Raw genomic sequence first — 40696 nt, 5'->3', positions numbered from 1 at the left:
CCTTTTGTTTTTTTTTTGGTTTGGGGGGTTTGCGCCGGTGGCGCCCCCCCCCCCCGCCCCCGCCCCCGCCCGGCCGCCGGGCCCCCCCCCGGCGCCGGCCCCCCCCCCCCCCCCCGATACCCGGAATTCACGGACCGGACTAGTGCCCGGCTTCGTACCAGCTGGAGCCAACGCCGATCTGGACATCGAGCGGGACTGACAGCTCGGCTGCTGAACCCATCTGTTCGATGACAAGCTTCTGCACGGCTTCGCGCTCTCCTGGAGCAACTTCCAGGACCAGTTCGTCGTGGACCTGCAGCAACATCCGCGACTTCAGGCCCTGGCTGGCGAGCTCGGCGGACACACCCAGCATGGCTCGCTTGATGAGGTCTGCAGCAGAGCCTTGGATGGGCGAGTTCAAGGCGATGCGTTCTGCTGCCTCGCGCGCCTGGCGGTTGGTGCTCGTCAGGTCAGGGAGATAACGGCGGCGGCCTTCGATGGTGGCCGTGTAGCCGTCCGTCCTGGCTTGGTCGACGACACCACGAAGGTAGTCGCGTACGCCGCCAAAGCGGTCGAAGTAGTCCTTCATGAGCGTCCGGGCCTCGTCCACTGAGATCTCCAACTGCTTGGAGAGGCCGAAGGACGTGAGTCCGTACGCGAGGCCGTAGGACATCGCCTTCACTTTGGACCGCATGGCGCTGGTGACTTCGGCCGGCTCCACGTTGAAGATCCGGGAACCCACGAAGCGGTGAAGGTCTTCTCCGTCGCGGTACGCCTGGATCAGGGCTTCGTCGCCGGAAAGGTGCGCCATGATGCGCATTTCGATCTGCGAGTAGTCCGCTGACAACAGGCACTCGTAGCCTTCGCTGACCACGAAAATTCCACGAACCCGCCGGCCTTCTTCGCTGCGCACCGGGATGTTCTGCAGGTTGGGGTTGTTGGACGAAATACGGCCCGTGGCGGCGATGTTCTGCGCGTAAGTGGTGTGGATGCGGCCGTCATCGGCCACGGACTTCTTGAGCGTCTCCACCATTTGGGCCAGCTTTGAGGACTCACGGTGCGCCATGAGCTGGACCAGGAATTCGTGTCCGGTCTTCTCAAGCAAGCCCTTCAAGGAAGCGGCATCGGTGGTGTAGCCAGACTTGATCTTCTTGGTCTTGGGCAGTCCCAATTCCTCGAAGAGGACTGTCTGCAGTTGCTTGGGCGAGCCGAGGTTTACCTCGTGCCCGATCGCAGCAAAAGCCTGTTCCTGGGCGTTCTCGATCACCTTGGTAAGGTCAGCGAGCTGCTCGTCCATGCGGTCCGTGGACACAAAGATGCCGGTCAGTTCCATCTGCGCCAGCACACGTGCCACCGGAAGTTCGAGCGTCGTCAACAGGGCATCGGCCTTGATATCGGCAAGTTCAGTTTCGAAGTGCTTGCTGAGCGCATGCACGACGGCGGCATGCTGGACGAGCGCTGCTGCGGCAGCTTGGTCTGTTTCACCCGAGAGGTCGAGCTCCAGCTGCCCGGACTGGGCGGCGGCCGTGGCAAGTGAGATCTTCAAGTGCACTTGGGCCAGTTCGGCGAGATCGTAGCTGCGGCGGTCCGGCTGGATCAGGTAGCCGGAGATGGAGGTGTCATCCACCACGCCTTCCAGGCCGAGGCCACGGTTGTGAAGGGCCTTCAGGGCCGACTTGAACTCGTGCAGCACCTTCGCTTCCTCGGGATCCCTGAGCCACCGGGCCAAGACCGACTCAGCTGCAGCGTCCAGACTCGTCAGGTCGATGTAGGCCGCCCCGTTGCTCCTGACAACAGCCAGGGCACTCGCGTCATCCCCGATGCGTCCGGGGACGAGCTGCACTGCCAGCGCCGAGCGCACACCGGAGCCGGCTGCGAAGAAGGACTCAAGTTCCGCGGCATCCGTGAGGGCGGAGTATTCCGGGGCATCGATGGTGTCCGGGGCCTCCCCGGCGGTGTCGTCACCGTAGAGATCGAACAGCCGCGTGCGGAGCGTCCGGAATTCGAGTTCCTCGAAAAGATCCTCGATCGCCTGGCGGTCCGGACGGGGCTCGTGCAGGTCTGCCAACGTCAGGGGCAGCTCGAGGTCCGTCAGCAGGCGATTGAGCCTGCGGTTGCGCTTGACGTTCTCAAGGTTCTCCTTGAGGGCTCCGCCCACCTTGCCACCGATGGAATCAAGGTTTTCGAGGATGCCTTCAAGGCCACCGTAGAGGTTGATCCATTTGGCGGCCGTCTTGGGGCCTACGCCCGGAACGCCGGGGAGGTTGTCCGCTGTTTCGCCGACGAGCGCGGCGAGGTCCGAGTACAGGCCGGGCTTGACGAAGTACTTCTCCTCGATGGCTGCAGCGTCCATCCTGGGAATATTGCTCACGCCCTGCTTGGGGTAGAGCACAAAGACGTTGTCGTTGATCAGCTGGAACGCGTCCCTGTCGCCGGACACCAGCAGGACCTCGAAGCCCGCGGCGTCGCCTTGTGATGCGAGTGTGGCCAGGACGTCATCGGCTTCGTAACCGGGCATGGCGATGGTCCTGATGCCCCATGCTTCCATGACCTTGGCGATGAGGCCGATCTGCCCGGCGAACTCCGCAGGCGTGGCATTGCGCCCGCCTTTGTATTCGCTGTATTCGGCTTTGCGGAAAGTGGTGTCGTCGGAAACGTCGAATGCCACGGCTACGTGGGTTGGCTTCTGGTCCTTGATCAGGTTGATCAGCATGGACGTGAACCCGTGTACGGCGTTGGTGTACTGCCCCCTGGCCGTGGAGAAGTTTTCAGCCGGCAGGGCGTAGAAAGCCCGGAACGCCATGGAGTGGCCGTCCAGGACCAGCAACCTGGGCCGGCCCTCCCCCACGGTGCTGGCGGATGCTGTGGCAGAAGGGGTGGGTGCTGTCGCGATGGCAGCAGCTTGGGCCGTTGGAACCTGGTCCGGTTTGGTTGTTTCACTCACAGGTGCCAGCCTAGTTGGCATGATGGACAATTTCACGCCGAACCCGTTTGCCGATGAGCTCAACGAGGCAGGTGTACCCGAAGCGTTCCACGATTGGCTCTCGGCTCATGGTGTTGGTGCCCTGGTGGTGAAACTGGGTATCCGGTTCACGGAAATGAGCGCGGAGCGCATGGTGGCCACCATGCCCGTGGAAGGAAACACCCAAGTTGCGGGCATCCTCCATGGCGGAGCCCACGTAGTCCTCGCCGAGACGTTGGGATCGTTCGCCGCGTCGCTTCACGCCGGCAGGGGCCGGCACGCAGTGGGCATCGAGGTGGGGGCAACCCATCACCGTTCCGTGGCCAGCGGGCTGGTGACAGGTACCTGCACGGCTATCCATCTCGGCGGCACCTTGGCCACGCACGAAATCGTCATCACCGATGAGAAGGGCCGCCGGCTCTCCACTGCCCGGATCACCAACATGATCCGGGACAACCGCCACTGAACCCCGGGACTGTTGAAAGCGGGGCGCCTAAACCGGGCGCTGCGGCAACCGGTAGTGCAACTCGGCCGCGGCCCCGCCAAGGATCTTGTGCGAGATCAACTCAAGGGGCGCCGTCGGGCCCTCAAGCGGCAAGAGACGCTTTCCTGCGCCCAACACCACGGGGATGATGGTGACAATCATCTCCTGGAGCAAGCCGGCATTGGCGAATTGCGCCACGAGGTCGCCTCCGCCCACCAGCCACACATTCTTCCCACCCGCGTCCTTGAGCAGGTCCGGCGCGAACTCGCGCACGTCACCGCGGACGAAAGCAATATCCGAGCCCGCCGGAGCCGAGTACTCATGGTGGGTGAAGACCCAGCAGGGCGTGTCCGGGTAAGGCCACTTGCCCGGTTCATGCTCCATGAGCCAGCGGTAGGTGTCTCCACCCATGGCGATGCAACCGACGCCCGCCATGAAGGACTCGATGCTTTCGTTCACGCCCTCAACCCGGTCGAACTGCAGGAGCCACCCTAGGTCGTCCTCCGGGGAGGCTATGAAGCCGTCGATGGTGGATGCTACGTAGTACTGGAAGGTCGACATGTGGCCAGACTAGTCAGTCCGCGGCCGGGTTCCCATACTCCACGCGGACACTGCCGTCGTCCGGCAGGACTACAACGCGGCCCCGCGCCAGGGACCACCCGTCGTTCAGGAGGAAAATCCGTCCCCCGCTGACCACCAGCAGCCGCAACCCCGTATACCGGTACAGCGGTGCCGCCTCCGATCCGGCCGACTCCTCCTGGACGTTGGGTGCCGTAACCGCAAGCCGCTCCTTGCTGTAGACGACGGCGGTGGGCAGCAGGCTGGACCGCTCCTGGTAATCGAGGGCTGCGCCCCGCCCCAAGGCCTGGGCGTAATCGGAGGTGCCCCAGAAGAGCAGCAATGTGACGAGTACGAACACCAGGGACCTCTCAAGGGCCCTGGGCGTGATGCGCAGGGCGCGCCCTGAGGGTTCTACGGCCCGGCGGCGCACACTGAGTCCCCACGCCCCGACGACGAGGCCTCCAGCGATCAGGAACGGGGCGTAAAGCACGATTTGCCCGGGACGCGCCGAGATCGCCAACCACATCGCTGCCGCATAGGCAAAGCCGAGAAACATCACGATGGTGGCGGTCAGGCGGACAGGCTTCCTGTGCCGGCCCGCCTCAAGGAGACGGGACACCGCCCGGTCCAGCATGAGCCAGAGCAAACCAATGACCACCAGCCAGGCCAACGGCTGGAACAGCGATTGGATGCTCCTGAGGATAAAGTCCTGGACCGTGTAGCCGAACAGGCTGACATCGAGGCCCATTGCTTTGGCCTGCGCATCCGTACGTGCCCAACCGAAGTAGACCAGCAAAGCCGTGGCAACCGTCAACGGCGGACCAATGACGGAGAGGACTTCAAGGGTCCTCTGCCAACGGGTGTTGATGATGCTTCGCTCTTCGGGCTCCTGCACCGTGCTCACGGGGCGGCCGTCGGGGTTGCTTCGCCGGACGTCGATGTGGGCGGGGCCGTACCGCTGGGCGCCCCCGTGGCCGGTGCGGTGCCAGCCGTTTCGGACGGAGCGGGGCTGCCGGAAGGCGTGGAATCGTCATAGTAGAAGGTCACGGTTCCAGCGACGTCCACGGTGTCCGTGATGGAAATACGAACGGAGTCCCGTCCATTTGCCGGTGGCATCCGCAGCTGGATGGTGCCGTAGTCATTCCTGTCGCCGACAAACTCAACATCGGCAGGAACGCCGTCGAACAGGACGTCGCCCACCCGTACGTAGTAGCCGTCCAAACGCACAATGGTGCCGCCCGAACGAGGGCCGGAGGCACGTGCCGTTCCTGGAACCGGCCTGAGTTCGTCGTCTACCACGGTCAAACCAACCAGCTGCCGCGGGCATGCTTCGCCCTGGCCCGGTTCCACCTTGAAGGTTGCGCCCGGATTGCTTCGGTGCTGGGCGAGCAGTGCGGCGGACGTGGCAGCCACCCTGAATTCGAGGCATTGGGTTTGTGGAATCCTCGGCGTGGCGGCGACCGCGATGGACGCCCGTTGCCAGTCCTGCTGGCTGCCACTTTGCAAGGCGCGGCACACGGCAGCGCCTGCCAACCAGACGGCCGCGTCATCGGCGCCTTCCACGCTCTGGGTCAAGGCGTCGCATTGGAATTGCTGGAGGAGGAGGTATCGCTGGCCTGACGTCGGGTCATTGGGTCCGACCGGTCCGATGGGGACCCACCGGACGACGGGCGCTTCAGCCTGGGGTGCGCCAGGACCCGCCGGACCAACGGGTTGACTGGCCGTAGGAACGACGACGGACGGCAGGGTTTGCGCCGACGTACCGTCCGAGGAGGACGCTGATCCAGGACCTGGCGGGACGCCATCAGAGGAGGGTGGAAGGCAGGCAGACAGACTCAGCATCAAGACCGGAACCAGCGCCAGTCCGATGATGTGGCTTCGGGATTGGCACTTCATGACAGCCCCACATCTGCCGGATCACAACCACGTAGTCATGTGTATGACCACACTGCTGATTATTCTCCCGAATGGACGTGACTGCCAGAGAGCCGGCTATTTTCCGAAGTACGGAACAATGAGGTAAATGCCGAACAGCACAGCCGCGCCACAGACAGCGAAGCACGCGTAGGCAAGGGAACGCATGAGCCCTGGCGACTTCTGCTGTGCGTCACCGGCGATGGCCGTGAGGCGGACCCCCAGTGAATAAAGGACCACCAGTGTCACCGCGGAGAAGAGGGTGACTCCAGCTACCTGCAGCAATTCCAACCATTTCATCGCTGCGCATCCTTACTCGGCGTGGTCTTTCGTGACTTCTTTTTCTTCCGGAAACGGACAGCGTGCCCGGCTTCTTCGACCTCAACTGCGTTGTGGTGGCCAACATGGGACCTCCGCGAGACAACGAACATGAACAAGACCGCCGCCGTGCCAGCGACGGCGGCAATGATGACGCCCACCACTCCGGTGCCGACCAGCAGGGCTGTCAACGCACCAACAATGGCCGAGGCCGGGAGTGTGAAGAGCCAGCCAAGGGCGATCTTGCCGGCAGTGCCCCATCGGACCGACGTGCCCTTGCGGCCAAGGCCCGAGCCGATGACGGAACCTGATGCGACCTGGGTTGTGGAGAGGGCGAAGCCCAGGTGCGAAGAAGCCAAAATAGCTGACGCGGTGCTGGTTTCTGCGGAGAATCCCTGGGCCGGCTTCACTTCGGTCAGGCCCGATCCCATAGTCCGGATGATGCGCCAGCCGCCTGCATAGGTACCGATGGCGATGGCAAAAGCGCAGGCTGCGATAACCCAGAACTGGGGTCCGCTGCCCGGAGTCTGGGTGCCGGCGGCGATAAGGACAAGGGTGATGATGCCCATGGTCTTCTGGGCATCATTGGTGCCGTGCGCGAGGGCCACCAAACTCGACGTGAAAATTTGTCCTGTACGGAATCCGCCGCGCTTCTGGGTGAGCTTGTCGCCGGTTTCCGGATCATGCCGCGAGGTCAGCGCATAGGCGAGCCGGGTGCAGATGTATGCCACCAGACCGGCAATGAGGGGCGCGAAAATGGCTGGCAGGATCACTTTCTGCAGCACGGTTTCAAAATTGATGGAGTGGAATCCGATGCCCACCACCGCTGCGCCGATCAGGCCGCCGAACAATGCGTGCGAGGAACTTGATGGCAGGCCCTTGAGCCAAGTAACCATGTTCCAGAGCACTGCCCCCATGAGTCCGGCAAAGATGATGTCGGGAGTGATGTGAATGCCGTCAGAGCCTTCCCGGATCAGTCCGCCGGAGATGGTCTTGGCCACTTCCGTGGAAAGGAAGGCGCCGACGAGGTTGAGCACGGCGGCCAGGGCGACAGCCGTCTTGGGCTTGATCGCCCCCGTAGCGATGGGCGTAGCCATCGCATTGGCAGTGTCGTGAAAACCGTTGGTGAAGTCAAAGAATAGGGCCAACGCTATTACCAGCGCGACCATGAAGGTGATATCCACCTGTTGCCCAATCTGCAGAGTCGTCGACGTTCAGCAGTTTCACTTCCCCATACCTGCCATCCACAGCATAGTTCAGCAATTGTTCAACTGACTCGGCTTGCGGGATTCACTCTGGCGGGCTTGAAACCTTAAGAATCCTACGTGCCTTACCGTGAGTGGACAAACGTACCGGAGCTGCGATTCACCCCAGGTAGGCCCGCACGGCCGCAAGGTCGCGACGGGACAGTCCCTTGCGGGGATCAGGTGAGATGCAAAGCACACGGTCCTGCTGGTATTCAGCCCAGGACAGGGCATCGGATTCCTGGCTGAGCTGGTCGTCCAGCCAAATAATCCGCTCGCTGCCGGTGGCAGCAAGATCCTTTTGGAGGGCTACGAGCTTCCACCATTCCGAGCCCTGGTCCCAGCCTTGGCTGGAAAGGACCGGCCAGTCCTGTCCTTTAAGCCCGATGGCGGGGCAGAGGAACTCCGGAGCAAGGCGCTCCCATGTGGTCAGCCAGACAAAACGCGCGGCAGGATACTTGGCAAGGTCATTGAGTTCGGCTACCAGTTCCGGCGCGAAGGCGACATCAAGGATGCCGGCGTCGGCAAAGGTCCATTCGTTACCCCAATCAGTGGTGCCCATAGGGCTGAACGGGTTCACGACGCCGTCGACGTCCAAATAGATTGACACTGGCACAACGGCGTTTTCCTCGGTACCCATGTCCACTCCCCCTCCCAGCGGTTGAAGTTCAGCCTACGGGACCCGAGCAGCCCAGCCAGTTGAAATCAATCTCTTGACGTTCGTCATGTAAGTGATAATCTCAAGGCATGGAAAAGCCCACAGTCCATTCCGCCCAGAGCGTCCGCGATATCGAGGACACCGTCCGAACTGATTTCCGGCACGCTATGTCCTATGGCGGGTACCTGGACCTTGACCGCCTGCTCAGCTCCCAGCACCCCCTCAGCGAGCCTGAACACCACGATGAACTGCTGTTCATCATCCAGCACCAGACCAGCGAGCTATGGCTGAAACTGGTCCTGCATGAACTGCTGGAAGCCCGGAGGCTCTTCGATGCTGACAACCTTGGCAAGGCCCTGAAGTGCATCGCCCGGGTAAAGGCCATCCAGCGCACCATGACTGAGCAGTGGTCCGTCCTCGGTACCCTCACTCCCCGCGAGTACGCCCAGTTCCGTGGTTTCCTGGGGAGCTCATCCGGGTTCCAGTCGTATCAGTACCGCGGCGTCGAATTCCTGCTGGGCAACAAGAACCGTGGAATGCTGCGCGTCTTCGAAAGCGAACCCGAAGCCCACCAGCTGCTCAGCAGCCTGCTGGAAGAACACACGCTGTACGACGCGTTCCTGCGGGTCCTGGCGCGCGCCGGTTATGACATCCCTGCCGACATCCTCGAGCGGGACACCAGTGAACCATGGACCTTCCGCAAAGACCTCGTCCCGATTTTCCAAAAGATCTACGAATCGGACGACACCCCGTGGGGCCTCTATGAAGCCTGCGAAGACCTGGTGGACATTGAAGACAACTTCCAGGCCTGGCGCTTCCGCCACCTCCGGACCGTCCAGCGCACCATCGGTTTCAAGGTGGGCACCGGCGGATCCTCCGGCGTGGACTTCCTCAAGCGGGCACTGGACCTGACCTTCTTCCCCGAGCTCTACGCCGTACGAACCGAAATCGGCAACTAAGCACCAGCACGGGCACCGCCCGTCCGACACTTTCCGCAGGAGGAACCATGACCACAGCACAGCAAACCCAACGGCCAACGTCGGCCGAATTGGATGCCGCCGATCCCCTCGCCGCGCAGCGTGACGCCTTCTACGCGCCCGACGCCGACCAGCTCACCTCCTATTTGGACGGCAACTCGCTGGGGCGCCCGCTGAAGGTTACGGCAGGAAACCTCGCCTCCTTCGTCCACGACGCATGGGGCAGCCGCCTCATCCGTGGTTGGGATGAGCAATGGATGGACGAGCCCACTGCCGTCGGTGACCGCATCGGCGAAGTAGCGCTTGGTGCCGCCCGGGGACAGACCACGGTTGGCGATTCAACGTCCGTCATGCTGTACAAGATGATCCGCGCGGCCGTGGACGCCCAGCCCGGCCGGGATGAAATCATCATCGACCGCGATAACTTCCCCACCGACCGGTTCATCATCGAAGGCATCGCCAAGGAGAGGGGCGCGAACATCAAGTGGATCGCCGCCAACCCTGCCAGCGGTGTCCGGGCGGAAGACCTGGACGGACTATTGGGCGAGCGGACCGCCGTCGTGGTCCTCAGCCACGTCGCCTACCGCTCCGGGTTCCTGGCAGATGCCAAGGCGATCACCGCAAAGGTGCACCAAGCAGGGGCCCTGATGCTGTGGGACCTGTGCCATTCCGTTGGCTCCGTGCCCCTGGAACTGGACGCTTGGGGCGTGGACCTCGCCGTCGGCTGCACCTACAAGTACCTCAATGGCGGGCCCGGCTCACCCGCTTTCGCCTATGTCAGCGCTTCGCAGCAAAATCGTTTGCAGCAACCCATCTGGGGTTGGATGGGTGCCGATAACCCGTTTGGAATGACGGACTCGTACCAGCCGGCGCAGGGCATGCGCCGGTTCATCACCGGAACGCCTCCGGTGCTGGCCATGCAGCCGCTCAAGGACATGGTTGAACTGATCGCCACGGTGGGAATGGATGCCGTCCGTGGGAAGTCGATCAAGCTGACCGAGTACGCGATCGCGCTTTCCGAGGAGTACCTGGTGCCACTTGGTGCGAAAATCGTGAGCCCCCGGAATCCTGCCGAACGTGGCTCACACATCACCGTGGACCACCCGCTCTTCGCTGATGTCACTGCCACGTTGTGGGAGAAAGGCGTCATCCCCGATTTCCGGCCTCCCCACGGCCTGCGCATCGGCCTGTCACCCTTGAGCACCAGCTATGCCGAAGTCGAGCTGGGAGTCGCGGCCATCCGTGATGCCCTCTCGGAACTGCTGTGAGCCGGAAATGAGTGCCGTCCTTGACGACATGGACTCCCGCCCAGGGAGTACAACCTCGCTGCTCCGTACCGTCATTGGCCTGTATCTGCGTGATGCCGGGGGGTGGATGTCCGCCAAGGACATAGTGAACCTCATGGAAGCGCTGGGGACGTCCGGAACAGTAACCCGGACCGCTTTGGGCAGGCTGCGCAAAAAGGATGTTGTGTTGCAGGAGGCCCGCGATGGTGTCGCCGGCTTCACACTCACCGAGGGCGCTGCAACCATGTTGGCCCGCGGCGACCGCCGGATCTACAACCCCCGCAGCATGTCGGAATCTGATCCCTGGTGCTTGATCTCCTTCTCCATCCCGGAGACGGAGCGCGAGAAACGGCACCAGCTTCGGCGCAGGCTCCACTGGATCGGATGCGGGACCGTGGCCGCAGGCCTGTGGATCTGCCCGGACTCGTTGCGCGTGGAAGTAGAGGAAATTCTGGCCGATCTTGAGCTGCGGGCCATGGCCACCATCTTCGTGACCGAAACCCCGCTGGTGGTTGGCAGCCTCCGGGATGTTGCGTCCAAGTGGTGGGACCTGGACGCAGTAGCCGGATTGCACAAGGATTTTATCCGTGAGCACGGTTCGGGCAGCGATCAAGGGCCAGACAGCCAGGTGCATACTGGCGGTGTGGTGGAGCCTTCCCCTGACGCCTTTTCCACGTATGTCCAGTGCATTGACCGGTGGCGGATCATTCCCTACCTCGACCCCGGGTTGCCGGCGGCATTCCTGCCTGCGGACTGGCCCGGGGCCGAAGGTACGGCGTTGTTCAGCCGGATTGTTGCCACCTACGCCGAACCCAGCGCACAGTTCGTGCGCAACACGTTGCTGGCAACTGCCGGGGCTGCGGTTTCCTGATTGCTAGGCCCCGTTCCGGGCTGAGACTCCCCGCCAATACGGCTCGCCCAGATCTTCGATAGGCGTCTTGGCCGTCTCCCGCGAGAAGAAGGCAGCAACGCCGGCGATCACCATGCACAGGACCGCGAAACAAGCCACGGGGAGCCAGCCGTCATGGCCTTTGCCAAGGAGCAGGCCCGCGATCAGGGGAGCGAAACCCGCCACCACCAAACCCAGCTGGTTCCCCAATGCCATACCGGAATACCGGACCGGGGCGGCAAAGAGCTCAGCGAAGTAGGCAGGCCAGATCCCGTTGAAGCACGAGTACAGCAAGGTCATGTTGACAAAGGCCGCGGCGAAGACCAAAAGAATGTTGCCGGTGGACAACGCCCCGAAGTAGGCGAAGATCGTCACTGAGCACCCGATGGCTGCCGTCAGGAGGAGCGGCCTGCGGCCCACCCGGTCGGACAGCTTGGCAGTCAAGGGCATCACGAACATCGACAAACCAATGGCAACGGCATTGACAGTGAGGATCGCCGCCTTGTCGAACCCTGCAGCGCCGGTTGCATAGGAGAGCCCGAACACCGTGAAGATTGTCTGCATGACCGACATGATGGACATTCCAACTACGCGGAGCACGTCTGCAGATTGGAAGCGCAGGACTTCCCGGAGCGGCATGGGTGCAACCGCCTGCCGGTCTTTGGCTTCCTCGAACACGGGTGTCTCGTCCAAGTGCGTCCTCACCCAGTATGCGATGGCCAGGACAACGATGGACAACCAGAAGGGGATGCGCCATCCCCAGCTCATGAGGGCTTCAGTCGGCAACGCAGCAACAGGGATGAACACGAGCGTGGCAAGTACCATCCCGGAGGCGTACCCGGTCATCACGAAGCTGGTGAAGAACCCGCGGCGCCCTTCCGGAGAGTGCTCCAAAGTCAGCGTGGAAGCACCGGCAGACTCGGCGCCGGCGGAGAATCCCTGGGCCAGGCGGCCAAGCACCAACAGGATGGGTGCCCAGACGCCGATCTGGCTGTAACTGGGCAGGAAGCCGATGCCGAGGGAGGCGAGTCCCATAACGCCCAGGGTGATGAGCAGAATCTTTTTCCGCCCGAGTTTGTCACCGAAATGGCCCATCACCAGCCCACCCACCGGACGGGCCACATACGCCACGCCAAACGTGGCGAAGGCGCCGATCAGGCCGACGGCGGGATCCTCGGACGGGAAGAATAGTGGCCCGAAGACCAACGCAGCGGCGGAGCCGTAGATAAAGAAGTCGTAGTATTCAAGCGTGCTTCCCAGGAACGAGGCGAGGGCCGCTTTACCAGGGGTCTTGCGCAACGTTGAAGGCTGCTGGGTTGATGTTGACATGGCGATTCTCCCTTGAATGCGCAGGTTCGAACAGCTCGAAAGCTATAGCGGAAAATCAACGGCAATGATCTGCTCGCTGTTGGGAAACGAGTACTTCTTGAGTGGTTCATGAAGCGCGTGCGTGTTGTAGGCTTCGATGTCCTCCACGGAATTGAAGTCAGCCACAATGGCGTAATCGAAGGAACGGTCGTGGCGGAGTACGTCGGCGCCGTGGGTGAGCTTCACGAGCCCGGGAATATTGCCGTCCATCCGGTTCAACCCCTCTATCCAGGCAGCCTTGTCCGCATCGGGGAAGTCGTCCTTGAACTTGAAGAGCACGGCGTGGCGGATCATGCTCCAACTCCCGCCCGGACGTCGGTGGCGGCGTAATCTGCCGGTTGGCCCGCGATGGTGCGGCCGGCCAGGTAGCCCATGGTCATGATGGGGCCCAGGGTTGCACCGGCCCCCGGGTAGCCTGCAGCGTAGGCATTCTCCGTGGTGTTTCCGGCGGCGAACAGTCCAGGGATGGGTTGGCCGTCCACGTCCAACACTCTTGCCAAACCATCAGTGGCGACGCCTCCGTTGCTGCCGAAGGCACCGTTGACAACCTCCATTGCGTAAAACGGACCAGTGTGGAGCGGACCCAGGGACGGGTTGGGCCACGGGCAGTCGTCGTCGCCCCAGTACTTGTCGTAGGCGCTCTCACCGCGGCCGAAGTCGGGGTCCTCGCCTTTGACCGCATAGTGGTTGAAACGCTGCACAGTAGCGGCAAGGTTCTCTGCAGGGACACCGATTTTGGCAGCAAGTTCCTCAAGGGTGGAAGCCTCGATCAAATAAGCCGGAGTCGGCTGGCCCGCCCGATGTGCAAGGACCCCGTACCGTTCCAGATAGCTGTGATCGAACACCACGTGTGCCGGGGTGTTCAACGTCTGGTTGTTGGGCGAGTCCCAAGACTGCAGGCAGCGCGCGAGGTCGTTGTAGTTCTGGGACTCGTTGGCAAAACGGCGGCCGTGCCGGTTGACCATCAGCGAACCCGGTCCCTGTCGCTCGAAGCGAAGCAGTGTTCCAACCGGCGCGCCGTCCCTGGTGTCCCCCGTGATGGACATCGGCGCCCACCATGCTTCCCGGGTTCCCCTCGTTTGTGCCCCTACCCGCTGTGCCATCCTGAGGCCATCGCCGGTATTCGAGGGAGGCGAACACATGATGTACAGGCGCGAGGCCAACAGGGAATCCGCCAGGGCCTTGTCCCATTCGAATCCGCCCGTAGCCAGGACGACGCCGTCGTTGGCATGGAAAGTTTCGCCCGACTCGAGTTGGACGCCAACTACTTTGCCGCCGTCGTTCAACAGCCGGTGCCCGCGGGCACCAACCACCAGCGCTGCGTCATCACGGATCAGGCTCGCCAACAACATCGAAACCAGCGCCTGGCCCTTGGCAACAAGCCCCTCTTCCTGCCGTTGGCCCAGCTCCGCCCAAGGGAACTTGGTGAATGCACCCCAGGTTTCGTATTCCTGCATGGTGAACGGAGCCCGGCCATCAGAGCGCACATGGACAGCAAGCTCGCCGAGCGCTTCGCGGATGTTCAATAGTTCGGGTTCAACCGTTCGGCCGCCCTCCACGGATCCCGGCAAATCCTGGCGGTAGTCCGGGAAGTTATCGAGGAAGATGAAACGGACGCCGCATTCGTCTTCAGTGAAACGGAGCATGGCGTCCCCGTAGTTCAGCGCAGCGTCCAAGAGCTCTTCACGGCTCCGTCCGCGCGCCACGGCCCGGACGTACTGTGCGGCAGCTTCTTTGGAGTCGCTCAGTCCCGCTTCGCGGGCGTGGTGGTTGTCGGCCACCCACAGCATGCCGCCCGACACGGCAGAGGTGCCGCCCAGCACGTCAGTTTTTTCGAGCACGACGACGGACTTACCGGCACGTGCGGCCGTCGCCGCTGCGGTCAGGGCGCCTGCGCCGGAACCTACGACGACGACGTCGTAGGTATCGGAGGGTGTGGAGTTCAGGAATTTCATGGTGGTACCTCTCTTAGGGCGTGGTGGGGTGTCTCAGACCGCGGTGTATCCGCCGTCGATGACCAGCTCGGAACCGGTGGTGAACCGGGACTCATCGGAAGCGAGGTAGAGAACGCCATAGGCGATCTCGTCCGGCTCACCCTGCCGGGGAATCGGGTTTCCACCGACCAACTGCTTGTAGTACGCCTCCGCGCCGATGTCCGACTGTTCGGCCGAGCGCCTGCTCATGCGGGTGTTCATGGAGCCAGGGTGGATGGAGTTCACCCTCACGCCGTAGGTGCCATAAGCTGCGGCGTCGGACTTACTGAGGAGGCGGACGGCTCCTTTGGTCGCGTGATACAGCGGCACGTTTCGCCCGCCGGTCAGTCCATGGATGGAGGAAAAGTTGATGATGCTGCCGGATTTCTTCTCGATCATGGACGGAACGACGTACTTCGTCAGGAGCCAGACACCTTTGACGTTGACGTCAAAAATGAGGTTGAAGTCCTCCATCGTGGCGGTGTTGCTGGCACCGGCAGGCCCGATGATTCCTGCCGCATTGACCAGGACATCCGGCGTACCGAGTTCTGCGCTGAGCAGCCGGACGGTTTCCGCAACGCTGGCTTCATCGGTGACATCGACGTCGTACTCGGTAATGCCGGGGTGGTTGGCTGTGGCGGGCGTTCCGGCCCGGTCCAGGCTGGCAACGGTGGCCCCGTGATCGGCCAGCAAACGGGCCGTTGCGCTGCCAAGGTCTCCCCTGCCCCCGGTAATGATGGCCACCTTGCCGGCGACCCGCCGGGTTATGGGTTCCTGATGTGCGTGCGTTGCGGTCTCCATGACCAACTCCTCCTGCCGCGGCATTGCGGCTGCTGAAACCTGGTTGAGGCGCAGGGCAGCACGGAACGGAGCCCAAGGGGCCGTGTGTGTGGTTACCGGGCGAAATGCCCTGCTGGCTTCCACTCTGCCAGCGTGGGTGTGAGTGGAACCACAGCGTTACCGATGAACGGGAATCAGATGCTTCCGTTGCTTTGACGGAGGGCGCCTTTGAGCTCTCCGCGCCATCCGAGTGCCCGGGAAATTCCGCGGGCCGCCGTCATCAGGACCGGCACCCGGGTAGCGGCGTTTTCTTCGTTCCTTGGGACCACGACGCTCAGGGCGGCGACCACTGTATTCGCACGCCCGAAGACGGGGACTGCGATGCCGCTGGATTCGGGGACGATGATCCCTGGCATCGAAGCGAATCCGCGTTGCCGGATGCCCGCCAGATGGCGGCGGAGTTCAGTGGGATTGGTGAGCGTGGCGTCGGTGAATTTCTCCAGGGTTCCCGCCAGGAACAGGTCCTGGTAGGCGGGCGGCGAATAGGCCAGCAGTACCAAGCCGGAGGAGGTTCCGTGAACCGGCAGGCGGCCGGCAACCTTGGTGATGTCCACCATGGAATCCCGCGAGCCGATCCGTTCGATGTAGAGAACTTCGTCGGAGTCGAGGATCCCCAAGGTGGTGGAATGCTGGACCACCGACTGTACGTCCTCCATGAAGGGCAGGGCCGCTTCACGGAGACCAACCATCCGGGAGCTCCTGGACACGAGCTCCCACAGCCGCGTGCCGATGCGAACCTCGGCGCTTGCTTCCCGCTCCAGCAACCCTTCGGCGAGGAGTTCGTCCACCAGGCGGTACGTCGTTGTGACAGGGAGCCCTGAACGCCGGGCCAAGGTGGCGACGCTCATGGTGCGGTGGGCGTCATCGAACGCTCCTACCAACCGGACTACTCGCCGGATAACCGACTCACCCGAGGACGAGTTGGCCACTTCAGGCTCCGGACTTCACGCGGGATACGAACCGGAACCTGTCCCCCCGGAAGGCGCTGCGGGTCCACTCCACAGGGGCTCCAGCGGCGTCGCGTGCCAGGCGATGAACCACCAGCAAGGGCGCCCCCATCTCGATTCCCAGCAACCTGACGTCGGCCGGACCAGCCAGGGCGGTTTCCACGGTGTCCTCGACGTCGGCGATATGGATCCCGTAGACATCTGCCAATACGGCGTACAGCGAGCCCGCCTTGGCGAGGTTCGACTTGAATCTCGGAAGCTTGCCGGGCAGCCAGGCCATCTCGTGCGCCAGTGGTTCCCCGTCAATCAAGCGGATGCGCTCAAGCCGGGTTACCGGATCGCCTTGGTCAAGACCCAGGTGGGCTGCGACGTCGGCGTCAGACTTCACGGCATCGAGGGCAAGCACCCTGGAATCCGGGCGCAAACCTTGATTGCGGGCGTCGTCGGAAAAGGACGTCAACTGCCTGACGTGCGTCACTTTCGGGGGCGCGACGAACGTGCCGTGCCCCTGGATGCGACCCAATTTCCCCTCTGCCACGAGCTCGCTGATTGCTTGCCTGACGGTAGTGCGTGACGTCGCGTATTGCTCGGCGAGCGCACGCTCCGTGGGGATGAGCGTGCCGGGCTGGAGGCCGGCGATCAGGCCAAGTACTTCGGTCTTGAGAAGGTAGTACTTGGGCGTTGCCGCTCCGACGTCTGTGGACATATTGGACATCCTACTTGTAGACAACACTATTGGCCTATGCCAATCTTGAGCAGGTTGGTCTAAACCAATTCCGGAACCAATCCGGCAAGACCCTACTTTTCCACAGATTCAAGGACAAAGATGTCGATCCTGCACGACCTACGGCAAACACCCCGGCTCGGGCTCCTGGTGGGCGGCGCTGCCGCGACCGTCGGAGTGATTTACGGCTACGACATGTCGAATATTGCCGGTGCACTCCTCTTCATCACCAAGCAGTTCAACCTCACCACTTCCCAGCAGGAACTGGTGACGACCGCCGTCGTTGCAGGAGAAGTCCTCGGCGCACTGGTGGGCGGCTGGCTCTCCAACCGCCTTGGACGCAAAGCCTGCATGGTGGGCCTCGCCGTGGGTTACGCGCTCTTCGCCGTACTCAGCGCAATGTCGAACGATGTACCCACCCTGCTGATCGCACGGCTCCTGCTGGGCCTGACCATCGGAGTGTCCGTGGTGGTCGTCCCGGTTTTCGTCGCTGAGTCAGCGCCGGCCAAAGTTCGCGGCGCCCTCCTGGTGGCCTACCAAGTGGCAACGGTCATAGGAATCATTGTGGGTTATGTGGCCGCCTATGCCTTGGCCGGCACCGGTTCCTGGCGGTGGATGCTGGGTTTGGCCGCGGTCCCGGCAGTCATTGTCCTGGCCATCGTCATCAAACTCCCGGATACCGCGCGGTGGTACATGATGCGCGGACGGACTGCAGAAGCCAGGAGGACGCTCTCCGCCATCGAGCCGGACAGTGACGTGGAGGCCGAACTCGCAGAGATGCAGCGGGCTATCAGTGAAGAACGCGGGGGTGGCCTTCGCGAAATGTTTCGTACTCCCTACCTGAGAGCAACCGTGTTCGTGGTGGGCCTGGGCTTCTTCATCCAGATAACAGGCATCAATGCAGTCGTGTACTACAGTCCCCGCATCTTCGAAGCGATGGGCTTCAGCGGCAATGCTGCGCTGCTCCTCCTCCCTGCAGCAGTCCAGGTTGCAGCGTTGTTTGCCGTCTTCGTGTCCCTGTCCCTGGTGGACCGGTTGGGGCGCCGCCCGGTGCTCCTGACGGGCATCGGCATGATGGTGCTGGCCAATGTCCTCTTGGTAGGGGTCTTCATGGCAGGACAGAACTTCGGCGGCCTGCTCACTGTGCTGGGCTTCCTCGGCGTCCTTCTTTTCACCGTCGGTTTCACTTTCGGCTTCGGCGCCCTGGTCTGGGTCTACGCCGGCGAAAGCTTTCCTTCGCGGCTGCGTTCCCTCGGAGCGAGCGCCATGCTGACCTCGGACTTGGTGGCCAACGTGCTGGTTGCCGCGTTCTTCCTGACGATGCTCCAGCGACTCGGAGGAGCCGGAACCTTCGCAGTGTTCGGTGTTCTGGCTATCCTCGGATTTATGTTTGTCCGAAAGTTCGCACCCGAAACGAAGGGACGTCAGTTGGAGGAAATACAGCAGTTCTGGGAAAACGGCGGCAAATGGCCCGACGACGAAGCCGGCACCCCTGCCGGTCCCTCAGTAAAAAACGATGAAGCGGCGGCCATCCGGTGACGCCCGCAGTTCTGGGCCTGCACATTGGCGGTTCCAAGACGCACGCCGTCCGCTCAGGCGGTGCACTCACGAGCGAAGAGCAGAGCGGGGCCGTTTCCACGGACGGCGTAGAGATTACCGAAGCCAGTGCCAACCTTTCCTCAGTGGGCCATCAGGGCGCCGATGCCGTCCTGCGGAGGATTGCCGCAAGCGTCGGTGGCGGAATCGAGGCCGTGTGCGCAGGAGCAGCCGGCGCGGACACCCCGGCCAGCCGGGCAGTCCTGTCCGCCCTGCTCACGGAGCACTTCCCAGGCGCCCGTATAGACGTGGTCCATGACACGCGGATCGTGCTCGCGGCGGCCGGCCTCGACGCCGGTGTTGTCCTGGTTGCGGGCACCGGATCGGTGGCGTGGGGCCGCAACCATGACGGACGCGAAGCACGCAGCGGTGGATACGGCTACCTGCTGGGCGATGAAGGCGGCGGCTATTCGGTGGTGCGTGATGCCGTGCGCGAGGCGCTGCGGGAGTATTACGCAGGGCTGGAACCCGGCACTCTTGTCCGCGCGCTCATGGCCGCAACGGCCAGTGTGGATGCGTTGCAACTCATGGACTCCTTCTATGCGAAGCCTGAGCCGGACCACTGGGCTGTGCTCGCTCCGTTGGTCCTTGAACTGGCAACTGAAGGCGATCCGGCCGCTTTGCGGATCCAGGCAGAGGCAGCCCATCATCTGGCCACGCTGGCCAGGCAGGTCTTGGGAGAGCTTGGCTTGGACCTGCCTCTGGTCATGGCAGGCAGTTTGTTGGTGAACCACACCCAACTTGCCGGGTCAGTTGGCCGAAAGGTTTCCTTGGAAGATCCGTCGTTGATCCGGATCCTTAAGCAAACCCCAGTCCACGGGGCGGTGGAATTGGCCCGCCAACTTATCCGGGGCTGATGCAGGGGGCAGGTGATCCGGACGGTTATCCGGAGTAGTCTGGATTTATGCCTTTCACGTGTGGTGGTTGGTAGCAGTGGCGCGGACCAAGCAGCGGTGGCTGCCTGCCGTCCTGATCACCCTTGTGGTGGCGATGGCAGTAATGTTCGGCTCAGTACAGGCCGGCGCCACGGTGTCCCTCCCACCCAAGACCGCCGACGAGGTCCTGGCCATGATCGCGCGCACCGAAGTGCGGGCTCTGTCCGGCACAGTGGAACAGACCGCCGGGCTTGGGTTACCCGAGGTCCCTGCAGGACCGGGAACCGCCCCAGGAGCGGCCTCAGCCATGGAACTGTTGACCGGGTCGCACACGGCCCGGGTTTACCTCGATGGCCCGTTCAAGGCCCGGTTGCAGGTCTTGGACCGCATGGCCGAGCGTGACGTCGTGATCAACGGTGGTGACGCGTGGTTCTACAACTCCGCGGACAACAGCGCGACGCATTTGACCATGCCGGCGCCAAGCAGAGCGGAAGTCCCGTCCTTCGCGGGGCCGAGGGAATCGCTCCCTCCCACGCCATCGCCGGACACCTCTGCGCGGGACGTGCCCACGCCTGAAGCCATGGCGAGCCGTTTCCTGGCCGCCATTGATGACAGCACAGGGGTATCGGTCGGCGAGGCTTCTTCAGTGGCCGGCCGCAGCGCATACCGTGTGAGCCTGCACCCGCGCAGCACGGAAACCCTGGTTGACTCGGTGACCATCGACGTCGACGCGGAAACCGGGCTTCCGTTGGGCATCGAAGTCCGCGCCAAAGGGCAAACCGAACCGGCGTATTCGCTTGCCTTCACTGAGCTGGACCTGTCCACACCGGATGCCATGTTGTTCGACTTCACCCCACCCCCGGGCGCCACTGTGTCGGAGAAGGCACTCCCGGCCAAGCCCGTTCCAACCATGACGGCCCCTGAGGGTTCCCCCACGACCAGCCACCCCCGCCCCACTGTCACAGGACAGGGCTGGGATTCGATCATCGCCTTGCCCGCCGGTTCTGCTCCGTCCGGGCTGACCTCCAATCCCCAGTTTGCGCAAACGCTGGAGCCAGTTGCCGGCGGCCGGGCGTTGAGGACATCGCTGGTGAGCATCCTGATTCTCGACGACGGCCGCATCTACGCGGGCATGGTGCCCTTGGAACGGCTCCAGGCAGCCGCTGCCGCACTGTGAAGGAACCCGTCCCAGCCGAACCCGCCATAGAAACGCACGGCTTGGTCAAGCGTTTCGGCCACCGATCCGCCGTCAATGGAATTGATCTCTCGGTCCCCCGTGGGTCCGTGTTCGGTTTCCTTGGCCCCAACGGTTCAGGAAAGACCACCACCATCCGGGTGCTGCTGGGCCTGGCTTCGGCGAACAGTGGGAGCGTCCGCGTCCTCGGTAAGCCGATGCCGGAGGCCCTGGCAACAGTGCTGCCTGATGTGGGGGCCTTGGTGGAGGGGCCGGGCTTTTATCCTTTCCTCTCAGGCACGGGCAACCTCATGCGCCTTGATGCCGCCGATCGGCATGCTTTGTCCTCTACCCGGCGGCAGCGCGTCCATGACGCCTTGGAACGCGTTGGGCTCAGCCACGCCGCCGGAAAGAAAGTCCGCGCTTACTCGCTCGGCATGAAACAGCGGCTGGGGCTGGCCAACGCCATGCTCAGGCCGCGGGAGCTGCTGGTCCTCGACGAACCAACCAACGGCCTTGACCCGCAAGGGACGCGTGAGGTCCGGGGCCTGGTCCGTTCACTAGCGGCAGGCGGGACCACGGTGTTCGTTTCCAGCCATCTACTGGCTGAGGTGGAACAGATGTGTACCCATGTGGGCGTGATGAGCGCCGGCCGCCTGGTGGCCCAAGGACCTTTGGATGAGTTGCGCGCTGCCGGGCAAACGCACGTTGTGGTGCAAACGCCCGACGTCGAACGCGCCGCCAGTGTCTTGACGCGCCTTGGACTGGTTCCCGGCGAAGCTCCGGGAACTGGAAGCGCGTGGGGATCCACCGCGTTGCTGGGCACCGGACTCAACGGAGTCGAACCCGAGAGGATCGTGGCCGCTCTGGTGGCCGACGGTGTCCGTGTCCGCGGCTTCACCGTGGAAAAAGCGAGCCTGGAAGATCGGTTCGTGTCGCTGACCGGAGAGGGGTTCGACGTTGTCGGCTGAAATTGCTTCGCCTCACGGCGCCGTCATTGGCCGACCGGGAATCGGATGGGCGCTGCTGGGCTCGGAGTTGTCCGTACTGTTCCGCCGGCTCCGCACGTGGGCCATGCTGATCGCCCTGGCTGCCGTGCCCATCCTGATTGCCGTGGCCGTCAAATTGTCCTCCCGGCCCACGACACCCGGGCGGGGACCACTGTTCCTGGACCGGATCACCCAGAACGGCCTGTTCGTCGCAGTGACTGCCCTGGTGGTGTGCGTTCCGCTGTTCCTGCCACTGACGGTCGGCGTGGTGGCCGGCGATACCATCGCCGGCGAGTCCAGCCTGGGAACCCTGCGGTATCTGCTCCTCGCTCCCGCGGGACGGATCCGCCTGCTGCTGGTGAAATATGCCGGGGCCGTTGCTTTCTGTTTCGCAGCGACGGCGACCGTCGCTGCCTCCGGCGCCCTGGCCGGCGTCGTACTTTTTCCCGTGGGCCCGGTGACTTTACTGTCCGGCGACACCATCAGCGTTGGCGAGTCAGCGTTGAGGTCCCTGCTGATCGCTGCGTACATCACGGTGTCGCTCCTTGGGCTGTCCGCGATCGGACTGCTGATCTCCACCTTCACGGATGTGCCGGTAGGCGCCATGGCTGCCACCATCGTCCTTTCGGTGGTCTCACAAGTATTGGACAACCTGCCCCAGCTTGAGTGGCTTCATCCATGGCTCTTCAGCCACCACTGGCTGGGGTTCGCGGATCTGCTGCGCCAACCGGTCTCCTGGACGTCGTTCGCCGGGAATGGGCTCCTCCAAGCCGGATACATCGCAGTGTGCGGCGCGCTGGCCTACGCAAAATTCTCCAACAAGGACGTCTTGTCATAGCTTTGTCGTAGGCTCTTTCCATGGCCAGATTCTTTGACGTGCACCCGGAAGATCCCCAACCACGCGCCATCGGCCAAGTGGTGAACATGCTCCAAGGCGGCGGCCTGATCGCCTACCCTACCGACTCCTGTTACGCGCTTGGCGCCCAGATCGGCAACAGGGAGGCGCTGGACCGCATCAGGAGCATTCGGCACTTGGACGACAAACACCACTTCACCCTGGTGTGCAAGGACTTTGCCCAAATGGGCCAGTTCGTGATGATTGACAACGACATTTTCAGGAGCATCAAGGCCGTTACCCCCGGCAGTTACACTTTCATCCTCCCTGCCACCCGTGAAGTGCCCAAGCGGCTCCTGCACCCGAAGAAGAAGACTGTGGGCGTACGTATTCCGGATCATAGGGTGGTCCAGGCGCTCCTGGCGGAACTGGGCGAACCGCTGTTGTCCAGCACGCTCCTGCTTCCGGACGAAGAAGAGCCCTTAACCCAGGGCTGGGAGATCAAGGAACGGCTGGACAACCAGGTGGAGGGGGGGGGGGGCGCCCGGGGCCCAGGGGGCGCGCCCCCCCCCCGGCATTTGTTGTACACGGGGGGCGCCGACGATATTGGCCGGGGGGCGGGGGCGCCGGCGGGTCCCCCCCCGCCCCCCCCGCCCCCGCCCCACACGCCGCCTCCCCCCCCGGGGGGGGGCGGCCGCCCGGGGCTCCACACCGGGGGGGCCGGGCCAACCGCGGCCGGGGACACTGGATCCGAGCCCACCACAGTGATTGACTTCTCCAGTGGAGCAGCCGAAGTAGTGCGCCGGGGAACGGGCGATCCTTCACGCTTCGAGTAGGCTCAGCGGAAGTGGAAACGGCAGCTCGAATTCAACGCCACCTGCGCGAGTCCCGTCATTTCCAAGGCCAGTGCTGAAGGCTGTGGTGCAATCGGCTGCGGCGGATAGGCCATGAAGATGGCCAGTTGGCGGTTCTCGTCGGCGCTGCTCATGGTGATGCTCCCGTATCCGGGCACGTCTCCGGCATGGCCGTAGTAGGAGCCGTTCGTGCAGTGGTCTTCCCAATGGTCCAAGCCAAGGCCGTAGCCCGCGAACACGCTCCCTTTCATGGAGACGAGACTCTGCGGCGCCAACAGCCGGCCCTCCAGCAGCGTGGCCTGGAACCTGGTGAGGTCCTCCACCGTGGATAGGAGGCGTACGGATGAAGCCCCGTTCGGTACGTGCGGGAACGTCACATCCACCGTCTCCCCGTTCAGCTGGACGTAGCCGTGGACCACATCATCCGGTGTGGCGGAGCCCGGCACGAGCAGCGATGTGGAATCAAGGGTCAAGGGCGACAGGATATCTGTTCGCAGGGACGTCTCCAGGGGCACACCCCTCAACCGCTCCACCAGAAGACCCAGCAGGGTGTCGGCCTGGGGCGATGGCGCAGCAGGCAACTCCGTGGCGTCACCAAGGAGCTGGCGGATCGTCACGGGGTTGCCTGCCGGGACAGATCCTGGCAGGTGGGTGTTGATGGGATCGTCCAAGGCCAGCCGGCCTTCCTCGACGAGCTTCAGCACGGACACGGCCACCATGGTCCGGAGCTGATCCCCACCATCAAAACGGTCACCGGGCTGGACCGAAACCGGCGCAGCACGGCTCCTCACTCCTGCTGCGTGGGTCCACTCCTGTTGGCCGGCCTTCACTTTGATGAGCACCGCCGAGGCGCCTTCGTCGAGCTTCTCCCTGGCGAAGAGTTCCAAGGTGGCCCGGAGCTCCTGGAAGGCCGGCGAAACAGCCATCGTCACCGGCATCGAAGGTTCCAGTGACGGTGTCTGCGATGGTTCCACAAGCGTGGTGGGCTGGGACGGCATCGGCACCGGTGTGCCCGTGCAACCGCAGAGGAACAGCCCGCACACGACTGCGGCGGTCAGGGCCAACCTCGCTGCACTTTCCGGCATGCGGACTCCCGCTTACTCCTCCTGCTTGCGGGCCCGGCTCGGCTGCACGCGCATGGGCTCGCCCGGCATCTTGGGGAACTCCGGTGGGAACGGCATTTCGCCTTGACCATTCTTCACGTCCCTCTCCCACCACCCGAGCAGGACGTCGATGCCGCCAGGCTGTTCGTGCATGGACGCCCACGGGTCCCCCACCGACGTCAAACGGTCCGGAACAGTGGCGATGGTGTATTTTGCCGGGTCGGCGTTCTCCAGTTCATCCCACGTCAGCGGACAGGACACCTGGGCCAGTGGCACGGCCCGTGGGCTATATGCGCCGGCGATGGTCCGGTCCCGGTTGGCCTGGTTGAAGTCCACGAAGATCCTTGTCCCGCGTTCCTCCTTCCACCACGCGGTGGTGACTTTCTCCGGCATGCGGCGCTCCAACTCCCGTCCAGCGGCAATCACGGCGTGGCGTACGTCGAGGAACTCATGCTTGGGGTGGATCGGCGCGTACACATGGAGTCCGCGGTTGCCGGAGGTCTTGATGAACGCCGTCAGTCCGGCTTCCGCCAGAACGTTGCGGAGTTCCTGCGCGGCAGGTATCGCGTCGGCGAAGTCGGTTCCGGGTTGGGGGTCGAGGTCGATTCTCAACTCATCCGGATTGTCGGGATCGCTGGCCCGGGACGCCCAAGGGTGGAATACCACCGTATTCATCTGCGCCGCCCACACAGCCGCTGCCGGCTCATCGATCACCAATTGTGGATGCGACCGGGCACTGGGATACGTCACCGGGACCGAGCGGACGTACTCCGGAGCGCCCTTGGGCGGATTCTTGGAGAAGAACATCTCCCCCTCAATGTTGCCTGAGTACCGTTGGAGGCTGATGGGCCGGTTCCCGTTGGCGGTGACAAACGCTTCGCCGACGTCGATGAGGTAGTTGGCAAGGTCCAGTTTCGTCAGCCCCGCCTCCGGCCACATGACCCGGCTTGGACTGGAAATCCGGACCTCCCGGGGGCCGTCGGGACCGGGCACAGTAACGGTGGTTGCTTCGCTCGCCATGGGCACAAGCTACCCCGTTAAGGCCACGCGCGTCAGCACCCACGGCGTTTTTGCTGCAATGGGCAAAGATGGATACATGCCAAATACTGAAACACCTGTTGCCATCGCTGTCGGAGAGTCCGACATATCCGCCCTCCACATCCGGCCGGATCATCCGTTTGCCACGTTGGTGGTGGCGCACGGCGCCGGGGCCGGGATGGAACACCCGTTCCTCCAGGGGTTCGCTATGGCGATGGCTGACCTAGGGGTGGCCACCCTGCGGTTCAACTTCCCCTACCGCGAGGCCGGCAGGCGTTTCCCTGATCGCCCGCCGCTGGCCATCGCCACCTGGCGAACGGTAATGGACAAGGCCGCCGGGCTCAGCAACGGCGAGCCCCTCTGGGCGGCCGGCAAGTCCTTCGGTGGGCGCATGGCGTCCATGGCCGTCGCCGAAGGAATGCCTGCCAAAGGTCTGGTGTATCTCGGCTATCCACTGCACGCGCCCGGAAAACCGGAGAAACTGCGCGACGAACACCTCTACGGCGTCACGGTTCCGATGCTCTTCCTCCAAGGCACCCGGGATACGTTTGCAACACCGGACCTGCTGGAGGGCGTAGTGGACAGGATCGGTCCGACGGCGACACTCCAGTGGAGCGAAGGCGGTGACCATTCGTTCGCGGTCAAAGGCTTGAAGCGCAGTGCCGCCGAGGTGGGAGCATCCCTTGCCCCGGCAGTGGCGTCCTTTATCCGGGCCAACTCCTAGGGGCTACTTCGGCAGTGGCTCGTGGCGAAGGTAGGACCGGCGGAAACGCCCCGTTCCGGCACTGAGGGCGCGCAGATCGATCGCGTACCGCAGCAGTTCCTGATCAGGAACTTCCGCACTGATGTCCGTTCCCTGGCCGTCTGCCGCGGTGGTGCCCGTGACCCGGCCGCGCCGCCCCGAAAGATCGCTCATGACCGCACCCACATAGTCATCGGGAACGCTGATGACTACTGATGAGACAGGTTCCAACAGTTGGATTTTGGCGGCCGCGGCGGCCTCGCGGAGTGCCAACGCTCCCGCTGCTTGAAAGGCTGCATCGGATGAGTCCACGCTGTGGGTCTTTCCGCCCACCAAGGTCACCTTGATGTCCACCACAGGGAACCCCGCAGACACACCCTTGAGCATCTGCGAACGGATCCCCTTCTCCACGGACGTAACGAACGTCCCGGGAATGGCGCCGCCGATGATCTTGTCCGTGAAGGCGAATCCTTCACCCCGGCCGAGGGGCTCCACCTCGATGTCGCAGATGGCAAACTGCCCGTGGCCACCGGATTGCTTGACGTGACGCCCGTGTCCCGCAGCCTTGGTGGCGAAAGTTTCCCTCAGCGGGGTGACTACGTCCACGGTCTGCAGTTTGACGCCCTGATGGCGAAGCCTGTCCAGGACCACCTCAGCGTGGGCCTCCCCCATGCACCAGAGGATGAGCTGGTGGGTGTCCTGGTTGCGCTCCAAACGAAGAGTTGGATCGGCGGCAGCCACCTTTCCGATGCTCTTGGCCAGTGCGTCTTCGTCACTGCGGGAGGCGCCCTCGATGGCAATGGGCATCAAGGGCTCGGGCATGTTCCAGGTCTCGATCAACAGCGGAGCCTCGCGGTCCGAGACAGTGTCTCCGGTCTCGGCGGTGGCAAGCTTGCTGATGGCGCAGATGTCACCGGCAATGCACTTCGGAACGGCCTTCAGGCTGGAGCCAACAGGCGAGTAGAGATGCGTGACGCGTTCGTCGGCGTCGTGGTCTTCGTGTCCCCTGTCCGCCAGCCCCCTGCCGCCGACATGTATCGAGGAGTCTTCGCGCAGGGTCCCGGAGAAGACCCGAACCAAGCACACGCGGCCGAGGAAGGGATCTACAGTGGTCCGAACCACCTCGGCGGCAAGGCGCCCGGTTGGATCACATTCCAAAGGCTTCAATGATGAACCGTCGGGTTTCATCACAGCGGGAGCGATGCGTTCCAACGGCGATGGCAGGGCATCGGTCACCAGGGCCATGAGCTCCGGTAGGCCCAACCCCGACTCGGCAGACGTCGGGATCACCGGGAAGAAACTCCCCCTGGCCACAGCGGTTTCCAGATCACTGACCAGGTCCATCAGAGGCAACTCTTCCCCGCCGAGGTACCGGTCCATGAGGGTTTCGTCTTCGCTCTCGGCGATGATGCCTTCGATCAAGGTTCCCCTGGCTTCTTCGACGTCCGCGACCGGCAGGCCTTGATGATCGGCGCCCTCCAGCACTCCGATGAGGCCGGCGTTGCCGGACGCGGGAAGGTACAGCGGGAGGACCGACTCGCCAAAGGCTTCCTGGCACCTCACGACGGCGGCACTGAAGTCAGCGCGCGGGTGGTCCAGTTTGCTGATCACCACCACCCTGGGCATACGGACGTTCTCGCACTCGCCCCACAAGGCAGTGGTGGCACCGTCAATGCCGTCCAAAGCCGACACAACAAAAAGGGCCGCATCGGCGGCCCTCAAACCAGCGCGAAGTTCGCCGGTGAAGTCGGTGTAACCGGGGGTATCAATCAGGTTGACCTTGACGTCTCCTACCAGGATTGGTGCGACGGACATGGTCACGGACCGTTGTTGGTGGATCGCCGAAGGGTCGGAATCACTCACCGTGGTGCCCTCGCTGATGGAGCCCATGCGGGAGGTGGCGCCCGTTGCTGCGAGCAGGGCCTCGACGAGCATCGACTTACCTGCCGCTGAATGGCCGACGAGTGCAACATTCCGGATGCGGGCAGGATCACTTGCTGCCAATGCCAATGCCGATCCGTTATCGCTCCGCTTGGCCTCGGGCGTTCCGGTGCCGCTTCCCTTTGCAGTTTCGCGTGTGCCCTTCGCGGACATGGGCACCTCCTGGTGTTATCTCCCGGCACGGAGTCCGAATGCCAAACACTTCGAACGTTAAAGAGGATTGGACACCCAAAAGCGACCACAGGGCAAGGGGCAGGCAGCGAGCAACGCGGACCAACCGCCGTCGAACCGCGGAAGCGCAGCCAAACAGCGGTCTATACGGCGAGCATGCCCCACAACAACCAGGCGGACGCTGCTGCGCATCCCGCAATCACCGCAGTGAAACCCGATAACCACACGAATACGGGGACGCCCGTAGTGCGGCCAAGGATGAACGCATCGGATGCCGCGAGCCTTTCCCGGCGCCGGGTGTGGACGCCGGCAAGCTTGAGGAGGTCCCGGACGCCGCCGACGGACAGGGCGATGCCGAGGGCAAGCACGACATAGTTAACGGTGGTGGGGGCTGCAAACAGAACCAGGACCTGGGCGACGGCGGCACTGAGTACCGCCACGAGGATCCCGGTAAGGTTTCGCAGGAAAATCAGCGACACCAGCAGGACCACGGCTCCGACGGACATGGCCGCGCCCGACCTGCCTGCGGCACAGGCGGCAATCAGGCCCAGCCCGACCACGGCGGGCGCCGGGTAGCCCCAAAACCCTGACCATGCCGCACCAAATGCGCTCCGTCCACTGCTGACGAGGCGGCCGGAATGGTCGAGCCCGATGCGGAGGCTGTGCACGAAGCGGCCGGTCATCAGCGCCGCATAGGCGTGGCCGAGTTCATGGACGAACGTTACATAGAGGCCGAACCAGCGCCACGTAACGCGTGGAATGCTCAGGAGGATGGCACATGCGAGGATGCCGAGCAGCGCAGGCAATGGCACTGCCGTGGTGTGGGTCTCCGAGAAACCGCGCACCACGGAGTCCCACCAGGTTTGGGCGATATTCCCGGCACCTTCCACCGTCACAGCACCGTCGACTGAAGACGCGCGTGGAGGCCGGCGATGAGGATCTCGAGGCCGAAATCGAAGGCCGCCTCACCGCGCTTCCCAGCCGGACCTGCTTGGGCCAGGGCGCCGGTAAGCCTGGGGAATCCCTGGGCGGGCGGCGCCCAGACAACGTCCGGGGCGGCGAGGTCCAGTGCGAAACCGAGCGCGAAACTGTCGATGGTGGAGATCGCTGACACCACGTCCCGGCCACGGAATCCCGCACTCTCAAGTGCCACGGCAAGGTTCTCGTAGAGGGCAAGAACCTGATTATCCTGAACCGTTTGGAGGACCAACAGCGGAGCGAGCCGGGGATGGCGTGCAAAAGCGTCACGGTAACTTCTGACGATCGCCCTGAGCGCGGCCTCCCAATCCTGCCCGTCCCCGAGGACATAGGGGCTCTCAGCGATGATCCGGCCGCGCATCAGTTCAAGGATCTCCTCACGCCCGCTGACGTGGTTGTAGATGGACGACTGGCTGACCCCGATCCGCTTGGCCAGTTTCGGCAGGCTGAAGTCCCCTGCCTCGTCCACCAACTCAAGAGCGGCGGTAACGAGTGCATCGATGGATATCAGCGGGACCAGCGGGCGTGCCATACGGGTGTCTCCATTCAGGGTTGTTGTTACGACTCTAGCCAGAAGTTTGCGTCGAAGTATTGTGCTGCGAGTCACAAGACCCTACGATAAACGAAAGCCTTTCGCTTTATGTTCCATCCTCCTAAAACTTCCCTCCCCCAATAACCACAGAGGACCCCCATGTCTGACCTCGAAACCCGACCTCCAGCAGCGGATGCTGGAAGCGGGCTCAAACGGAATGCCATTGGCACTGGCGGCATTGCCTTCCTGGTAATTTCTGCCGCAGCCCCGTTGACTGTCATGGCCGGCGTGGCGCCTGTAGCCATCGGCACCGGGGGCATCGGCGCCCCCATGGGCTACGTCATTGCCGGCGCTGTCCTGCTCGTCTTCGCGATCTCCTTCATGGCCATGACCAAACACGTCAAGGCCGCCGGCGGTTTCTACACCTACATCACCCTGGCCATGGGCAAAACAGTGGGGCTGGCCTCGGCCATTCTGGCAATCGTGTCCTACAACTGCCTGCAAATCGGCGTCTACGGACTCTTCGCGGTCCAAACCCAAGCCATGCTGAGCACCCTCTTCGGCCTGGACGTACCGTGGCCGGTAGTTGCTTTGGTTGCTATTGCGGCCGTCTGGTTCCTCGGCTACCGCGGGATTGATGTCGGCGCCAAAGTCCTGGGCGTCCTCCTCATCGCTGAGACCGCCATCCTGGGCATCATGGGCGTGGCAATCCTCGCCCGTGGCGGCGCCCAAGGAATCAGTTTCGCCTCGTTCTCCCCGGAGCACGCGTTCACCCCCGGAGTCCTTGCCATCCTGGCGATCTGCTTCGCGGCCTTCATGGGCTTCGAATCCACCGTGCTGTACCGGCGTGAAGCACGCAACCCGGACAGGTCCGTCCCGCGGGCAACCTACATCGCCGTTGGGTTCATGTCCGTGTTCTACGCTTTCATCGTTTGGACCGTCATCCAGGCCTACGGTGACGGAAACGTGGTGGCAGCTGCCGGCGAACTGGCGGATGGAATGTTCTTCGCCACCATCAATGAGTACGTAGGACCGTGGGCCGAGGTGGTCATGTATGTCCTCATCGTGACCAGCGTCTACGCCTCGCAGCTGGCCTTCCACAATGCTATTAACCGCTACGTCTACATGCTTGCCAAAGACGGCGTCCTCCCGGCTTTCCTCGGCAGGACACACCCCAAATACAAGTCGCCGCATCGCGCTGGGCAGATCCAAACCATCCTGGCCGCCGTCGTCATCATCATTTGCGCCATTGCCGGAGCCGACCCCTACAAGCAGTTGCTGATCTGGGTCAACACCCCAGGGATCTTCGGGATCGTTGCGCTGCAGGGCCTGGTGTCGGTCGCAGCGTTCATCTACCTGCGTCGCAACCCCGCGGCGGTCACCAACCGCCTGCTCCTTCCGCTCAGCGTCGCCTCGGCCATCCTGCTTTTCGGCGTAGTGGCGCTGATCGCCATCAACATCGAGCTCCTCACCTTTGCCGATGCGTTGACCAACACCATCCTGATCCTTGTTTCCCCCATCGTTTTCCTGGCAGGCCTGCTGATTGCCCGCAGCCTGCGCACCACCCGCCCCGACGTCTTCGCCCGGATTGGAAGCTACGAAACCCATGACTCCTGACCTCATCGTCCTTGCCGACACCATCCACACGATGGATGGGCAAACCCACGGACAGCCTGTCCAGGCCATAGCCGTCCGCGGTGGCGTGATTACCGCCGTCGGCAGCCGCCTGGATGCCCAGCAGTGGCAGCAAGCCGGCACGCGGGTGGTTGACCTGGGCAGCGCCACGCTTACTCCGGGCCTGGTGGATTGCCATCTCCATCCGGTATTCGGCCTGGACCTGACTATCGGCGTTGACTTGTCCGGAGCGACGACGCTGGATGAGGTCAAAGCCCTGCTGTCGTCGGAAGCTGCCAACGACGCCGGTTGGTTGCGTGGATGGGGACTGAACCCGAATGCCTTTGGGACAGCGCCGTTGCACCGCAGCGTCTTGGACGACGTCAGCGGCCACAAGCCCGCAATGATCAGGTTGTTCGACGGCCACTCGGCCCTGGCCAACAGCCGGGCGCTGGAACTGGCCGGCATCCACGGTCCGCACGAATTCGCGCAGGCTTCCGAAGTGGTGTGCGATTCCGACGGCGACCCCACCGGCTTGTTGCTTGAAGCCGCAGCCATGGAGCTCGTCCAACGGCACATCCCGCAGGAGACCTTCAACCAACGTAAGGCACGCCTCGGCGATCTCTTGAAGGACTTCGCCCGCTCGGGACTGACGGGGGGCCACATCATGGACCACAGTGACGAATCCAGCGCACTCTTCCAGGCGTTGGAGTCCGACGGCGGGCTGCCGCTGCGGCTGCGGGCAGCGCCGTGGTGCATGCCGGGCAGCGATGAAACCGACTGGAAGGAACTTGCCCGCACGATTGGTACGGGCGGCCGCCGGTGGTCCGTTGAAGCCATCAAACTCTTCGTCGATGGAACCGTGGACAACGGGACAGCCTGGCTCTACGAACCTGATGTTCACGGCCAGTCGACCGCACCATTCTGGCCACGGCCGGAGGAATATACCGCGGCCGTCCGCTACTTCGCATCGCGCGGTATCCCGACAGCGACGCATGCCATTGGTGATGCGGGAGTGGAGCATGTGTTGACTGCATTGGAGTCGCTCCCCGGCATTGTTCCAGCGGACATCCTGAGCCAGACCGTCCACAGGATCGAACACCTCGAGACCGTCCCGGACGCGCTCGTCGCTCGTTTCAAGGGGTCGCGCGTGGTGGCCAGCATGCAACCTACACACTGCACCCACTATTCCCTCGCGGATCACAGTGACAACTGGTCGACCCGTCTCGGCACTGAAAGGGCGGAGCGGGCATGGCGCTGCAGGGACCTTCGCGAGGAAGGCGTGACGTTGGGCATCGGTTCGGATTGGCCGATCGCACCCTTTGAGCCACTTCCGATCATCGCCGATGCACAGTTGCGCCGGAGATCCGGACATCCGGAGCAGGAACCCATCGCGCCGGCCCAGGCACTCACCGCACTCCAGGCGCTGGAGGGCTACACCTCGCACGCGGCAAAAGCTGCCGGCCTGTGGGACGTGTCGGGCTCCATCACAGTAGGAAAACGGGCAGACTTCACCGCGTTCGAGCACGACCCCCTGACCACAGCCCCGGACGAGCTGGCCGCCAGCGCCGTAGTGGGAACGTTCGTGGACGGCGAGATCCAGTTCATGCTGGAACGGCTGGCCTAGCTGGAGGGACCGGACCCCATCCGGTTCTTCGTCCTGGCGGTGGCCGGCGCGGTCCAAGGGTCTTCGGGCCAGGGATGCCTGGGGTAGCGACCACGCATCTCGGCCCGGACCTGGGCGTACGGACCGGACCAGAAAGACGCGAGGTCATCAGTAACGGCCAGGGGCCTGCCTGCCGGTGACAGCAAGTGAAAGAGCACAGGTACCCGGCCCTCGACGAGGTGCGGCGTGCGGTCCCAGCCAAAGCATTCCTGGAGTTTGACCGCCACAACCGGCCTGCCGCCGTCGCCCGTATCCCCACGGTCCGAAACTTCGGGGTAGTCGATCCGCACCCGCGAGCCGCTGGGGACCTCAAGCCGCTCGGGCGCGAGGCTGTCCAGACGGGATGCCTCGGGCCAGGGCAGCAGTCGCCGCAAAGGTTCCGTGAGGTTGATGGAATTAACGGAGGTCCCGGTGGCCATCGCTTCCAGTTCCGGGGCCAGCCAGTCCTCAAGCCGGGCCAGGAGATTGGGCTCACGGACGTCGGGCCAGGGATCGCCGAGCTGGTGATATAGCAACGCCAGCCGCCTTCGCAGGGCATCAGCTGTGGCGGACCAGCCAATGGTCGCTAACCCGGCCTTTCCCAGCGCCGCAGCAACAGCGTGACGTCCGGCCTCCGCGCTGGGACGGACAGGTGTGGACGACAGGACGATCGCGCCCAGTCGGCGTTCCAGCCGGGCAGTCACCTTGCCCTGGTCAAACTTCGCCTGCACCCTGCTGACCAGTAGATCCGGCGCCGCAGCTTCGGCGAGTTCCGCCGTCAAGGGAGCGGCTGAGCGGATCACGGCACCCGTTCCGGCTGCATCGCGGCCCTGTGCGCGAGACACTTCGGCCACCGCAAGCCAGTGATGCCCGGACAGTGGACTTCCCGCCGGCAGCCCTGCCCGCGTCCCGGATGACAGCAAGTACGTGGTGGATCCATCACCGGGAACCAGCCGGGCCACCCGGTCAGGGAACGCCAACGCCACCACAAAGCCAGGCGCTTCCCTCGCGGTGACCTCCGTCTTCGGTAGTGAAGGCACGACGGCGGCCGCCTCCTGACGCGCGATCGATTCCATCCGCTTCGCGTCCTCAGCGAATCGCCGGACACCGGGGTCGGAGCCGGACCGCAGGGAGGTCAGGAGCCTTGTGAGGTCTGCGCCCGGTGCACGCTGGTCACCGGAGACCAGGGCCACCGTCTCGGCCGCTGCACGTTTGCCAACTACCGCAGCTCCATCCAGCAGGGCGCGGGCAAGCCGTGGGTCTGCGGGGACACGGGCCAAGGTCTTGCCCAAGGCGGTGACTGAGCCGTCGGCTGAGGCAGCGCCAAGTTCCCGAAGAATCTCCATGGCATCGTTCATGGCCCCGGGCGGGGGCGCATCAGGCAACTTCAGGCCCTTGCCGCCCGGCGCACCCCAGCACGCAAGGACGAGCGCGGCTCCGGTCAAGTCTGCGACCGAGATTTCGGGCGTTTGATGCGCCGGGGAGGCCGCCAAGGCCTGCTGGTCGTAGCAGCGGACCACGGTGCCCGGTCCTTGCCGCGCAGCGCGGCCAGCACGTTGCTCGGCCGAAGCCCGCGAGCAGGACACTGTCACCAGTCCGGACATTCCACGGCCTGAGTCCCGCCGCGGTTCCCTTGACAGCCCGGAATCAATGACCAACCGCACGCCGGGAACGGTAAGGGACGATTCCGCAAGGGCAGTCGACACGATGATCCGCGGCGGGCCTCCTGGCGCCCGGCCTGAAACGGCGCGGTCCTGGGCGTCCGGCCCGATCTGGCCGTGCAACTCCAGTACCTCAACGTCCCCCTGCACCTGGGCGCGAAGGCGCGTCACGACGTCGGACACTTCACGGGCGCCAGGGAGGAAAACCAGCGCGTCCACGTCGTCGTGCTTGGCCAGCGCCGCAGCGTGGGTTGTCGCTGCAGTGCGGGCGATGTGGTCCAGGAAGCTGCGGGCCACGCCCCGGTCGTTGAGCCGGTGTTCAGCGGCAGGAGCCCATTGAACCTCCAGGGGATACAGCGCGGACGGGCAGTCGACGACGGGAGCCGGCCCGCCGTCGGCATCCCCTGACCCGTTCCGCCCCAGCAGTGCGGCAAAGCGTGCGGCATCCAGGGTTGCCGACATGGCCACCACCATGAGGTCGTCCCGGAGTTCCCGGACCTCGGAGAGCATGCCGACAAGGAGGTCCGTTTCCAGGCCCCGCTCGTGGACCTCGTCCAGAACTACGGCATCGGTGCTTTCGAGGCCGGGGTCGGCGAGGAGACGTCGGAGAAGGATGCCGGGCGTGACGAACTCCACCATGGTTTCCTGGCTGGTCTTGCTCTCACCACGGACGGTGTAACCCACTTTGCCGCCCAGGCGGCTGCCGTCCAATGAGGCCAGACGGCGGGCTGCTGAACGGGCAGCAACACGCCGCGGCTGGGTGACGACGACACGTGTCCGGCCTGTTTGTCGTTGATCGATAAGGTTGGCCAACAACGGTGGAACCAAGGTGGTCTTGCCTGTACCAGGTGGTGCTTGCACGACTGCAGTGCCGCCGTCGCCCTGATTCTTCACGGCGTTTGCCAAGGCCTCAAGGGAATCAGCGAAGACCAAGCCCTTGCCGATGGTGTCCAGTCTGAAAGGCACCATACATTTGCGCGTGGGCCCGGGCCGGGGAACGGCCACGCCCGCTCCCGGGGGCGGGGCCTTTCCTGTGGCTTCTGTGCCTGCCGTGCCTGTTAGCCGATGGTGGAGGCGTCGATGACAAAGCGGTAGCGGACGTCCGAGGCAAGGACGCGTTCGTACGCATCGTTGATCTTGCTGGCCGGGATGACCTCGATCTCAGCGCCCAATCCGTGTTCTGCGCAGAAGTTCAGCATTTCCTGCGTTTCGCGGATGCCGCCAATGGCTGAACCGGCGAACCGGCGACGACCCGTGATCAGCGAGAATACGTTCACCGGAAGTGGTTCGGCCGGAGCGCCAACGTTGACCAACGTTCCATCAAGCGTCAGCAACTGAAGGTACGCACTGATGTCGATGGAGGCGCTGACCGTGTTGATGATGAGGTCGAACGTACCGCCGAGCTGCTCGAAGGTGCTGGGATCGCTGGTGGCGTAGTAGTGGTCCGCGCCAAGCTGCAGCCCGTCCTCCATCTTCTTCAGTGACTGCGAAAGGACCGTGACCTCAGCGCCCATGGCGTGCGCGATCTTGACGGCCATATGGCCGAGCCCGCCGAGTCCGACGACGGCAACCTTCTTGCCAGGGCCGGCGCCCCAGTGGTGGAGCGGCGAGTAGGTGGTGATGCCTGCGCACAGCAGCGGCGCAGCGACATCGAGGTCCAGGCCGTCCGGGATGGTGACGACGAAGTCCTCGTTCACCACCACGTGGCTGGAGTAGCCGCCCTGGGTGATGGTGCCGTCGCGGTCAACAGCACCATACGTGCCCACATTTCCGTTGAGGCAGTACTGCTCTTCTCCGGCACGGCAGTTCTTGCATTCCTTGCAGGAGTTGACCATACAGCCGACGCCCACACGGTCGCCCACCTTGTGTTTGGTGACCTCCGGGCCGACCTCAGTGACGATGCCGGCGATTTCATGGCCGGGAGCCAGCGGATACTGTTGCGGGCCCCAGTCGCCGCGAACGGTGTGGATGTCGGAGTGGCAGATGCCGGCGAACTTGATGTCGATGTGGACGTCGTTGGGGCCCACCTCACGACGTTCGATGGTAGTCAAGGTCAGGTCGCCCGTGGCCGAGGGGGCAGCGTAAGCATTAGCGGTAGGCATGTTTCTCCTGCGTGGTTCTCTTTGTTGGATAACTCCATCTAACCCTGATTCCCTGAACGGAAGGAGTTACTGCTGTTAGGGGTAATGACAGGGACTCCCTTAGCTGGTCATAGGCCATACCGTTGAAAGCATGGACAACCGGACTGAGACGCGCGACTTTCTTGCTACCCGGCGGGCGAAAATCACCCCCGAACGGGCTGGGCTGGCAGCCTATGGTGGCAACCGCCGTGTCCCGGGCCTTCGTCGCGGGGAGGTGGCCATGCTCGCCGGAGTGAGTGTTGAGTATTACACCCGATTGGAGCGCGGAAATCTCTCCGGTGTCTCGGAAAGCGTACTGGAGTCCCTGGCCAACGCACTGCAGCTTGACGACGCCGAACGCGCCCACCTTTACGACCTCGCACGAGCGGCGAGCGACGGCGGCAGGTCTCGTCGTCGTCCGATCCGAAAGCAGGCCATCCGGCCAGGCGTGCAACTTACCCTGGATGCAATCACCGGATCGCCCGCGTTCATCCGCAACGGGCGCCTGGATTTGCTGGCGACCAACGCCTTGGGCCGGGCGCTGTACTCGGACATCTACGACAGCCCGGCCGGGCCGCCCAACCATGCGCGCTTCCTCTTCCTTGACCCGCGCAGCCACGATTTCTATACGGACTGGGAACGTGCCGCCAACGACACCGTGGCCATCATGCGGACCGAAGCCGGCAAGGATCCCTACGACAGGGGGCTCAGTGACTTGGTAGGCGAGCTGTCGACCCGCAGCGAGGAATTCCGGGTCCGATGGGCGTCACACAATGTCCGCCAGCACTACACCGGGAAGAAGCACTTCCGTCACAGGATCGTGGGCGACCTGCATCTGTTGTACGAGGCATTGGATCTGTCCGCCGACGCCGGCTTGACCCTGACCGTCTACAACGCCGAACCCGGCACGGGCACAGCGGACGCGTTGCAACTGCTCGCAAGCTGGGCCGCCACCACGCTGGAGATTCCCCGGGAATCAGCGCCTGCCCGAAACATCCACAACCAGTAACCCGGAACGATAAAGGAATCATGGACATCTTCCCCAAGACCATCAGCACCAAAGGACCCGCAGAACTCTTCACCGGTGATGTCTACTTTGACGTCATCGCCAAGGGTGAAGCTCCCTCGCAGCTGCGGGTCAATCTCGTCCGCTTCGCACCGTGTTCCCGCACCGCATGGCACACCCATGCCGCTGGGCAAACACTGCACGTCACTGACGGGGTTTGCTTGGTTCAGGCCCGCGGCGGCGAGGTAAAGGTGGTCCAGGAGGGCCAAACCATCTACACACCTCCAGGCGAGTGGCACTGGCACGGCGCTGCCCCTGACCACTTCATGAGCCACTTGGCCATGTGGGAAACCACCGGGGTTGCTGATGGTTCCGAGACGACCTGGGGCGAGTTGGTCAGCGACGAGGAGTATGGCTACCCGGGGTGAACGAACATGATCGATTGTGGTGGACGCATTGACCGGCGTTTGACCGGCGCGAATAATAGGGGAAGCGCTTTCCATTACTCACCGCGGAGTCAACAACGTGAATGCCCCTCACCACCTCAGCTACGACTACTCCCCTTGGACGTTCTGGACTTCCGCATCGGATGTGGAGCGCGAGGCACAGCACGAGTATCAGAAGGTCTTCGCGGAACGGGCCGGAGTCACTATCGGTGAACGGGCATTCCTTTCGCCCCTTGCCAGCGTCGATCCCGATGCCCTCTCCATCGGCGCCGACTCGTTTATTGCTGCTCACGCATATGTCACCGGCACCATCACCATCGGCAACGACTGCACCGTCAACGCCTTCACCGTGGTTCGAGGCAACGTCACCATGGGCAGCGGCGTGCGGATAGGTGCCCATACGTCCATCCTTGGCTTCAACCATTCGATGGATCCGTCCGAACCGGTCTTCAAGCAACCACTGACCAGTAAAGGCATCCAGCTTGGGGACGACGTCTGGATCGGCTCCAACGTTGTGGTCCTTGATGGAGTTACCGTCGGATCCCATGCTGTCCTGGCCGCCGGTGCCGTGGTCACCAAGGATGTCCCGGAATGGTCGATTGTTGGAGGGAACCCGGCCCGCCGGATCCGGGATAGGCGGGAGACCGCTTCAGCTGGACCATCCGGTGCCGGGGAGTCTGCGTTCGACGACGAGTTGTTGGCCAGGTTGGCGGCCTTCGCCGATGCAGCACGCGCTGACGCTCCTGCGATTCTTTCGAGGAACTGGACGTCTGCCGCCGGTGGCAGTTATGTGGACCGGCCTGGCACGGCGCCGACCGTTAGGGCGCACTGCGATGCAGTTGAAATAGCGGATCTGCTTCTGGGTTGTGCCCCGTTGGAACTGTCGCGTGAGGAGCACATATCGCGGCTTCAGAATCTCCAGGATCCATTGACAGGCCTGGTTCCGGAACTGGGTTTTGATCCACAGGGTTCCGATGGCGGACTTCGGTTCGGTTCCGGCCCTGCCACGTACCACGTCCTATCCGTGGGATACGCAGTGGATCTTCTGGGCAGCCGGTTCCTTTACCCGGTGCATGCCGTGGCAGAGATGGACCCGGCTGGGTTGGTGGCGTCCCTGGAGGCCCTGCCTTGGCGTCAGGAAGCCTGGGAGTCCGGCGCGTGGGTGGACGCTTGGGGAACTGCCGCCTGTTGGAACCTCGCCCAAAGGCATCCGAACTCCCCTGGTTCAGTTGAGGCGATGTTCGGCTGGCTGTTGACGCACGTCAATCCTGGGGCCGGTACATGGGGTACCCCCACGGCCGACACCCGGTTGAAAGTAGTGAACGGATATTACCGCCTCACCCGTGGCACGTTTGCCCAGTTCGGCTTGCCGGTCCCCAACGTTGAGCGCCTGGTGGATACCGTCCTTGAGCACTCCAAGGACCCACGATATTTCGCTCCCGGCCGGCAGAACGCGTGCAACGTCCTGGACGTTGTCCATCCTTTATGGCTTGCGTCGAAGCAGACGATGCACCGCCGGGATGAGGTGAATGCATGGGCTGCGACCCAGCTGAAGCAGGCCCTTGCCTGGTGGCATCCGGGCGAGGGAATTGCCTTCAGCGCCGCGCCGGAGAGCGGCAGCCAGCATCTGCCAACCCTTCAAGGAACCGAGATGTGGCTGGCCATCATCTGGTATCTCGCGGACCTTCTCTGTAGCGCCGAAGCTTTGGGATACCGGCCCCGTGGCGTGCATCGACCTGAAGCCGCATTCCAGCTGCCGACACTCTAGGCACACCTTGGGGCAGTCACCTCCGGGAATCACCGCCGGCAGTCGCCGTGGCAGCGCCAAGGGAGGCAGACGGCTATAAATGTCGGAGCCTCGTGACAGGGTTCAGTTATGGGAATTATCGGGCAGATCGTGGCACGGCGGGCAAGTTCACCCCGCGCCAGTGGGCTGCCGCGTCAACGGTCCCTGAGGGCTGAAAGTGGCACCGCGCGGGTCGCGGCTTTCGAAGGCACGACGGCGGTTGGCACCGTCGCGTTGAGCTCCGAAGACGCTGGGCTGCTTGGCGGACTGGGCACGGAAACCGTGTCCTCGGAAACCGGGTCCTCGGACGTAGGACCCGGTGGAGGCGTGCACTCCGCTGACGTTGCTCCGGGCTTGCGTGTCATTCCGACGGCGGACAGCAAGCGCGTGGCTGGCTTGATTGAAGCGGGCCTGCCTTCTCCTGGAATGGCGGGCGTGTCGCTTGCGCAGGCGGATGAAGCCTTGA

35 protein-coding genes and 2 pseudogenes are annotated in these 40696 nt (G+C 63.6%); 17 read left to right on the top strand and 20 right to left on the bottom strand.

Annotation, left to right across the window (positions count from 1 at the left end; genetic code table 11):
- Positions 1-139: 139 nt before the first annotated feature.
- The gene (polA, locus tag LN996_RS15815; protein ID WP_231341334.1) at positions 140-2782 is read right to left on the bottom strand and encodes a DNA polymerase I; all 2643 of its coding nucleotides are present in this window, start codon (positions 2780-2782) and stop codon (positions 140-142) included.
- A 160-nt stretch (positions 2783-2942) separates the two neighbouring features.
- Between polA and LN996_RS15810 the strand changes: the two genes are divergently transcribed.
- Positions 2943-3407 carry a hotdog fold thioesterase gene (locus tag LN996_RS15810; RefSeq protein ID WP_231341324.1) on the top strand — a complete coding sequence of 155 codons (465 nt, stop codon included), beginning with the start codon at positions 2943-2945 and terminating at the stop codon, positions 3405-3407.
- 27 nt (positions 3408-3434) lie between these two features.
- Here the strand turns inward: LN996_RS15810 and LN996_RS15805 are convergent, their stop codons facing one another.
- The 6 genes from LN996_RS15805 to LN996_RS15780 all read right to left on the bottom strand — a co-directional run bounded on the left by LN996_RS15805 (position 3435) and on the right by LN996_RS15780 (position 8102).
- Entirely contained in the window at positions 3435-3986 is a 552-nt protein-coding gene (locus LN996_RS15805) for a dihydrofolate reductase family protein (RefSeq protein WP_231341317.1), read from the bottom strand.
- A gap of 13 nt (positions 3987-3999) precedes the next feature.
- On the bottom strand, positions 4000-4890 hold the full coding sequence (locus LN996_RS15800) for a hypothetical protein (protein WP_231341315.1): 891 nt from the start codon (positions 4888-4890) through the stop codon (positions 4000-4002).
- A complete protein-coding gene (locus tag LN996_RS15795) occupies positions 4887-5882 on the bottom strand; it encodes a hypothetical protein (protein ID WP_231341312.1) in 996 nt (331 codons plus the stop codon). Before LN996_RS15795 ends, LN996_RS15800 begins: the two co-directional genes overlap by 4 nt.
- A 96-nt stretch (positions 5883-5978) precedes the next feature.
- Complete coding sequence (locus LN996_RS15790; RefSeq protein WP_159699835.1) at positions 5979-6200, bottom strand: hypothetical protein; 222 nt, start codon at positions 6198-6200, stop codon at positions 5979-5981.
- Positions 6197-7402 (bottom strand): inorganic phosphate transporter, encoded by a 1206-nt coding sequence (locus tag LN996_RS15785; protein ID WP_231341310.1) that lies wholly within the window; start codon positions 7400-7402, stop codon positions 6197-6199. The genes LN996_RS15790 and LN996_RS15785 overlap by 4 nt, the downstream gene beginning before the upstream one ends.
- Positions 7403-7583: 181 nt before the next feature.
- Complete coding sequence (locus LN996_RS15780) at positions 7584-8102, bottom strand: HAD domain-containing protein (RefSeq protein WP_231341308.1); 519 nt, start codon at positions 8100-8102, stop codon at positions 7584-7586.
- 107 nt (positions 8103-8209) lie between these two features.
- Here LN996_RS15780 and kynA point away from each other — a divergent pair, with 107 nt between their 5' ends.
- Genes kynA through LN996_RS15765 form a run of 3 tightly spaced genes read left to right on the top strand, consistent with a single transcriptional unit; the run spans position 8210 to position 11254 of the window.
- Entirely contained in the window at positions 8210-9079 is an 870-nt protein-coding gene (gene kynA / locus LN996_RS15775) for a tryptophan 2,3-dioxygenase (RefSeq protein ID WP_231341306.1), read from the top strand.
- Between the two features lie 47 nt (positions 9080-9126).
- Complete coding sequence (gene kynU, locus LN996_RS15770; protein WP_231341305.1) at positions 9127-10365, top strand: kynureninase; 1239 nt, start codon at positions 9127-9129, stop codon at positions 10363-10365.
- Between the two features lie 7 nt (positions 10366-10372).
- Positions 10373-11254, top strand: coding sequence for a PaaX family transcriptional regulator C-terminal domain-containing protein (locus LN996_RS15765; RefSeq protein ID WP_231341304.1), 882 nt, complete (start codon positions 10373-10375; stop codon positions 11252-11254).
- 3 nt (positions 11255-11257) lie between these two features.
- Here LN996_RS15765 and LN996_RS15760 read toward each other — a convergent pair whose 3' ends face one another.
- The 6 genes from LN996_RS15760 to LN996_RS15735 all read right to left on the bottom strand — a co-directional run bounded on the left by LN996_RS15760 (position 11258) and on the right by LN996_RS15735 (position 17115).
- The gene (locus tag LN996_RS15760; protein WP_231341303.1) at positions 11258-12601 is read right to left on the bottom strand and encodes an MFS transporter; all 1344 of its coding nucleotides are present in this window, start codon (positions 12599-12601) and stop codon (positions 11258-11260) included.
- A 42-nt stretch (positions 12602-12643) separates the two neighbouring features.
- The gene (locus tag LN996_RS15755; RefSeq protein ID WP_231341302.1) at positions 12644-12934 is read right to left on the bottom strand and encodes a Dabb family protein; all 291 of its coding nucleotides are present in this window, start codon (positions 12932-12934) and stop codon (positions 12644-12646) included.
- Positions 12931-14595 (bottom strand): FAD-dependent oxidoreductase, encoded by a 1665-nt coding sequence (locus LN996_RS15750; protein ID WP_231341301.1) that lies wholly within the window; start codon positions 14593-14595, stop codon positions 12931-12933. Before LN996_RS15750 ends, LN996_RS15755 begins: the two co-directional genes overlap by 4 nt.
- 33 nt (positions 14596-14628) lie before the next feature.
- A complete protein-coding gene (locus LN996_RS15745) occupies positions 14629-15414 on the bottom strand; it encodes an SDR family NAD(P)-dependent oxidoreductase (protein ID WP_231341300.1) in 786 nt (261 codons plus the stop codon).
- A gap of 173 nt (positions 15415-15587) precedes the next feature.
- Positions 15588-16382, bottom strand: a complete 795-nt coding sequence (locus LN996_RS15740; protein WP_231341299.1) for an IclR family transcriptional regulator — start codon at positions 16380-16382, stop codon at positions 15588-15590.
- Position 16383: 1 nt separating this feature from the next.
- Positions 16384-17115 (bottom strand): GntR family transcriptional regulator, encoded by a 732-nt coding sequence (locus tag LN996_RS15735; RefSeq protein WP_231341298.1) that lies wholly within the window; start codon positions 17113-17115, stop codon positions 16384-16386.
- A 111-nt stretch (positions 17116-17226) separates the two neighbouring features.
- Between LN996_RS15735 and LN996_RS15730 the strand changes: the two genes are divergently transcribed.
- The 7 genes and pseudogenes from LN996_RS15730 to LN996_RS15700 form a co-directional block, all read left to right on the top strand.
- The gene (locus LN996_RS15730; RefSeq protein ID WP_231341297.1) at positions 17227-18663 is read left to right on the top strand and encodes a sugar porter family MFS transporter; all 1437 of its coding nucleotides are present in this window, start codon (positions 17227-17229) and stop codon (positions 18661-18663) included.
- Positions 18660-19577, top strand: coding sequence for a BadF/BadG/BcrA/BcrD ATPase family protein (locus tag LN996_RS15725; protein ID WP_231341296.1), 918 nt, complete (start codon positions 18660-18662; stop codon positions 19575-19577). The genes LN996_RS15730 and LN996_RS15725 overlap by 4 nt, the downstream gene beginning before the upstream one ends.
- 76 nt (positions 19578-19653) lie before the next feature.
- Positions 19654-20772 (top strand): DUF2092 domain-containing protein, encoded by a 1119-nt coding sequence (locus LN996_RS15720; RefSeq protein WP_231341332.1) that lies wholly within the window; start codon positions 19654-19656, stop codon positions 20770-20772.
- The gene (locus tag LN996_RS15715; RefSeq protein WP_231341295.1) at positions 20769-21740 is read left to right on the top strand and encodes an ABC transporter ATP-binding protein; all 972 of its coding nucleotides are present in this window, start codon (positions 20769-20771) and stop codon (positions 21738-21740) included. Before LN996_RS15720 ends, LN996_RS15715 begins: the two co-directional genes overlap by 4 nt.
- Positions 21730-22596 carry an ABC transporter permease gene (locus LN996_RS15710; RefSeq protein WP_256491451.1) on the top strand — a complete coding sequence of 289 codons (867 nt, stop codon included), beginning with the start codon at positions 21730-21732 and terminating at the stop codon, positions 22594-22596. The genes LN996_RS15715 and LN996_RS15710 overlap by 11 nt, the downstream gene beginning before the upstream one ends.
- Before the next feature lie 20 nt (positions 22597-22616).
- Positions 22617-23123: pseudogene (locus tag LN996_RS15705) on the top strand (L-threonylcarbamoyladenylate synthase); the annotation flags it as partial.
- 207 nt (positions 23124-23330) lie between these two features.
- A pseudogene (locus LN996_RS15700) lies at positions 23331-23429 on the top strand (threonylcarbamoyl-AMP synthase); the annotation flags it as partial.
- Between the two features lie 2 nt (positions 23430-23431).
- Here the strand turns inward: LN996_RS15700 and LN996_RS15695 are convergent.
- Both LN996_RS15695 and ligD read right to left on the bottom strand, forming a co-directional pair.
- The gene (locus LN996_RS15695; RefSeq protein WP_231341294.1) at positions 23432-24532 is read right to left on the bottom strand and encodes a serine hydrolase; all 1101 of its coding nucleotides are present in this window, start codon (positions 24530-24532) and stop codon (positions 23432-23434) included.
- Between the two features lie 12 nt (positions 24533-24544).
- Positions 24545-25570, bottom strand: a complete 1026-nt coding sequence (gene ligD / locus LN996_RS15690) for a non-homologous end-joining DNA ligase (RefSeq protein WP_231341293.1) — start codon at positions 25568-25570, stop codon at positions 24545-24547.
- 76 nt (positions 25571-25646) lie between these two features.
- On the opposite strand from ligD, the gene LN996_RS15685 reads away from it, so the two are divergent.
- Positions 25647-26312 (top strand): alpha/beta family hydrolase, encoded by a 666-nt coding sequence (locus LN996_RS15685; protein WP_231341292.1) that lies wholly within the window; start codon positions 25647-25649, stop codon positions 26310-26312.
- A 3-nt stretch (positions 26313-26315) separates the two neighbouring features.
- Here LN996_RS15685 and LN996_RS15680 read toward each other — a convergent pair whose 3' ends face one another.
- From LN996_RS15680 to LN996_RS15670, 3 genes are all read right to left on the bottom strand, one after another.
- On the bottom strand, positions 26316-28424 hold the full coding sequence (locus LN996_RS15680) for an elongation factor G-like protein EF-G2 (RefSeq protein ID WP_231341291.1): 2109 nt from the start codon (positions 28422-28424) through the stop codon (positions 26316-26318).
- 161 nt (positions 28425-28585) lie between these two features.
- Complete coding sequence (locus LN996_RS15675; RefSeq protein ID WP_231341290.1) at positions 28586-29338, bottom strand: M50 family metallopeptidase; 753 nt, start codon at positions 29336-29338, stop codon at positions 28586-28588.
- Positions 29335-29952 carry a TetR/AcrR family transcriptional regulator C-terminal domain-containing protein gene (locus LN996_RS15670; protein WP_231341289.1) on the bottom strand — a complete coding sequence of 206 codons (618 nt, stop codon included), beginning with the start codon at positions 29950-29952 and terminating at the stop codon, positions 29335-29337. Before LN996_RS15670 ends, LN996_RS15675 begins: the two co-directional genes overlap by 4 nt.
- Before the next feature lie 159 nt (positions 29953-30111).
- Between LN996_RS15670 and LN996_RS15665 the strand changes: the two genes are divergently transcribed.
- Both LN996_RS15665 and LN996_RS15660 read left to right on the top strand, forming a co-directional pair.
- Positions 30112-31569 carry an APC family permease gene (locus LN996_RS15665; RefSeq protein WP_231341288.1) on the top strand — a complete coding sequence of 486 codons (1458 nt, stop codon included), beginning with the start codon at positions 30112-30114 and terminating at the stop codon, positions 31567-31569.
- On the top strand, positions 31559-33193 hold the full coding sequence (locus LN996_RS15660; RefSeq protein ID WP_231341287.1) for an amidohydrolase: 1635 nt from the start codon (positions 31559-31561) through the stop codon (positions 33191-33193). The genes LN996_RS15665 and LN996_RS15660 overlap by 11 nt, the downstream gene beginning before the upstream one ends.
- Here LN996_RS15660 and hrpB read toward each other — a convergent pair.
- Together hrpB and LN996_RS15650 are read right to left on the bottom strand one after the other, a co-directional pair.
- A complete protein-coding gene (gene hrpB / locus LN996_RS15655) occupies positions 33190-35841 on the bottom strand; it encodes an ATP-dependent helicase HrpB (RefSeq protein ID WP_231341286.1) in 2652 nt (883 codons plus the stop codon). The two genes, LN996_RS15660 and hrpB, sit on opposite strands and share 4 nt — an antisense overlap.
- A gap of 89 nt (positions 35842-35930) precedes the next feature.
- Positions 35931-36974 carry an NAD(P)-dependent alcohol dehydrogenase gene (locus LN996_RS15650; RefSeq protein WP_231341285.1) on the bottom strand — a complete coding sequence of 348 codons (1044 nt, stop codon included), beginning with the start codon at positions 36972-36974 and terminating at the stop codon, positions 35931-35933.
- 130 nt (positions 36975-37104) lie between these two features.
- On the opposite strand from LN996_RS15650, the gene LN996_RS15645 reads away from it, so the two are divergent.
- The 3 genes from LN996_RS15645 (at position 37105) to LN996_RS15635 (ending at position 40212) form a co-directional block, all read left to right on the top strand.
- Positions 37105-38001 carry a helix-turn-helix transcriptional regulator gene (locus tag LN996_RS15645; protein ID WP_231341284.1) on the top strand — a complete coding sequence of 299 codons (897 nt, stop codon included), beginning with the start codon at positions 37105-37107 and terminating at the stop codon, positions 37999-38001.
- A 20-nt stretch (positions 38002-38021) separates the two neighbouring features.
- Positions 38022-38426, top strand: a complete 405-nt coding sequence (locus LN996_RS15640; protein ID WP_231341283.1) for a cupin domain-containing protein — start codon at positions 38022-38024, stop codon at positions 38424-38426.
- 97 nt (positions 38427-38523) lie between these two features.
- A complete protein-coding gene (locus LN996_RS15635; RefSeq protein WP_231341282.1) occupies positions 38524-40212 on the top strand; it encodes a DapH/DapD/GlmU-related protein in 1689 nt (562 codons plus the stop codon).
- Positions 40213-40696 lie beyond the last annotated feature (484 nt).

Origin of the sequence: Arthrobacter sp. AK01, assembly GCF_021109375.1 — a bacterium.
Classification (GTDB): Bacteria; Actinomycetota; Actinomycetes; order Actinomycetales; family Micrococcaceae; genus Arthrobacter.
Note: the sequence above shows the minus strand (reverse complement) of the source record. Positions and strands in the feature narration are given on the sequence as shown.

Excerpts from the sequence above, each read along its gene's own strand:
- ligD (WP_231341293.1), bottom strand. The coding sequence starts at position 25,570 with ATGGCGAGCGAAGCAACCACCGTTACTGTGCCCGGTCCCGACGGCCCC.
- LN996_RS15750 (WP_231341301.1), bottom strand. The coding sequence starts at position 14,595 with ATGAAATTCCTGAACTCCACACCCTCCGATACCTACGACGTCGTCGTC.
- polA (WP_231341334.1), bottom strand. The coding sequence starts at position 2,782 with ATGGCGTTCCGGGCTTTCTACGCCCTGCCGGCTGAAAACTTCTCCACG.
- LN996_RS15755 (WP_231341302.1), bottom strand. The coding sequence starts at position 12,934 with ATGATCCGCCACGCCGTGCTCTTCAAGTTCAAGGACGACTTCCCCGAT.
- kynA (WP_231341306.1), top strand. The coding sequence starts at position 8,210 with ATGGAAAAGCCCACAGTCCATTCCGCCCAGAGCGTCCGCGATATCGAG.
- LN996_RS15810 (WP_231341324.1), top strand. The coding sequence starts at position 2,943 with ATGATGGACAATTTCACGCCGAACCCGTTTGCCGATGAGCTCAACGAG.
- LN996_RS15805 (WP_231341317.1), bottom strand. The coding sequence starts at position 3,986 with ATGTCGACCTTCCAGTACTACGTAGCATCCACCATCGACGGCTTCATA.
- LN996_RS15650 (WP_231341285.1), bottom strand. The coding sequence starts at position 36,974 with ATGCCTACCGCTAATGCTTACGCTGCCCCCTCGGCCACGGGCGACCTG.
- LN996_RS15640 (WP_231341283.1), top strand. The coding sequence starts at position 38,022 with ATGGACATCTTCCCCAAGACCATCAGCACCAAAGGACCCGCAGAACTC.
- LN996_RS15695 (WP_231341294.1), bottom strand. The coding sequence starts at position 24,532 with ATGCCGGAAAGTGCAGCGAGGTTGGCCCTGACCGCCGCAGTCGTGTGC.
- LN996_RS15765 (WP_231341304.1), top strand. The coding sequence starts at position 10,373 with ATGAGTGCCGTCCTTGACGACATGGACTCCCGCCCAGGGAGTACAACC.
- LN996_RS15730 (WP_231341297.1), top strand. The coding sequence starts at position 17,227 with ATGTCGATCCTGCACGACCTACGGCAAACACCCCGGCTCGGGCTCCTG.
- LN996_RS15685 (WP_231341292.1), top strand. The coding sequence starts at position 25,647 with ATGCCAAATACTGAAACACCTGTTGCCATCGCTGTCGGAGAGTCCGAC.
- LN996_RS15745 (WP_231341300.1), bottom strand. The coding sequence starts at position 15,414 with ATGGAGACCGCAACGCACGCACATCAGGAACCCATAACCCGGCGGGTC.
- LN996_RS15760 (WP_231341303.1), bottom strand. The coding sequence starts at position 12,601 with ATGTCAACATCAACCCAGCAGCCTTCAACGTTGCGCAAGACCCCTGGT.
- LN996_RS15665 (WP_231341288.1), top strand. The coding sequence starts at position 30,112 with ATGTCTGACCTCGAAACCCGACCTCCAGCAGCGGATGCTGGAAGCGGG.
- LN996_RS15645 (WP_231341284.1), top strand. The coding sequence starts at position 37,105 with ATGGACAACCGGACTGAGACGCGCGACTTTCTTGCTACCCGGCGGGCG.
- LN996_RS15680 (WP_231341291.1), bottom strand. The coding sequence starts at position 28,424 with ATGTCCGCGAAGGGCACACGCGAAACTGCAAAGGGAAGCGGCACCGGA.
- LN996_RS15670 (WP_231341289.1), bottom strand. The coding sequence starts at position 29,952 with ATGGCACGCCCGCTGGTCCCGCTGATATCCATCGATGCACTCGTTACC.
- kynU (WP_231341305.1), top strand. The coding sequence starts at position 9,127 with ATGACCACAGCACAGCAAACCCAACGGCCAACGTCGGCCGAATTGGAT.
- LN996_RS15790 (WP_159699835.1), bottom strand. The coding sequence starts at position 6,200 with ATGAAATGGTTGGAATTGCTGCAGGTAGCTGGAGTCACCCTCTTCTCC.
- LN996_RS15795 (WP_231341312.1), bottom strand. The coding sequence starts at position 5,882 with ATGAAGTGCCAATCCCGAAGCCACATCATCGGACTGGCGCTGGTTCCG.
- LN996_RS15660 (WP_231341287.1), top strand. The coding sequence starts at position 31,559 with ATGACTCCTGACCTCATCGTCCTTGCCGACACCATCCACACGATGGAT.
- LN996_RS15780 (WP_231341308.1), bottom strand. The coding sequence starts at position 8,102 with ATGGGTACCGAGGAAAACGCCGTTGTGCCAGTGTCAATCTATTTGGAC.
- LN996_RS15735 (WP_231341298.1), bottom strand. The coding sequence starts at position 17,115 with ATGTCCAATATGTCCACAGACGTCGGAGCGGCAACGCCCAAGTACTAC.
- hrpB (WP_231341286.1), bottom strand. The coding sequence starts at position 35,841 with ATGGTGCCTTTCAGACTGGACACCATCGGCAAGGGCTTGGTCTTCGCT.